Origin of the sequence: Micromonospora sp. WMMA1976 (genome assembly GCF_027497335.1) — a bacterium.
GTDB lineage: Bacteria > Actinomycetota > Actinomycetes > Mycobacteriales > Micromonosporaceae > Micromonospora > Micromonospora aurantiaca.
On sequence record NZ_CP114912.1, the window covers coordinates 5,433,413 to 5,488,103 of the forward strand.

Annotated in this window: 65 protein-coding genes and 1 riboswitch (1 of these 66 only partly in view); of the genes, 12 read left to right on the top strand and 53 right to left on the bottom strand. The window is 72.2% G+C overall.

What is annotated here, in order from left to right; genetic code table 11:
* Positions 1-19: 19 nt before the first annotated feature.
* The 5 genes from rplM to O7546_RS24950 all read right to left on the bottom strand — a co-directional run bounded on the left by rplM (position 20) and on the right by O7546_RS24950 (position 3,473).
* Positions 20-463 carry a 50S ribosomal protein L13 gene (gene rplM / locus O7546_RS24930; protein WP_013288574.1) on the bottom strand — a complete coding sequence of 148 codons (444 nt, stop codon included), beginning with the start codon at positions 461-463 and terminating at the stop codon, positions 20-22.
* A gap of 209 nt (positions 464-672) precedes the next feature.
* Positions 673-2,040 carry a nitrate/nitrite transporter gene (locus tag O7546_RS24935; protein ID WP_194801399.1) on the bottom strand — a complete coding sequence of 456 codons (1,368 nt, stop codon included), beginning with the start codon at positions 2,038-2,040 and terminating at the stop codon, positions 673-675.
* A gap of 123 nt (positions 2,041-2,163) precedes the next feature.
* Positions 2,164-2,457, bottom strand: coding sequence for a type II toxin-antitoxin system PemK/MazF family toxin (locus tag O7546_RS24940; RefSeq protein ID WP_091426307.1), 294 nt, complete (start codon positions 2,455-2,457; stop codon positions 2,164-2,166).
* Complete coding sequence (locus tag O7546_RS24945) at positions 2,447-2,704, bottom strand: DUF6364 family protein (RefSeq protein ID WP_030501570.1); 258 nt, start codon at positions 2,702-2,704, stop codon at positions 2,447-2,449. Before O7546_RS24945 ends, O7546_RS24940 begins: the two co-directional genes overlap by 11 nt.
* A 73-nt stretch (positions 2,705-2,777) precedes the next feature.
* Positions 2,778-3,473 carry a class I SAM-dependent methyltransferase gene (locus O7546_RS24950; RefSeq protein WP_269697653.1) on the bottom strand — a complete coding sequence of 232 codons (696 nt, stop codon included), beginning with the start codon at positions 3,471-3,473 and terminating at the stop codon, positions 2,778-2,780.
* A 236-nt stretch (positions 3,474-3,709) separates the two neighbouring features.
* Between O7546_RS24950 and O7546_RS24955 the strand changes: the two genes are divergently transcribed.
* The 5 genes from O7546_RS24955 to O7546_RS24975 are packed head-to-tail and all read left to right on the top strand — an operon-like array spanning position 3,710 to position 11,163.
* Positions 3,710-5,731: a molybdopterin oxidoreductase family protein gene (locus O7546_RS24955; RefSeq protein ID WP_281601184.1), complete on the top strand. Its 2,022-nt coding sequence runs from the start codon at positions 3,710-3,712 to the stop codon at positions 5,729-5,731.
* Positions 5,728-7,203, top strand: a complete 1,476-nt coding sequence (locus O7546_RS24960) for an FAD-dependent oxidoreductase (RefSeq protein WP_281600095.1) — start codon at positions 5,728-5,730, stop codon at positions 7,201-7,203. Before O7546_RS24955 ends, O7546_RS24960 begins: the two co-directional genes overlap by 4 nt.
* Positions 7,200-9,731, top strand: coding sequence for a nitrite reductase large subunit NirB (nirB, locus tag O7546_RS24965; protein ID WP_194801403.1), 2,532 nt, complete (start codon positions 7,200-7,202; stop codon positions 9,729-9,731). Before O7546_RS24960 ends, nirB begins: the two co-directional genes overlap by 4 nt.
* Positions 9,728-10,075, top strand: coding sequence for a nitrite reductase small subunit NirD (gene nirD, locus O7546_RS24970; RefSeq protein ID WP_194801404.1), 348 nt, complete (start codon positions 9,728-9,730; stop codon positions 10,073-10,075). The genes nirB and nirD overlap by 4 nt, the downstream gene beginning before the upstream one ends.
* Positions 10,075-11,163 (top strand): uroporphyrinogen-III synthase, encoded by a 1,089-nt coding sequence (locus O7546_RS24975; protein WP_194801405.1) that lies wholly within the window; start codon positions 10,075-10,077, stop codon positions 11,161-11,163. The genes nirD and O7546_RS24975 overlap by 1 nt, the downstream gene beginning before the upstream one ends.
* A gap of 11 nt (positions 11,164-11,174) precedes the next feature.
* Here O7546_RS24975 and O7546_RS24980 read toward each other — a convergent pair whose 3' ends face one another.
* The 4 genes from O7546_RS24980 to O7546_RS24995 form a co-directional block, all read right to left on the bottom strand.
* Positions 11,175-11,792: an ATP/GTP-binding protein gene (locus tag O7546_RS24980; protein ID WP_013288586.1), complete on the bottom strand. Its 618-nt coding sequence runs from the start codon at positions 11,790-11,792 to the stop codon at positions 11,175-11,177.
* On the bottom strand, positions 11,773-12,135 hold the full coding sequence (locus tag O7546_RS24985; protein WP_013288587.1) for a DUF742 domain-containing protein: 363 nt from the start codon (positions 12,133-12,135) through the stop codon (positions 11,773-11,775). Before O7546_RS24985 ends, O7546_RS24980 begins: the two co-directional genes overlap by 20 nt.
* Before the next feature lie 62 nt (positions 12,136-12,197).
* Positions 12,198-12,605, bottom strand: a complete 408-nt coding sequence (locus O7546_RS24990; protein WP_013288588.1) for a roadblock/LC7 domain-containing protein — start codon at positions 12,603-12,605, stop codon at positions 12,198-12,200.
* Complete coding sequence (locus tag O7546_RS24995; RefSeq protein ID WP_194801406.1) at positions 12,602-15,655, bottom strand: nitrate- and nitrite sensing domain-containing protein; 3,054 nt, start codon at positions 15,653-15,655, stop codon at positions 12,602-12,604. Before O7546_RS24995 ends, O7546_RS24990 begins: the two co-directional genes overlap by 4 nt.
* Positions 15,656-16,102: 447 nt before the next feature.
* Between O7546_RS24995 and O7546_RS25000 the strand changes: the two genes are divergently transcribed.
* Entirely contained in the window at positions 16,103-17,284 is a 1,182-nt protein-coding gene (locus tag O7546_RS25000; protein ID WP_194801407.1) for an ABC transporter substrate-binding protein, read from the top strand.
* Between the two features lie 172 nt (positions 17,285-17,456).
* Here O7546_RS25000 and O7546_RS25005 read toward each other — a convergent pair whose 3' ends face one another.
* Positions 17,457-18,227: an ABC transporter permease gene (locus O7546_RS25005; RefSeq protein WP_269698162.1), complete on the bottom strand. Its 771-nt coding sequence runs from the start codon at positions 18,225-18,227 to the stop codon at positions 17,457-17,459.
* A 163-nt stretch (positions 18,228-18,390) separates the two neighbouring features.
* Positions 18,391-19,419 (bottom strand): ABC transporter substrate-binding protein, encoded by a 1,029-nt coding sequence (locus O7546_RS25010; protein ID WP_194801409.1) that lies wholly within the window; start codon positions 19,417-19,419, stop codon positions 18,391-18,393.
* Positions 19,420-19,703: 284 nt separating this feature from the next.
* Here O7546_RS25010 and O7546_RS25015 point away from each other — a divergent pair, with 284 nt between their 5' ends.
* The 4 genes from O7546_RS25015 to O7546_RS25030 all read left to right on the top strand — a co-directional run bounded on the left by O7546_RS25015 (position 19,704) and on the right by O7546_RS25030 (position 24,443).
* Positions 19,704-20,486 carry an ABC transporter ATP-binding protein gene (locus O7546_RS25015; protein ID WP_194801410.1) on the top strand — a complete coding sequence of 261 codons (783 nt, stop codon included), beginning with the start codon at positions 19,704-19,706 and terminating at the stop codon, positions 20,484-20,486.
* Positions 20,487-20,488: 2 nt separating this feature from the next.
* Positions 20,489-21,439, top strand: a complete 951-nt coding sequence (locus O7546_RS25020) for an LLM class F420-dependent oxidoreductase (RefSeq protein ID WP_194801537.1) — start codon at positions 20,489-20,491, stop codon at positions 21,437-21,439.
* A complete protein-coding gene (locus O7546_RS25025) occupies positions 21,436-21,744 on the top strand; it encodes a cupin (protein WP_013288595.1) in 309 nt (102 codons plus the stop codon). Before O7546_RS25020 ends, O7546_RS25025 begins: the two co-directional genes overlap by 4 nt.
* A 74-nt stretch (positions 21,745-21,818) precedes the next feature.
* Entirely contained in the window at positions 21,819-24,443 is a 2,625-nt protein-coding gene (locus tag O7546_RS25030; RefSeq protein ID WP_281600096.1) for a hypothetical protein, read from the top strand.
* A gap of 47 nt (positions 24,444-24,490) precedes the next feature.
* On the opposite strand, the gene thiC is transcribed toward O7546_RS25030, so the two are convergent.
* From thiC to thiE, 7 genes are all read right to left on the bottom strand, one after another.
* The gene (thiC, locus tag O7546_RS25035; RefSeq protein WP_269697658.1) at positions 24,491-26,074 is read right to left on the bottom strand and encodes a phosphomethylpyrimidine synthase ThiC; all 1,584 of its coding nucleotides are present in this window, start codon (positions 26,072-26,074) and stop codon (positions 24,491-24,493) included.
* 17 nt (positions 26,075-26,091) lie between these two features.
* Entirely contained in the window at positions 26,092-26,880 is a 789-nt protein-coding gene (gene thiD, locus O7546_RS25040) for a bifunctional hydroxymethylpyrimidine kinase/phosphomethylpyrimidine kinase (protein ID WP_194801413.1), read from the bottom strand.
* A gap of 82 nt (positions 26,881-26,962) precedes the next feature.
* The gene (locus O7546_RS25045; RefSeq protein ID WP_194801538.1) at positions 26,963-27,628 is read right to left on the bottom strand and encodes a thiamine phosphate synthase; all 666 of its coding nucleotides are present in this window, start codon (positions 27,626-27,628) and stop codon (positions 26,963-26,965) included.
* A 62-nt stretch (positions 27,629-27,690) separates the two neighbouring features.
* Positions 27,691-28,473: a thiazole synthase gene (locus tag O7546_RS25050; protein WP_281600097.1), complete on the bottom strand. Its 783-nt coding sequence runs from the start codon at positions 28,471-28,473 to the stop codon at positions 27,691-27,693.
* Complete coding sequence (thiS, locus tag O7546_RS25055; RefSeq protein ID WP_013288601.1) at positions 28,470-28,670, bottom strand: sulfur carrier protein ThiS; 201 nt, start codon at positions 28,668-28,670, stop codon at positions 28,470-28,472. The genes O7546_RS25050 and thiS overlap by 4 nt, the downstream gene beginning before the upstream one ends.
* Positions 28,661-29,746 (bottom strand): glycine oxidase ThiO, encoded by a 1,086-nt coding sequence (thiO, locus tag O7546_RS25060; RefSeq protein ID WP_194801415.1) that lies wholly within the window; start codon positions 29,744-29,746, stop codon positions 28,661-28,663. The genes thiS and thiO overlap by 10 nt, the downstream gene beginning before the upstream one ends.
* Positions 29,743-30,369: a thiamine phosphate synthase gene (gene thiE / locus O7546_RS25065; RefSeq protein ID WP_269697661.1), complete on the bottom strand. Its 627-nt coding sequence runs from the start codon at positions 30,367-30,369 to the stop codon at positions 29,743-29,745. Before thiE ends, thiO begins: the two co-directional genes overlap by 4 nt.
* A riboswitch (TPP riboswitch) is annotated at positions 30,364-30,475 on the bottom strand. Its footprint overlaps the gene before it by 6 nt.
* Positions 30,476-30,593: 118 nt before the next feature.
* Between thiE and O7546_RS25070 the strand changes: the two genes are divergently transcribed.
* On the top strand, positions 30,594-31,619 hold the full coding sequence (locus O7546_RS25070) for a DUF559 domain-containing protein (RefSeq protein WP_281600098.1): 1,026 nt from the start codon (positions 30,594-30,596) through the stop codon (positions 31,617-31,619).
* A gap of 276 nt (positions 31,620-31,895) precedes the next feature.
* On the opposite strand, the gene O7546_RS25075 is transcribed toward O7546_RS25070, so the two are convergent.
* From O7546_RS25075 to O7546_RS25090, 4 genes are read right to left on the bottom strand one after another with little or no spacing between them, the layout of a single operon-like run.
* Positions 31,896-32,858 (bottom strand): aldo/keto reductase, encoded by a 963-nt coding sequence (locus O7546_RS25075; RefSeq protein WP_194801417.1) that lies wholly within the window; start codon positions 32,856-32,858, stop codon positions 31,896-31,898.
* A 20-nt stretch (positions 32,859-32,878) separates the two neighbouring features.
* Complete coding sequence (locus O7546_RS25080) at positions 32,879-33,685, bottom strand: nucleotidyltransferase domain-containing protein (protein ID WP_281600099.1); 807 nt, start codon at positions 33,683-33,685, stop codon at positions 32,879-32,881.
* On the bottom strand, positions 33,685-35,364 hold the full coding sequence (locus O7546_RS25085; RefSeq protein ID WP_194801419.1) for an ATP-binding cassette domain-containing protein: 1,680 nt from the start codon (positions 35,362-35,364) through the stop codon (positions 33,685-33,687). The genes O7546_RS25080 and O7546_RS25085 overlap by 1 nt, the downstream gene beginning before the upstream one ends.
* A 41-nt stretch (positions 35,365-35,405) precedes the next feature.
* The gene (locus tag O7546_RS25090) at positions 35,406-36,011 is read right to left on the bottom strand and encodes a methyltransferase (RefSeq protein ID WP_194801420.1); all 606 of its coding nucleotides are present in this window, start codon (positions 36,009-36,011) and stop codon (positions 35,406-35,408) included.
* Between the two features lie 125 nt (positions 36,012-36,136).
* Here O7546_RS25090 and O7546_RS25095 point away from each other — a divergent pair, with 125 nt between their 5' ends.
* Entirely contained in the window at positions 36,137-37,345 is a 1,209-nt protein-coding gene (locus O7546_RS25095) for a hypothetical protein (protein WP_228532304.1), read from the top strand.
* A 7-nt stretch (positions 37,346-37,352) separates the two neighbouring features.
* On the opposite strand, the gene truA is transcribed toward O7546_RS25095, so the two are convergent.
* The 31 genes from truA to rplD all read right to left on the bottom strand — a co-directional run.
* Entirely contained in the window at positions 37,353-38,186 is an 834-nt protein-coding gene (truA, locus tag O7546_RS25100; RefSeq protein ID WP_269697664.1) for a tRNA pseudouridine(38-40) synthase TruA, read from the bottom strand.
* 70 nt (positions 38,187-38,256) lie between these two features.
* Positions 38,257-38,817, bottom strand: a complete 561-nt coding sequence (gene rplQ / locus O7546_RS25105; protein WP_013288611.1) for a 50S ribosomal protein L17 — start codon at positions 38,815-38,817, stop codon at positions 38,257-38,259.
* A 34-nt stretch (positions 38,818-38,851) separates the two neighbouring features.
* Positions 38,852-39,874, bottom strand: coding sequence for a DNA-directed RNA polymerase subunit alpha (locus O7546_RS25110; RefSeq protein WP_007073009.1), 1,023 nt, complete (start codon positions 39,872-39,874; stop codon positions 38,852-38,854).
* A gap of 95 nt (positions 39,875-39,969) precedes the next feature.
* Positions 39,970-40,596 (bottom strand): 30S ribosomal protein S4, encoded by a 627-nt coding sequence (rpsD, locus tag O7546_RS25115; RefSeq protein WP_018784565.1) that lies wholly within the window; start codon positions 40,594-40,596, stop codon positions 39,970-39,972.
* Between the two features lie 14 nt (positions 40,597-40,610).
* Complete coding sequence (gene rpsK / locus O7546_RS25120; protein ID WP_013288613.1) at positions 40,611-41,018, bottom strand: 30S ribosomal protein S11; 408 nt, start codon at positions 41,016-41,018, stop codon at positions 40,611-40,613.
* 18 nt (positions 41,019-41,036) lie between these two features.
* The gene (rpsM, locus tag O7546_RS25125; protein ID WP_013288614.1) at positions 41,037-41,417 is read right to left on the bottom strand and encodes a 30S ribosomal protein S13; all 381 of its coding nucleotides are present in this window, start codon (positions 41,415-41,417) and stop codon (positions 41,037-41,039) included.
* Between the two features lie 211 nt (positions 41,418-41,628).
* Positions 41,629-41,742, bottom strand: coding sequence for a 50S ribosomal protein L36 (gene rpmJ, locus O7546_RS25130; protein ID WP_012184307.1), 114 nt, complete (start codon positions 41,740-41,742; stop codon positions 41,629-41,631).
* Between the two features lie 90 nt (positions 41,743-41,832).
* Entirely contained in the window at positions 41,833-42,054 is a 222-nt protein-coding gene (gene infA, locus O7546_RS25135; RefSeq protein ID WP_007073013.1) for a translation initiation factor IF-1, read from the bottom strand.
* A 232-nt stretch (positions 42,055-42,286) separates the two neighbouring features.
* Positions 42,287-42,811, bottom strand: coding sequence for a DUF1707 domain-containing protein (locus O7546_RS25140; RefSeq protein WP_194801540.1), 525 nt, complete (start codon positions 42,809-42,811; stop codon positions 42,287-42,289).
* 82 nt (positions 42,812-42,893) lie between these two features.
* On the bottom strand, positions 42,894-43,748 hold the full coding sequence (gene map, locus O7546_RS25145) for a type I methionyl aminopeptidase (protein WP_194801422.1): 855 nt from the start codon (positions 43,746-43,748) through the stop codon (positions 42,894-42,896).
* A gap of 97 nt (positions 43,749-43,845) precedes the next feature.
* Positions 43,846-44,499 (bottom strand): adenylate kinase, encoded by a 654-nt coding sequence (locus O7546_RS25150; RefSeq protein WP_013288618.1) that lies wholly within the window; start codon positions 44,497-44,499, stop codon positions 43,846-43,848.
* Positions 44,500-45,828, bottom strand: a complete 1,329-nt coding sequence (gene secY / locus O7546_RS25155; protein WP_281600100.1) for a preprotein translocase subunit SecY — start codon at positions 45,826-45,828, stop codon at positions 44,500-44,502. It lies immediately after the preceding gene.
* 239 nt (positions 45,829-46,067) lie between these two features.
* Positions 46,068-46,511, bottom strand: coding sequence for a 50S ribosomal protein L15 (rplO, locus tag O7546_RS25160; RefSeq protein ID WP_018784561.1), 444 nt, complete (start codon positions 46,509-46,511; stop codon positions 46,068-46,070).
* Positions 46,511-46,693, bottom strand: coding sequence for a 50S ribosomal protein L30 (rpmD, locus tag O7546_RS25165; protein WP_013473693.1), 183 nt, complete (start codon positions 46,691-46,693; stop codon positions 46,511-46,513). The genes rplO and rpmD overlap by 1 nt, the downstream gene beginning before the upstream one ends.
* Positions 46,693-47,307, bottom strand: coding sequence for a 30S ribosomal protein S5 (rpsE, locus tag O7546_RS25170; protein ID WP_088987583.1), 615 nt, complete (start codon positions 47,305-47,307; stop codon positions 46,693-46,695). The genes rpmD and rpsE overlap by 1 nt, the downstream gene beginning before the upstream one ends.
* Positions 47,308-47,340: 33 nt before the next feature.
* Positions 47,341-47,730, bottom strand: coding sequence for a 50S ribosomal protein L18 (gene rplR / locus O7546_RS25175; RefSeq protein WP_030501605.1), 390 nt, complete (start codon positions 47,728-47,730; stop codon positions 47,341-47,343).
* Positions 47,727-48,269, bottom strand: a complete 543-nt coding sequence (gene rplF / locus O7546_RS25180) for a 50S ribosomal protein L6 (RefSeq protein ID WP_013288623.1) — start codon at positions 48,267-48,269, stop codon at positions 47,727-47,729. Before rplF ends, rplR begins: the two co-directional genes overlap by 4 nt.
* Before the next feature lie 16 nt (positions 48,270-48,285).
* Positions 48,286-48,693 (bottom strand): 30S ribosomal protein S8, encoded by a 408-nt coding sequence (gene rpsH / locus O7546_RS25185; RefSeq protein ID WP_013288624.1) that lies wholly within the window; start codon positions 48,691-48,693, stop codon positions 48,286-48,288.
* 98 nt (positions 48,694-48,791) lie between these two features.
* Positions 48,792-48,977 (bottom strand): type Z 30S ribosomal protein S14, encoded by a 186-nt coding sequence (locus O7546_RS25190; protein WP_007073023.1) that lies wholly within the window; start codon positions 48,975-48,977, stop codon positions 48,792-48,794.
* Between the two features lies 1 nt (position 48,978).
* Positions 48,979-49,548 (bottom strand): 50S ribosomal protein L5, encoded by a 570-nt coding sequence (gene rplE, locus O7546_RS25195; RefSeq protein ID WP_013288625.1) that lies wholly within the window; start codon positions 49,546-49,548, stop codon positions 48,979-48,981.
* Entirely contained in the window at positions 49,548-49,868 is a 321-nt protein-coding gene (gene rplX, locus O7546_RS25200; RefSeq protein WP_013288626.1) for a 50S ribosomal protein L24, read from the bottom strand. Before rplX ends, rplE begins: the two co-directional genes overlap by 1 nt.
* Entirely contained in the window at positions 49,865-50,233 is a 369-nt protein-coding gene (gene rplN, locus O7546_RS25205; protein WP_007073026.1) for a 50S ribosomal protein L14, read from the bottom strand. Before rplN ends, rplX begins: the two co-directional genes overlap by 4 nt.
* A gap of 98 nt (positions 50,234-50,331) precedes the next feature.
* A complete protein-coding gene (gene rpsQ, locus O7546_RS25210; protein WP_013288627.1) occupies positions 50,332-50,607 on the bottom strand; it encodes a 30S ribosomal protein S17 in 276 nt (91 codons plus the stop codon).
* The gene (gene rpmC / locus O7546_RS25215) at positions 50,604-50,840 is read right to left on the bottom strand and encodes a 50S ribosomal protein L29 (RefSeq protein WP_013288628.1); all 237 of its coding nucleotides are present in this window, start codon (positions 50,838-50,840) and stop codon (positions 50,604-50,606) included. Before rpmC ends, rpsQ begins: the two co-directional genes overlap by 4 nt.
* The gene (gene rplP / locus O7546_RS25220) at positions 50,840-51,265 is read right to left on the bottom strand and encodes a 50S ribosomal protein L16 (protein ID WP_007465292.1); all 426 of its coding nucleotides are present in this window, start codon (positions 51,263-51,265) and stop codon (positions 50,840-50,842) included. The genes rpmC and rplP overlap by 1 nt, the downstream gene beginning before the upstream one ends.
* A 3-nt stretch (positions 51,266-51,268) precedes the next feature.
* Positions 51,269-52,141: a 30S ribosomal protein S3 gene (gene rpsC / locus O7546_RS25225; protein WP_194801424.1), complete on the bottom strand. Its 873-nt coding sequence runs from the start codon at positions 52,139-52,141 to the stop codon at positions 51,269-51,271.
* Positions 52,141-52,590: a 50S ribosomal protein L22 gene (gene rplV / locus O7546_RS25230; RefSeq protein WP_013288630.1), complete on the bottom strand. Its 450-nt coding sequence runs from the start codon at positions 52,588-52,590 to the stop codon at positions 52,141-52,143. The genes rpsC and rplV overlap by 1 nt, the downstream gene beginning before the upstream one ends.
* 40 nt (positions 52,591-52,630) lie before the next feature.
* Positions 52,631-52,912, bottom strand: a complete 282-nt coding sequence (rpsS, locus tag O7546_RS25235) for a 30S ribosomal protein S19 (RefSeq protein WP_007073032.1) — start codon at positions 52,910-52,912, stop codon at positions 52,631-52,633.
* Positions 52,913-52,924: 12 nt separating this feature from the next.
* Complete coding sequence (rplB, locus tag O7546_RS25240) at positions 52,925-53,764, bottom strand: 50S ribosomal protein L2 (RefSeq protein WP_013288631.1); 840 nt, start codon at positions 53,762-53,764, stop codon at positions 52,925-52,927.
* 12 nt (positions 53,765-53,776) lie between these two features.
* Positions 53,777-54,079, bottom strand: a complete 303-nt coding sequence (rplW, locus tag O7546_RS25245) for a 50S ribosomal protein L23 (RefSeq protein WP_013288632.1) — start codon at positions 54,077-54,079, stop codon at positions 53,777-53,779.
* Positions 54,076-54,691 carry the 3' portion of a 50S ribosomal protein L4 gene (gene rplD / locus O7546_RS25250; RefSeq protein ID WP_135242074.1) on the bottom strand. The gene runs 50 nt beyond the window's last position, so the window shows 616 of its 666 coding nt (coding positions 51-666); the start codon falls outside the window, past its right edge; the stop codon is at positions 54,076-54,078. The genes rplW and rplD overlap by 4 nt, the downstream gene beginning before the upstream one ends.

Sequence of the window (54,691 nt, forward strand, 5' to 3'; positions counted from 1 at the left end):
CTGCTTCCTTCGCCCGCGCTCACTGCGCGATCTGCTTGATCTCGAACGGCACCGGCTGCTGCGCGGTGTGCGGGTGCTCGGCACCGGCGTAGACCTTCAGCTTCTTGAGAAGCTGACGGCCCAGCTTGTTGTGCGGGAGCATGCCCTTCACGGCCAGCTCGATGGCCCGCTCGGGCCGCTTGGTCAGCAGCTCGTCGTAGCCGACCCGCTTCAGGCCACCCGGGTAACCGGAGTGGCGGTAAGCGACCTTGGTCTGACGCTTGTTGCCGGTCAGCGCGACCTTGCCCGCGTTCACGATGACGACGAAGTCGCCCGTGTCGACGTGCGGCGCGAAAGTCGGCTTGTGCTTGCCACGCAGGAGCGTGGCGGCGTGGGTCGCCAGGCGGCCCAGCACGACATCAGAGGCGTCGATGACGTGCCACTGACGCTCGATCTCACCCGGCTTCGGGCTGTACGTACGCACAGGTCTACCTTGTCTCGTCGTCGGTCTGGGGTCGCGCGCCGAGGTGACCAGGAGTACCCAGCCGGACCAGCGCGCACGAACGACCAAGCGTACCTGATGCGGCACGCCTAAGAATGTCGTACAACAGCAGGCAACGATACCCGGCCGCCCGGTGGCAGGTCAAAACGGGGTCGCGCCGCGCATGGCCTGCGGGTTCGTCATGGCACAGGTCACACGCCGGCCAGCGTACGCGGCCCCGGACGCAGGTAGACCACCCAGGTCACCAGGAAGCAGAGCGCGTACCAGGCGATGAATGCCAGGTACGCGGCGTCCGCCGTGCCGGAGGTCAGGAACGACTGCCGGAACGCCACGTTCACCAGCACCCCGCCCGAGGCCCCGACCGCCCCGGCGATCCCGATCACCGCCCCGGACAGACGCCGGGCCCGCCGCTGCGCCGCCTCCGGGTCGCCGGTCAGCTCGCTCTCCGCGACGGCCCGGGCCCGGAAGATCGCCGGGATCATCTTGTACGTCGAGCCGTTGCCGATCCCGGAGAAGACGAACAGCGCCAGGAACCCGGCCAGGTAGAGCGGAAAGGACCGCTCGCGGGCCGCGTACAGCACCAGCCCGGCCCCGGCGGCCATCGCCACGAAGTTCCAGAACGTCACCCGCGCCCCGCCCAGCCGGTCGGCGAGCTGACCGCCGACGGGCCGGATCAGCGACCCGATCAGCGGCCCGAGGAAGGTCAGCCAGGCGGCGTCCACGGGCGTCGGGAACCGGTCGTGGAACTGGAGCTGGAGCACCTGGCCGAAGGCGAACCCGAAGCCGATGAAGGAGCCGAACGTGCCGACGTAGAGCAGCGACATCACCCAGGTGTGCGGGTCGCGGGCCGCCGCGCGCAGCGCGCCCGGCTCGTTTCGTGCCCCCGGCACGTTGTCCAGCCACCGGGCCGCGGCCAGCGCGGCCAGCACGATCAGCGGCAGGTAGACCGCCGGCACGAGCCGGGGGTACGCGGCGCCCGCGGTCGCCAGCACGGCCAGCCCCACCAGTTGCACCGCCGGTACACCCAGGTTGCCGCCGCCGGCGTTGAGTCCCAGCGCCCGGCCCTTGAGCCGCTCGGGGAAGAACAGGTTGATGTTCGCCATCGACGAGGCGAAGTTGCCGCCGCCGACGCCGGACAGGCAGGCCAGCACCATCAGCGTGGCGTACGACACCCCGGGCTCGATCAGCACCGCCATCGGCACCGCCGGCACCAGCAGCAGCAGGGCGCTCACGATGGTCCAGTTCCGGCCGCCGAAGCGGGCCACCGCCAGCGTGTACGGCAGCCGCAGCACCGCCCCCAGCGCGGCCGGCACGGCGGTGAGCAGGAACTTCCCGGCCGGATCGATGCCGTACTCGGGGCCGAGGAACAGCACCGTCACCGACCAGAGACTCCACACCGAGAAGCCGACGTGCTCGGCGAAGATCGAGACGTACAGGTTGCGCCGGGCCACCCGGGCGCCGCCGGCCGCCCAGAACGCCGGATCCTCCGGCCGCCATTCGGTGAGCCGGCCGGCGGTGGTGGCCGGCGGCGTGGTGGGTGCGGAAACGAGCGTGCTCACTGACGGACTCCTCCTCGTCGATGACGAGGCGACGCTCTCAGCCGGTGGTTTCCCCGGCGTGCCCCGCGCGCGTCGGCGCGGCAACGGAGAGCGCACGTCCGCCGGAGCGCGCCGGTGAGGCGGTCACAGTTCCTGGAGGATCCGCAGCGCCCGGCCGACCCGCTGCATGGTCTCGGTGTCGGCCACGTCGACGCACTCGGTGAACCACTTCTTCATCGGTGAGGAGATCCGGTCGGGCATCACCACGTACGCGCCCATCCGCACGGCGAGCGGCGAGTCGCGCAGCAGTGACTCCTCCACTACCTCGGCCACGATCACGATGGGTACCGCAGTGGCGTTGTAGACGTCGGAGCTGATCACCAGGCCGAACCGTTCCCGGGCGCCGGAGATGCGCCAGACCTCGCCCCTACGCAGCACGCGGACGCCCGCCGAACAGGGCGTCGTCGACGAGCGCGGCCTCCTGGGCGTCGGCCAGGGCGGCGGCTTCCAGGTCCAGGCCGGCACGGCCGACCGCGTCGGCGTGCGCGGTGAAGACCTCGCGCAGCGCCTTCTCCCGGGCGGCCTGGTCCATCCAGGCGGAGAGGGAGAGCCCTTCCCGCTTGGCGAACCGGCGAGCCTCCTCGATCGTCTCGTCGGAGAACGACAGCGTCACCTTGGCGGTCATGCCAGGAAGACTACCCAGCGGTATGACCACCAGTCATCCTCGTCCCCGCCGATCAGGGAAACGGACAGCGGTCTCAGGTACGCCGGCCGCCGAAGACCGCGAAACGCCATTCCTTGAAGAAGCAGTCCACGTCCACCAGACCCGCCTCGGTCAGCCACCGGCACTGGTCTGCCACCGTGGCCGGCCGGTCGTGCCGCATCCGCTCCCGGGCGCCGGCGATCTCCTCGGCGTCGGATCCCAGCTCGGTGATCCGCGCCGTCCACACCTCGTCGTAGCGGCGGTCCAGCGCCGGGGTGGGCCCGGCGACCTGCTCGGCGTTGACGAACACCCCGCCGGGGACGAGCGCGTCGGCGGCCCGCTCGTACAGCGCCTGTTTTCCCTCGTCGTCGAGGTGGTGGATGGCCAGCGCGGACACCACCGCGTCGTACCGGCCGGCGGGCAGCGGGCCGGCCAGGTCGGCGTGCACCGTCCGGTGCGCCACGCCGCGCTTCTCCAGGTGTGCGGCGGCCACCGCGAGCATGCCGGGTGCGCCGTCCACGAGCGTCAGGCGGACGCCGGGGACGGCTGCGGTCAGCAGCAGGGACAGCAGGCCGGTGCCCGCGCCCAGGTCCAGCACCTCGGGGGTACGCCCGGCGGCGAGCGCGGCGCGCAGCGGCGGCGCGGCCACTTCGACAGCGGTGCCGTAGAAGGCGTCGAAGCAGGGCACCAGGCGGCGTCGGGCCTGGTCGTAGCTGCCGGCCACCGCGTCGAACGCGTCCGCCACGCTCATCGTGCCTCCCGTTATATGAGATTGTTGTCTCACATTCTAAGCCCTGCGGAACGTCTCGTCACGCGCGTGCGGTGTGAAGCGCTCGTGACAGGACCGAAACAGAGCAGACCCGGACCGGAAACCGCCCGACGGCACGCTTTTCCGACATGACAGACGGTGCACGCACGGCGACGCGAACGGGCTCACGCCCCGCCGAGGCCGCCACGCACTGCCCGTACTGCGCCTTGCAGTGCGGCATGGTGCTGCGGGCCACCCGTGACGGTGTCGAGGTCAGCGCCCGCGACTTCCCCACCAACCGCGGCGGGCTGTGCCAGAAGGGCTGGACCGCCGCCGACCTGCTCGACCACCCGGACCGGCTCACCACCCCGCTGCTGCGCGGCCGGCCCGGCGGCGAGCTGCGCCCGGCGACCTGGGACGAGGCGCTCGACCGCGTCGCCGCCGGGGTCCGGGACGTGCAGCACCGGTACGGGCCGGACGCCGTGGCGGTCTTCGGTGGCGGCGGCCTCACCAACGAGAAGGCGTACGCGCTCGGTCGCTTCGCCCGGGTGACGCTGCGGACCCGGCACATCGACTACAACGGGCGCTGGTGCATGTCGTCGGCCGCCGCGGCCGGGAACCGGGCGTTCGGGATCGACCGTGGGCTGCCGTTCCCGCTCGCCGACCTCGGCCGCGCGGACACGCTGCTGCTGGTCGGCGCGAACCCGGCCGAGACCATGCCACCGCTGATGCGGCACGTCACCGACCTGCGGGAACGCGGCGGCCGGCTGATCGTGGTCGACCCGCGTGCCACCGCGACCGCCCGCCAGGCCGACCTGCACCTGCAACCCCTGCCCGGCACCGACCTCGCGGTGGCGAACGCGCTGCTGCACATCGCGCTCACCGAGGGCTGGCTGGACCGGTCGTACGTGGCGGAGCGGACCACCGGCTTCGACGAGGTCCGGCGGACGGTGGCCGGCTACTGGCCGGCGGAGGTGGAACGGCTCTCCGGCGTGCCGGTGGCCGACCTGTACGCCACCGCCCGCGCCCTCGCCACTGTGGACCGCGCTGTCGTCCTCACCGCCCGGGGCGCCGAGCAGCACGCCAAGGGCGTCGACACGGTCACCGCCTTCATCAACCTGGCACTCGCCCTGGGCCTGCCCGGCCGCCCCGGCTCGGGTTACGGCTGCCTGACCGGGCAGGGCAACGGGCAGGGCGGGCGGGAACACGGGCAGAAGGCCGACCAGCTCCCCGGCTACCGGCGCATCGACGACCCGGCGGCCCGCGAGCACGTCGCCGGGGTGTGGGGCGTCGGACCGGACTCGCTACCCGGGCCGGGGGTGCCTGCCTACCAGCTCCTGGACGCGCTCGGCACGCCGTCCGGCGCGCGGGCGCTGCTGGTGTTCGGTTCCAATCCGGTCGTGTCCGCGCCCCGCGCCGCGCGGGTCGAGTCTCGGCTGCGCGCCCTGGATCTGCTCGTGGTGGCGGACTTCGTCCGTTCCGAGACGGCCGAGCTGGCCGACGTGGTGCTGCCGGTCGCCCAGTGGGCCGAGGAGGACGGCACGATGACCAATCTGGAGGGCCGGGTGCTGCGCCGCCGGGCGCTTCGTGAGCCACCGGCCGGGGTCCGTACCGAACTGGAGATCCTCGCCGCGCTCGCCGCACGGCTGAGCGGGGGCGGGACGCCGCTGCCGGCCGATCCGCGCGAGGTGTTCGCGGAGCTGGGCCGGGCCTCGGCCGGCGGGCCGGCCGACTACGCCGGGATCACCTGGGACCGGATCGACGCCGACACCGGCGTCTTCTGGCCCTGCCCGGACCGGGACGGCCCGGACACGCCCCGGCTGTTCGCCGACCACTTCCCCACCCCGGACGGCCGGGCCCGGTTCCATCCGGTGACCCACCGGCCGGCCGCCGAACCGGTGTGCGCCGACTACCCGCTGCACTTCACCACCGGCCGGGTGCTGGCTCAATACCAGTCCGGTGCGCAGACCCGGCGGGTGGCCGCGTTGCGCCGCGCCGCGCCGGGCGGCTTCGTCGAGCTGCACCCGGACCTGGCAGCACGGATCGGCGTGGCCGAGGGAACACCGGTACGGGTGGTCTCCCGCCGGGGTGAGTTGTGCGCACCGGCTCGGCTCAGCACCGCGATCCGGCCGGACACCGTCTTCGCGCCGTTCCACTGGCCGGGCGCGCAACGCGCCAACTCGGTCACCAACGACGCGCTCGACCCGGTCTCCGGGATGCCCGAGTTCAAGATCTGCGCGGTCCGGGTGGAGCCGGCATGAGCGAACGCATCGTCGTCGTCGGCTACGGCATGGCCGGCGCCCGGCTCGCCGCCGAGCTGCACGCACGCGGCGGAGACCGGCGGATCACCGTGCTCGGGGCGGAGCCGCACCGCGCGTACAACCGGATCATGCTCTCCACGCTGCTCGCCGGACGTATCGGCGAGCCGGACGTGGAACTGGTCGAAGCCGTCGGGCCGGGCGTCGAGGTCCGCACCGGCGCGGCCGTCACCGCCGTGGACCGGGCCGCCGGCGAGGTGGTCACCGACGACGGCGAGCGACACGGATACGACCACTTGGTGCTCGCCACCGGGAGCCGGGCCGTGGTGCCGCCGCTGCCGGGCCTCGCCCCGCTGCCCGAGCGGGTGGTCCCGTTCCGCACGCTCGGCGACTGCCGGCGGATCCTCGCCGCCGCCGAGGGCGCGCGGCGCGTGATCGTGCTCGGCGGCGGGCTGCTGGGTCTGGAGGCGGCCCGAGGGCTGGCCGCCCGGGGTCTCGACGTGACAGTGGTCCACCCGGTCGGGCACCTGATGGAACGTCAGCTCGACCCGCCGGCCGGCGCGGTACTCGCGGGCACGCTCGCCGGCCTGGGCGTCCGGTCCCGGCTCGGGGTGCCGGCCACCGCCGTGAGCGCCGGCGCCACCGGCGTCCGCCTGCACCTGGCCGACGCCGAGCCGCTCGACGCCGACCTGCTGGTGCTCTGCTGCGGGGTACGCCCCGACACCGCGCTCGCCGCGGCGGCCGGACTCGCCGTCGAGCGGGGCGTGGTGGTTGACGACCGGATGCGGACGAGCGACAGGCGGATCTCCGCGATCGGCGACTGCGCCCAGCACGACGGGACGCTGACCGGGCTCGTCGCGCCGGCCTGGGCGCAGGCCCGGGTGGTGGCCGACGTGCTGACCGGCGCGGACCCGCTGGCCCGGTACCGGCCCCGGCCGGCGGTGACCCGGCTCAAGGCGGCCGGCATCGACCTGGCCGCGATGGGCGACGTGGACGGGACCCGCGACCCGGACGGGCCGCCGGTCGAGGAGCTGACCTTCGCCGACCCGGCCCGGGGCACCTACGCCCGGCTGCGCATCCGGGACGAGCGGCTGACCGGCGCGATCCTGCTCGGCGACAACCCGGCGGTCGGCACGGTGGTGCAGTTGTTCGACAGGGGCGCGCCGGTGCCGGCGGACCGGCGTTCGCTGCTGCTCGGCCGGGCGTTCGGCGAGGCGCCGGCCGGACCGGCCGCGTCACCGGCGCTGATGCCGGACGCCGCAACGGTGTGCCGGTGCAACGACGTGAGCAAGGGCGCGCTGGTGGCGTGCTGGCGGGCAGGCGCCCGGACGGCGGCGGAGCTGTCCGTGGCGACCCGGGCCGCCACCGGCTGCGGCAGCTGCCGGGACGCGGTGGCCGGCATCGCCGCCTGGCTCGCCGAGGCGGATCCGTCCACAACCGACGAGGTACGCGAGACGGTGGAGGTGGCGTCATGACCGAGCGAATCAGCAGGCTGGTCGTGGTCGGCAACGGCATGGTGGGGCAGCGGTTCGTCGAGGCGCTGCGGGCCCGGGACACCGACGGACGGTGGCGGGTCACGGTGCTCGCCGAGGAACGTCGCCCGGCGTACGACCGGGTGCGGCTCTCGGCCGTCTTCGACGGGGTGGACGCCGGCGACCTGAACCTGCACACCCCCGACGCCGGTGTGGACCTGCGACTGGGCGAACCGGCCACCGGCGTCGACCGGGCACGGCGGGTGGTGACCACGGCGGCCGGCGAGTACCCGTACGACGCGCTGGTGCTGGCCACCGGCTCGTACGCGTTCGTGCCGCCGGTCGACGGCACCGATCTGCCAGGCGTCTTCGTCTACCGGACGCTGGACGACCTGGCCGCGATCCGGGAGCACGCCCGGGGCCGCCGCAGCGGCGCGGTGATCGGCGGCGGGCTGCTCGGGCTGGAGGCGGCGAACGCGTTGCGGCTGCTCGGGCTCACCACGAGCGTGGTCGAGTTCGCGCCCCGGCTCATGCCGGTGCAGGTGGACGAGGCGGGCGGGGCGATGCTCCGGCGGTACGTCGAGGAGCTGGGCGTCACGCCGTACCTCGGGGTGGCCACCACGGCGCTGCGCCCCGGGCCGGACGGCTCGGTCGCCGCGCTCGACCTGGCCGACGGCCGTGCGGTCGACGCGGAGCTGGTGGTGGTGGCCGCCGGGATCCGGCCACGTGACGAGCTGGCCCGCGCGGCCGGGCTGCCGCTGGGCCCGCGCGGCGGCGTGCTGGTGGACGCGTCCTGCCGGACCGCCGACGAGCGGATCTGGGCGGTCGGCGAGTGCGCGGCGGTCGACGGGGTCTGCCACGGACTCGTCGCGCCCGGGTACGCCACCGCCGAGGTGGTCGCGGACCGGCTGCTCGGCGGCGCTGCGACGTTCCCCGGCGCGGACACCGCCACGAAACTCAAGCTGCTCGGTGTGGACGTGGCGTCGTTCGGTGACGCGCACGGCGTCACCCCCGGCTGCCTCGACGTGACGTACACCGACCCGGCCACCCGCTCGTACGCGAAGCTGGTCCTCTCCGACGACGCGCGGACGCTGCTCGGCGGCGTGCTGGTCGGGGACGCCAGCGCGTACCCGGCGTTGCGGGCCAGTGTCGGCGGGCCGCTGCCCGCTCCCCCGCTGGCGTTGCTGGCGCCGGCCGGCGGCGCGGGCGCCGGTGCGGGCGCGTTGCCCGCGACCGCGCAGGTCTGCTCCTGCAACGCGGTGACCCGGGCCGACCTGGACGCGGCGATCGCCGGCGGGGCGACCGACGTGCCGGCGCTGAAGGCGTGCACCCGGGCCGGTACGAGCTGCGGTTCCTGCGTGCCCATGCTGAAGCAGTTGCTGGACGCCGCCGGGGTACGCCAGTCCACCGCGCTGTGCGAGCACTTCGACCACAGCCGGCAGGAGCTGTTCGACCTGATCCGGGTGCGGGGCATCAGCACGTTCTCCCGGCTCGTCGCCGAGCACGGGCGCGGCGGCGGGTGCGACATCTGCAAGCCGGTGGTGGCCTCGATCCTGGCCTCGCTCGGCACCGGGCACGTGCTCGACGGCGAGGCGGCGTCGCTCCAGGACACGAACGACCACTTCCTGGCCAACCTGCAACGCGACGGCAGCTACTCGGTGGTGCCCCGGATCCCCGGCGGGGAGATCACCCCGGAGAAGCTGATCGCGATCGGCGAGGTGGCGCGGGACTTCCGGTTGTACACGAAGATCACCGGCGGGCAGCGGATCGACCTGTTCGGCGCGCGGGTCGACCAGTTGCCGCAGATCTGGCGGCGGCTCGTCGACGCGGGCTTCGAGTCGGGTCACGCCTACGGCAAGGCGCTGCGCACCGTGAAGTCCTGCGTCGGCGACACCTGGTGCCGCTACGGCGTCCAGGACTCGGTCGGGCTCGCCGTCGCGCTGGAGCTGCGCTACCGGGGCCTGCGCGCGCCGCACAAGCTCAAGTCGGCGGTCTCCGGCTGCGCCCGCGAGTGCGCCGAGGCCCGGAGCAAGGACTTCGGGATCATCGCCACCGAGAGCGGCTGGAACCTGTACGTCGGCGGCAACGGCGGTTTCCGGCCCCGGCACGCCGACCTGTTCGCCACCGACCTGAGCACGGCGGAGCTGGTCACGCTCATCGACAGGTTCCTCATGTACTACATCCGCACCGCCGACCGGTTGCAGCGCACCGCCGCCTGGATCGAGGCCATGGACGGCGGCCTGGACCACCTCCGGTCGGTGCTCGTGGACGACTCGCTCGGGCTCTGCGCCGACCTCGACGCATCGATGGCCCGGCACGTCGCGAGCTACTCCGACGAGTGGCGCGACGTCCTGGAGGACCCGGACCGGCTGCGCCGCTTCACCTCGTTCGTCAACGCGCCGGACGTACCCGACCCGTCCATCACGTTCACCCAGGAACGGGGCCAGCCGGTGCCGGCCCGGGGCGCGCCCCCGGACGGCGGACACCGCCGCCAGCCCGTCGTGCTGGGCCTGCCGGAGGTACGCCGATGAGCCCCGTCGTCACGCTGGACTGGACCCCGGTCTGCCCGCTGGACCGGCTCGACCCCGGCCGGGGCGTGGCCGCGCTCGTCGACGGCGTCCAGGTGGCGGTCTTCCGCACCGCGGACGGGCTGTACGCGGTGGACAACCTCGACCCGGTCGGCGGCGCGTACGTCATGTCCCGGGGGCTGGTCGGCAGCCGGGGCGGGGTGCCCACGCTCGCCTCGCCGCTGCACAAGCAGGTCTACGACCTCACCACGGGACGGTGCCTGGACCTACCGGGCGTGACGCTGCGCCGGCATCCGGTGCGCTGCCGGGACGGCCTGGTCGAGGTGCGGTTACGGCAGGAGGAATGATGCGGGACGAGCTGGCCGGCTTCACCATCGGGGTCACCGCCGACCGGCGGCGCGACGAACTGGCCGCGCTGCTCCAGCGGCGTGGGGCGCGGGTGGTGCTCGCCCCGGCGCTACGGATCGTCCCGCTGGCCGACGACACGGACCTGCGTGAGGCCACCCGGGCCTGCCTGGAACAGCCGCCGGACGTGCTGATGGCGAACACCGGCATCGGCATGCGCGGCTGGCTGGAGGCGGCCGAGGGCTGGGGGCTGGCCGAGCCGCTGCGCAGCACGCTCGCCCGCGCCTACGTGGTGTCCCGCGGCCCGAAGGCGACCGGCGCGATCCGTGCCGCCGGGCTGCGCGAGCACTGGTCACCGGATTCGGAGAGCTGCGACGAGGTGGTCGAGCACCTGGTCCGGCGGGGGGTGGCCGGCCAGGTGGTGGCGATGCAACTGCACGGCGAGCGGCAGCCCGAGTGCGCCGACGCGCTGGTGGCGGCCGGCGCCACGGTGATCGAGGTGCCGGTGTACCGGTGGGCGCCGCCGGCCGACCCGGCGCCGCTGCACCGGCTCATCGACCTGGTGGCCGGGCGGCTCGTCGACGCCGTCACGTTCACCTCGGCCCCGGCGGCCGAGGCGCTGCTGCGGGCGGCCGGGGACCGTACCGAGACGGTGCTGGAGGCGCTGCGCGGTGACGTGCTGGCCGGGTGCGTCGGCACCGTCACCGCCGAGCCGCTGGTCCGCCGCGGGGTGCCGGTGAGCGCACCGAGCCGGGCCCGGCTGGGCGCGCTGGTCCGCACCATCGTCGAGGAACTGCCCCGGCGTACCGTCTCGGTGAAGGCGGCCGGGCACGTCCTGACGCTGCGCGGGCACGCCGCGGTGGTGGACGGCGAGCTGCGTCAGCTGGCGCCGGCGCCGATGGCGGTGCTGCGGGCACTCGCCGCGTCACCGGGGAAGGTGCTCTCCCGCACCGCGCTGCTGCGGACGCTGCCGCGCGGCGCCGACGAGCACGCGGTGGAGATGGCTGTCGCCCGCCTGCGAGCCGGGCTGAAGGCGCCCCGCGTGGTGCAGACGGTGGTCAAGCGGGGGTACCGCCTGCGGGTCGACTGACCCGCAGGCGGTCAGCCCACGGAGGCCGGGTAGCCGTGCTCGGCCTGGAGGCGGAGCATGGCGTGCTCCACCACGGTGACCAGCACCTGCTTGACCGAGTCCCGCTGACGGGCGTCGCACAGGACCATCGGCACGTCCGGGGAGATGGCGAGCGCCTCCCGGACCTCCTCCAGCTCGTAGTGCGGCGCGTCGCCGAAGCGGTTCAACGCCACGACGTACGGCAGCTTGCGGTTCTCGAAGTAGTCCAGCGGCGCGAACGCGTCGGTGATCCGGCGGGTGTCCACGAGCACCGCCGCACCCACCGCGCCCCTGATGATCTCGTCCCACATGAACCAGAAGCGGGTCTGGCCCGGTGTGCCGAACAGGTAGAGGATCAGGTCCTCGGCCATCGTGATACGGCCGAAGTCCATGGCGACCGTGGTGGTCTCCTTGCCCGGCACCTTCGACGCGTCGTCGATTCCCACGCCGGCCGCGGTCATCAGCGCCTCGGTGGTCAGCGGCTGGATCTCGGAGATCGCCCCGACGAGCGTTGTCTTACCCACGCCGAAGCCACCCGCGATCACGATCTTCGCGGAGATGATCTCCCGGCCGCGGTTCACCCCGTCGGGGTCATAGTTCGCGAAGTCCACTTAGCACCCTTCCAAGCAGGTTCATCCGCGCCGCGAAACCCGTCGCGGGAGCGGCAGTGTGTAGCGTCAGCAGGCCCTCGGCCACCATGTCGGCGACCAGCACCCGGGTGACGCCCAGCGGCATCCGGGTGTAAGCGGCGATTTCCGCAAGCGACTGCGCCCGGCCCTCACAGACCGAGGAGATGCGGTACTTGTCGTGCCCGGCGAAGCGCGCCTCGGCCGACTGCGTCGGCGTGCTCGACAGCACCGCTTCGAGCGCGATGTTCTGCAACGGCTCGGTGCGGCCCCGGGTGACCGCGTACGGCCTCACCAGCGCGCCACGTGGATCACGTCGCGGGTCCATCTCGCGATCACCTCCCCTCGTTCGGAGCCGCACCGGCTCCGGTCGTCAGCTCCCCGCTCCGATCAGGACCGGACCGCGTCCCTCGGCAGCGGGACCAGTGCCTGGCCGACCCGCTCCACCAGCAGTGCCATCTCGTAACCCACCTGGCCGACGTCGCAGCTGCGCGCCGCGAGCACGGCCATCGACGAACCGTCGCTGATGGACATCAGGAACAGGTAGCCGCTGTCCATCTCGATCACGGTCTGCAGCACCCCACCGGCGCTGAACATCCGCGCCGCGCCCTCGGTCAGGCTCACCACGCCGGAGGTGATCGCGGCGAGCTGGTCGGCCCGGTCGCCGGGCAGATCCCGCGAGGAGGCGAGCAGCAGCCCGTCCGCGGACACCGCCACCACGTGCGCGATGCCCGCAACGCTGTCGGCGAAGTTGGTGAGAAGCCACCCCATGTCCTGCATGGCCGCCGGCCTGTTCATCGGTTCGTCTCCTTGGTCGAGGTGCTGTTCAGGTCGGCGCCGGCCGTACGGCCCCGCTGGACGCCACGGTGGTAGGCGGAGAGCAGACCGCGTACCTCGTCCGGCGTGCGCCGGCTGCGGTCCCGGCCGCTCTTCGGCTCTATTCCGCCGGGCACGAGCTGGGCCTGCGGAACCCGCTTGGGCAGGCCGGAGCGGGTGGTCCCGCCGGTGGTGGGCTCCGCGGCACGGCTGGCCCGCGACCAGCCCTCGTCGGCCGCCGTACGCCAGGCCTCCGGGTCGATCGACGGCGCGGGCGCGGGCTCGGCGGCGGGTGGCGTCGGGGGCGGCGTCGCGGCCGCCGGCGGCGTGGACGGAACCTCCGGCGGGCTGTACGCGGGCGGCGTCGTCGACGTGGTCAGCCCCGACGCCTGGGCCCCCGGGGTACGGGTGGGCAGCTTCGGACGCGCCGACGCCGCGGGGGGCGCCACCGCCGGCTGTGCCGGCGCGGGCGGCTCGTCGAACGTGGGACGGGTGAAGATGGTGGTCTCGTCCTCTCCGTGCGAACGGAACCAGACCGCCTCCATCTCACGGAATATCGGCGCCTCGGCCCGCTGCTCGGGCCGGGCCACCACCGGCGTCGCCGGGGTGCTCTCCACCGCCGGCGCCGCGGCGAGCGGCTGGTAGGCCGGAGGTGCGGCCTGGGTCGCGGGTTGCGCCGACTCGACACCGGGCGTCCGCTTGGGCAGCGGGTCCAGCGCGGGGTACGCCACCGTCGGCCCGCCGGCCGACCAGCCCGCTCCGGAGACCGGAGCCGGCGCGGCGGGCGCCGCGGCCACCGGGGCGGGCGCCGCCACAGTCGGCAGCGCGCCGGTCGCCCCACCCAGCTGTACGGCGGGAGTGGTGTCGCGCGTCTCGGCGGGCGTCTGCCACCGGGACGGCGGGGCGGTGGTCGCCCCGCGCCACTGGTCGGCGAGCGTCGCGGTGGCAGCGCCCCGCCCGGCTCCGGCCAGCGCGTCACCGGCGCCGACCTGGCTGAGCGGGGACTGCTCGACGGCGAGCGGCTGACGCGGCCGGGTCAGCGGTGCCTGGCCCCGGTTGGCCGGCAGCACCACCGTCGAGTTCGGCAGCGTGACCTGGGCGACGGTGCCGCCCTCGACGTTGCGGCGCAGCTCGACGCGGATCCCGTAGCGGGACGCGAGCCGGCTGACCACGGCCAGACCCATCAGCCGGAACGCGGCCACGTCGACGGTCGGCGGCGCGGCCAGGCGCCGGTTGAGCGAGTCGAGCTGGTCGTCGCTGAGGCCCAGACCGCGGTCCTCGATCTGGATCAGCACATAGTCGCGGATCCGGCGGCCGTCGGCCACCACAGTGGTGTTCGGCGGCGAGAACCGGGTTGCGTTGTCGAGCAGCTCGGCGACCAGCCGGACGACGTCGTTGACGGCGTGCGCGGCCACCGAGATGTCGGTGTCGACGGTGCCGAACTCGATCCGGTTGTAGAGCTCGACTTCGGACTGCGCGGCGCGCAGCACGTCGACCAGGAGCGCGTCGTCGCGGCGCGGCACGGCCGAGTCGGCGCCGGCGAGCACCAGCAGGTTCTCGTCGTTGCGGCGCATCCGGGTGGCGAGGTGGTCCAGCTCGAACAGCTGCGCCAGCCGCTTCGGGTCCTCCTCGGACCGCTCGATCGCGTCCAGTTCGCCGATCATGCGGTCGACCAGGCTCTGCGAGCGGCGGGCCAGGTTGAGGAACATCGCCGAGACGCTCGTCCGCAGCGCGGCCTGTTCGGCCGCGACCCGGACCGCCTCGCGGTGGACCACGTTGAAGGCCACCGCCACCTGACCGACCTCGTCGCGGTTGCTCAGCTTGATCGGGTCCCGTACCTGCTGGACGATCTCGTCCACACCGCCGTCACCGATGGCGTTGACGTTCTGCAACCGGCTCACCGCGTCCGGCAGGTCGTGGTTGGCCACGGCGAGTGCGCCCTCGCGCAGCCGGCGCAGCGAGTCGTTGAGCGAGCGGGCCAGCACCACGGCGAGCGTCACCGCGACCGCGAGCGTGAGCAGCACGAGCAGGCTCTCCACGATCGCCTGCCGGATCACGTCGGCGCGTGCCTCGTCGGCGTCGGCCAGCATCTCGTCCAGGAGCTGGATCTCGGCCCACCGCATCAGGTCGTCGACCGCGCCGATGGCGGCCGACGCCTCGTCGCGGGTGACCAGCGCCGGACGCCCGATGGACCGGGAGACGTCGCCGGCGACCCGGTCGGCGAGCTGGACGGCGTCACCGGAGACGGTGCGGTCCACCAGGGCCCGCTGGCCCGGCGTCGCGGTCCGGGAGAAGGTGAGCAGCGCCTCCTGCTGACCGGTGAGCGTGGCCACGAAGGACGAGAACTGCTCCTCGCCGACCTGCCCGCCGTCGAGGGCGGTGAAGGCCACCGCCTGCTCCTCGGCCACCTGGGCCTTGGCGTGGGCGAACGCGGCCACCGCGCGGCGGGCGTCGGCCAGGCTGTCCGCGCCCGGCTGCTGGGCCAGCGCGTCGCTGTACGCGACCAGGTCGTCGAGCACGATGCCGTAGCGCAGGCTCGCCTCGGCCACCGGCATCTGCAGCCGGTCCAGCACTTCCTGGCGGGTGCCGTTCAACGTGGACAGGTGGGCGTCGATCACCTTGAGCTGGTTGCTGATCGCGCCGGACACGTCGCCGAGCTTGCCGCGCTCGTCCTGGTACGCCGCGATGCGCTCGTCGGTCTGGCGCACCCGCAGGTTGTACGCGTCCGGCTTCTGGTTCGGGTCGGCCAGGAAGACCGCCGCCGCCATCCGCTCCTTGTGCAGGTCCTGGGTGAGCGCCGCGATGTCGACGGACACCGCGCTCAGCGACCGGACCCGGTCCGCCTCGTACGCGCCCTCGCCGACCGAAACGAGTCGGATAGTTGCCAGTGCGATGACAGCGGCGACCGGAACGACCAGGATGAGGGCGAGCTTGGAGCGGATCCGCGCGTCGCGCAGCCTGGGCAGGCGCCGGCGCCGGTTCCGCTGTTCGGCGTTGGGGCTCCCGGGCAGGGTCGTAGGTCCGGTGCTCACGACATCGCCTCCGTCGTTTCTTCCACGCGCGACCCGCTGACCCGTGCCTGGTGCAGCGGCCAGCGCCACGCGCGGCACGGCCGCGATTTCATCAGACGAGATCCTGTTTGGGAAGCCGCAGTGAGGCAGGAAACGGTCGCGGCCGACGCATCCCGGGATCCGATCACCTAATACCTTCTTTTCTCCAACCCCCTGAACAGGGGATGTCACTCCAGAGTGGTCACGCGCATCTGTGCAGTAATTGTCAGTTAATGTTCCGTGTCCCCAGCATGTGGGATGGCTGTCCCGAAACAGCACTCGTCAGCCCGGCTTGACCACAGGCCCCGGCATTGGCAAGGTTTTGCAGGCTTCGCGCACACCGTACGGCAAACCAATCCCGTTCCTCCACTGAGGACGGACGAGCGGCGGTGATCGGGCGTCGGCCCGCGCCGCACCTGGAGGACTGAGTTGAGCCCCATCCGCTCCGCGAGCATCGCGGCGCTCGCATCGGCCGTGCTGGCCACCACGCTCACCGGCTGCGGGATCGGCGGGGAACCGCAGGACACCAGCCCGATCGTGATCGCCGCCGACCTGGAACTCTCCGGCGCGTCGGCGCCGGTCGGCAAGGTCTACCAACGGGCTCTGCAACTGAAGGTCGAGCAGTTGAACGCCTCCGGCGCACTGGGCGGCCGGAAGATCGATCTGCGGGTCAAGGACAACCGCTCGGATGCCGCGGAATCCTTGCGGAACATCAATGATTTCAGCGGTGACTCACGCGTGAGCGCGGTCATCATGGGCGGCTGCAACGAATGCGCCGTCGGCGCGGCCCGAACGATCGGCGAGAAGCGCATTCCGACGATCGCACTGGGGTCGTCCAGCGACATCACCGAGCCGGTGGCCGAGCGCCGATATGTCTTCAAGCTCGCCCCGAACGCCACCGACAGCGCCGCCGCGCTCGCCGCGGAACTGGAGCGGCGCGAGATCCGCAAGGTGGCGCTGCTGCACAGCGCCGAGGGTTACGGCCAGGAAGGGCTCGCCGCCCTGCGCCGTGAGCTGAGCAAGACCTCCGTGAAGCTGGTCGCCAACGAGTCGGTGCGGGTCACCGACACCGAGGTCGGCACGCAGATCAACGAGTTGGTCGCCCGCAAGCCGCAGGCACTGGTCCTGTGGACCACGCCGGAGCAGGCGATGCTCGCCGCCACCACGGCACGGCAGAGCAAGTTCCGCGGGTCGCTGTTCTTCGACGCCACGGCCGCCGGTGACCTCTTCCTGGGCCCCTCGGCCCGCTCCACGGACGAGGCCACGCTGATCTTCACCCAGACCATGGTGATCGACGACGTGATCGCCACCACCCCGGCCAAGGCCGCGCGACGGCAGTGGTTCCAGGACTACACCGCCCGGTTCGGCGGCTACAACGGCTTCTCCTCCTTCGCGGCGGACGCGGTCCAGCTGATCGCCGACGCCGAGCTGCAGGCCGGCGGCGAGCCGGGCAAGGTCGACCGGGACGGGCTGCGCGACGTGCTGGAGACGTCGCAGCTCGATGGGCTCTCCGGGCCGATCCGGATGACGCCGGACAACCACTCCGGGCTGATGCCGCAGGCGTTGACGACGCTGGTGGCCCGTGGTGGTCGTTGGCGGCTGGCCGGCTGATCGCTTGGTCGGTTGCGGTGGGGGTGTGGCCCCACCGCAACCGGCTCCGGGCGGTCAAGCTTGATCCCTGCGCCGGTTGCGGTGGGGCCAAACCTGTCGTGGGCCGCCGGCACCCGCGGGTTGAGGTTTCCTTCTGGGTGCTCGGTCGACGTCGGGTTTTCGTCTCGGGGTGTCAGCGGGCTGAGGTGGTGGCCTTCACCCAGGGCAGGGCCAGGCGCTCGACCAGGCTCAGTGCGGCGTAGAGCACGATGCTCATCAGCGCCACCAGCACGATCGCCGCCCACGCGGTAGCGGTGTCGCCGACGCCGTTGTACTGGAGGATCTGGTAACCCAGGCCCGGGCGGTCCGAGTAGAACTCCCCGATCACCGCGCCGATCGCGGCGAGCGGCATGGCCACCTTGAGACCGACGAAGATCTGCGGCAGCGCCGCCGGGAAGCGCACCTTGCGGAACGACTGCCACCACGAGGCGTTGAGTGACCGGCCCAGCTCCGCCAGGTCCGCCGGGGTGGTGGTCAGTCCGGTCGCGGTGGAGAGCACGATCGGGAAGAAGCAGAGCAGGAACACCATGGTCAGGATCGGCTTCTGCCCCCAGCCCACGGCTACCACGAGCAGCGGCCCGAACGCGATCTTCGGGACCGCGTTCACCGCCACCAGCAGCGGCGCGAACATCCGTTCCACCCGGCTGGAGGCGGCCAGTGCCATCCCGATCAGCACCCCGGCCACCGACGAGAGCAGGAAGCCGAACACCGTCATCCAGGTGGTGATGCCCAGCGCGGGCAGCAGCACCTCGGTGGTGCCGGCGAGGGACTTCCCCACCGCCTGCGGCGGGGGCAGCGCGGCCGGGTGCACCAGGTTCAGGCCCGAGGTGACCAGCCACCAGGCCGCCACCGCGATCACCAGGCCGAGCGCCGGCAGCCCGACCGCCGCCGGGCGTACGGCGATCCCGCGCCGGACCGCCGGGCGCGGCGGCGCCTCCGGCCGGGCCTCGGTCGACTGTGTCAACGTGTCCTCCTCTCTGCGCCGGTCGGTGTGACCGGCACGCGAAGGGGGTGCGCCCCACCGGGGTGTCCGGCGGGTCGCACCCCCGTTGGCCCGAGCGGGCCGGTCAGGCCTTCGGCGCGAGGTTGAAGTCGATGATCTGGTCCGGGGTGAGGTTCTGCTTCAGCGCACCGGCGCCCTGCAGCAGCGCGATGCTCTTGGCCACCCGGCCACTGTCCAGCGTGCCGATCGCGGTGCCGGAGTTGCTCGACCGCACGTACGCGGCCATCAGCTGAAGCTCGGCGGACGCCGCGGCCGGGACGGCGGCCGGCACGTTCTTCTTCAGGATCTCGGCCGCCTCGTCCGGGTGGGCCAGCGAGTACTCCAGGCCCTTGAGCAGCGCGGCGGTGAACTTCTTCACCATCTCCGGCTTCTCCTTGGCGATCTTCGACGAGGTGATCAGCGCGTTGCCGTAGAGGTCCTGCATCACGTTGCTGTACGGCAGGACGACCGGCTTCTTCTTGGTCACCGTCTCCACCGTCGGCTGGCCGACGACGAACTGGCCGATGCCGTCCACCGAGCCCGAGCCGAGCATGCCGATCAGGCCCTGCGCCTCACCGTTGACCCAGGTCACCTTGCTGCCGTCGATGCCGGCGAGCCGCGCGTACGTCGGGAAGAGGTTGCGCACGACGGACGTCGGGGTGTCGGCGAGCTTCTTGCCCTCGAGGTCCTTCGGGGTGGCGATGTTCTTGCCCTCGACCGTGACGATCGCGGCCATGGTGCGCTGCTGAATTGCGGCCACCGCCACGAAGTCCTTCGCCTGGCCGTTGCCGAGCTGGAGGATGCCACCGGTCAGGTCGATCGGGCCGAAGTCGGCCTGGCCGCCGGTGATGGTCTGGATCACGGAGCCGGTGCCCTGACCGGGCTTGATGTCGACGTCGAAACCGGCCTCCTTGAAGAAGCCCTTGTCCTTCGCCACCCAGGCGTAGGAGTCACGCCCGAAGTTGCCGAACGAGGTGAGGTACGTCACCTTCTCCAGCGCCGCGCCGTTGCCGCCGCCGCTCTCGGACTTGTCCGAGTCGCTGCTGCAGCCGCCCACCAGGGCGAGGGCGGTGGCCAGAGCCGCGGCGGCGACCGTGCGGGTCAGCCTTCTCATCAGTGCACCATGTCCTTTCCGACCAGGACTTCTTCGCCGGTCGGGTCGTGGGTCCGACGGGGTCGGCACGTGGGTTCGGCCGACTGGACCGTCGTGAGGGGACTCTTCGCGCGCAACAGCGTACGAGAAGCCAGATGACCTGCCGCCGCCGTCCCGGTTGCGGAACGGAAACGAAGTTGCGTGACGGAAAGCGGACTGACGTCCACCCCGGACGGTGCTATAAGCACGGTCGGCTACGCTAGCCCGGCTCGCATTCGGACGACGTGGAAGGGAGCCGGCGGAAGATGATCCGACTGTCCGGGGTGTCCCGCACCTTCGACGGCCGTTCGGGGCGGGTGGAGGCGTTGCGCGGCATCGACCTCGACGTCGCCGAAGGCGAGTTCGTCGCCGTCCTCGGCCGGTCCGGCTGCGGCAAGTCCACGCTGCTGCGCATGATCGCCGGCCTGCTCCCGGTCACCGGCGGTGAGATCACCGTGGGCGGTACGCCGATCACGAAGCCCCGCCGCGACGTGGCGATGCTGTTCCAGCGGCCGGCGCTGCTGCCCTGGCGCTCGGTGCTGGACAACGTGCTGCTGCCGGTGGAGATCTTCGGCTGGCGCCGCGCCGAGCACCGCGACCGGGCCCGCCAGTTGCTGGAGATGGCCGGGCTGGGCGGCTTCGAGAAGCGCCTCCCGCACGAGCTGTCCGGCGGCATGCAGCAACGCGTCTCGCTGTGCCGGTCGCTGGTCGGCTCGCCCCGGGTGATGCTCATGGACGAGCCGTTCTCCGCGCTCGACGCGCTCACCCGCGAGGAACTCTCCGGCGAGCTCCAGCGCGTGCACATGGAGACGAAGGCGACGATCGTCTTCGTCACCCACTCGATCGACGAGGCGGTGCTGCTCGCCGACCGGGTCGTCGTGCTCAGCCCGCGCCCCGGGCGCATCCGCGAGGTGGTCGAGGTGAACGTCCCCCGGCCGCGCACGCTGGGCCGCCACGAACACCTGGAAGACGTCGCGCGGATCAGTGCCGAGCTGCACGAACTGCTGATGGAGCGGGACGCCCCCGGCGTACCCGTCGGAGGCCGGTGACCATGCGGGTCTCGGTGTTCACCGAACCCCACCGCGGTGCGGACTACGACGACCAGCTCCGGTTCGCCCGGCTGGTCGAGGAGACCGGCTTCGAGGGCTTCTTCCGGGCCGACCACTACCGGGCCATGGGGGACGAGCCGGCGCTGCCCGGCCCCACCGACGCCTGGCTGACGCTCGCCGCGCTCGCCCGGGAGACCTCCCGGATCCGGCTCGGCACGCTCGTCACGTCCGCCACGTTCCGGCTCCCCGGGCCGCTCGCCGTCATGGTCGCCCAGGTCGACCGGATGAGCGGCGGCCGGGTCGAGCTGGGCATCGGCGCCGGATGGTACGAGCGCGAGCACACCGCGTACGGCATCCCGTTCCCGCCGGTGAGCGAGCGCTTCGACCGGCTCGCCGAGCAGCTGGAGATCGTCACCGGCCTGTGGCGCACCCCGGCCGACGAGACGTACAGCTTCACCGGTGAGCACTACCGGCTGGTCGACGCGCCCGCGCTGCCCAAGCCGGTGCAGCAGCCCGGCCCGCCGGTGATCGTCGGCGGCCGGGGACCGAAGCGCACCCCCGAGCTGGCCGCCCGCTACGCCGACGAGTTCAACATGCCGTTCAAGAGCGTGGCCGAAACCGCCGCCGCGTACGAGCGGGTGCGCGAGGCGTGCGATCGCGCCGGGCGGGACGCCTCCGGCCGCGCGCCGCTGACGCTCTCCGCCGGCATCGTGGTGGCGATCGGACGCACCGACGCCGAGGCGCAGCGCCGGGCCGCGCCGCTGCACGTCACCAGCGCGCTGCCGCCGGAGGACCCGGTGGTCGGCTCCCCCGCCCAGCTGGTCGACCGGATCGGCGAGTTCGCCGCGATCGGGGCCACCCGGGTGCACCTGCGCCTGATCGACTTCGACGACCTCGACCACGTGGAGCTCATCGCCGCCGAGGTGCTCCCCCGACTGGACGGACCACGATGACCGAACTCTCCGCCGACCTCGAACTCGGCCCGGTGGGCCAGGAGATCGTGTACGAGAACGACCGCGTACGCGTCTGGCACATCCGGCTGGAGCCGGGTGAGCGGCAGCCGCTGCACCGCCACGACCACCCGTACCTGGTGGTGGCGATCCAGGGCGCGAAGAACGTGGTGCAGACGATCGACGGGACCACCATCGACGCCGACGAGCCGACCGGCGGCGTGGTCTACCGCGACCCGGGCGCGGTGCACATGCTCACCAACGTCGGCGACACCACCTACCTCGCGCGCCTGGTCGAGCTGAAGTAGCCACACCGGCAGGTTCGCCGCGCCGCGCGGCGGCAAGGTGGCGATCGGGGGCACCGGGCCGTAACGTGCCCGACATGGCCTTTCGGACGTGGGGCAGGCTGCTGCTCACGGCGCTCGGGGTGAGCGTACTGGCCGGGGCCGGCCAGTTGGGGATCGCGTACGGCTTCGGAGTCGTACGCCTCGACGGCGCGTTCGTGGACGTCTCGGTCAACCGGTGGCCCGCCCAGCTCGTCTGGGTGGGCTGGTTCGCCGCTGTCGCCACGGTCGCCGGAGCCGTCCTCACCGAGCGCTTCGCCCGCCGCGACGACAGTCCCGGCGGCACCACCGAACTGCTCTCCATCGCCGGCGTCAGCGCGCTGGGCGCGATGGTGGTCGCCCCGCTGTGCATGCAACCGGCCCGCGCGGCCGAGCTGGGCGGATCCGTCGACCCGGTCTGGGCCGCCGGCATCTGCGCCGCCCTCGGCGCGGTGGTCGGGGCGGGCGCGGCGATCGCCGTCCTGCTCAAGCCGCCGTTCGGCTGGGGCGTGGCGATCACCGCCGGCATCGTCTGGCTGCTGGCGCTGCTCTCCGTCGCACCCACGATCGTCGCCAACCGCCCGCTCGCCACGGTACGGCTCGGCGTCCTCGAACCCTCCTGGCTCGATCCGGAGGCGGCCCAACGCCTGTCCATGCTGCTGCTGCCGGTGCTCGCTCTGCTGGCCGGCGGCGCGGTCGGCGTACTCGCGCGCCGGGCCGAGTGGCCGCCGCTCATCGGCGGTGCGGCCGGGGCGGCCGGTCCGGTGCTCGTCGCGTTCGCCTACCTGACCGCCGGTCCCGGCTCGGCGACCGACCGCTACCAGGTCGCGCCCTACTACGGCGCGCTGATCGCCGTGATCGCCGGCGCGCTCGGCTCGACCGCCACCACAGTGCTGCCCCGCCCGGTCACCGCCACCGGTGACCCCGACGCGGTCGAGGCCACCGACATCCTCGCCCCGCTGCCGCACTCGTCCACTCCAGGCGTCCCGGCCGCCCCGTCCGTGCCTCCGGTGACGAGCGGCGCCGCCGCGCCCGCGCACTGGAACTGGCCGGAGCCCGGCGGCTCGGCCACGGCGACGGCTCCGGCCGGTACCGATCTGCCCGCCACCGGCCGGCCGGCCCTCGCGGATCTGCCCGCCTTCGAACAGCCGGCAGTTGCGGAACGGCCGGTGGGTGAGCGCTCGGCCGTCACCGACACGGGCCACGGCCAGCCCATGCCGGGCCTGCTGCCCCCGGGCCGCCGGACCTCGGCCATCGACGTCCTCGCCGCGGGCCGCCCCGACCCGGTCCCGGTCCCGGTCGACCCGGCCGTCGCCGGTTCCGAAGCCGCCGATGGAGCGTCCGGGCAGGCGACCGGCATCCCGACGGACAGCGAGGCCGCCTCCGGCACCGGCTCGGCTCCCGGCACGGCCGATGCCACACCGGAGCCGGAAGCGGCGGCCACTACGCCACGGGTGACCCGGCCGCGTCGTACCCGCGCCGGCCGGTCCAGCGGGACGACCGACGGGCCGGTGTCACCCGCCGACGGCACGGCAGACACCTCCCCGAGCACCGGCGCGGGCACGTCACCGGCCACCGGCGGCACCGCCGACAGCCACGTTCCCGGCCCGCGTACGGACAGCGGCGCCCTCACCGGACCGGTCACGGCCGACCCGGACAGCGACACCCCCGCCGCGCCACCGGCCGAAGCCCTCGGAGACACCGGCGCGACGGGCCGCGCCACCCGCCCCCGGCGTACCCGCGCGCCGAAGGCCCCGCGCGCCACCGGCCCGGCCTCCCCCGGCTCCACCCCGGCCGACACCGCGCCGACGACACCGAGCGGCCGGCCCGACGCCGCGCCGACGACGCCGAGCGGGGGAGCCGACGCCGAGCCGACAAGCACCGGCGCCGAGGCCGCGCCGACGACGCCCGGCGGGCGGACCCGGCCCGACCCGGACACCACGAACGCCGCCCCGGTTCCCCAGGCCACGGACCCGCACCGGGAGGACACGGGCACCGGCTCGAACGAGGTCGCACCGGCCGGGCGTACCGGACGCAACTTCTTCTTCGACGACCCGGCGCCGGTCCCGTCGACCCGGCCCCGGTTCCCGATGTTCGAGGACGTGACCGGAACGCCCGGCGAGGTACGCCCGGCCTGGCCGATCACTCCGGCGGGCCGCCCGCGCCGCGCGACCACCGAACCTGAGACACCGGCCCGGGACGGCGCGGAGACGACCGCCCCGGCCGAGCCGGCGCCGCGTCCCCGCCACCGGGGTCTGCCCGAGCCGGGCGCGAGCACCGGATGGGACGCGCTCGCCACGAACGCCCGCCCGGCAGGGCCGCTCGCCCGGCCCGAGGCGGGGAAGCCTGTCGCCCGGCCCGAGGCGGCGACCGCCGCACCGGGCGAGGCGGAATCCGCACTGCCGGACACCACCGCCGCACTGCCGGAGGCCACGGAGACGGACTCCCGGCGCGGGCGGCACGCCGGACCGGACGACGCCGACGCGTCCGGCGGGAAGTCGAAGCCCCGGCGCGGCCTGTTCCGGCGCAACCGGGCCAAGGACGAGCCGGAGCCGGCCGAGCGGACGGCCGAGCCGACCACCGCTGCCGACGACGAGTACGTGGACTGGGTGGCCGGTCTCGCCTCGGACGACAACGCCGACGACGCCCGCTCGCTGCGGACCGGACGGCACCACCGCGACTGAACGACGGCCGGGGCGGACCGGGTCGAAACGGCCCGCCCCGGCCCCGCTCACGCCAGCGGCAGGTAGACCCGCGATCCGGAGGCGACGAACTCCTCGGACTTGCCGCGCATGCCCCGCGCCGCGTAGTCCTTCAGCTCCTGGGTGATCTTCATGGAGCAGAACTTCGGCCCGCACATCGAGCAGAAGTGCGCCGTCTTCGCGGGCTCGGCGGGCAGCGTCGCGTCGTGGTACGCCCGCGCGGTCTCCGGGTCGAGCGCCAGGTTGAACTGGTCTTCCCAGCGGAACTCGAACCGGGCCTTCGACAGCGCGTCGTCCCACGCCTGCGCGCCCGGGTGCCCCTTGGCCAGGTCGGCCGCATGCGCCGCGATCTTGTACGCGATCACGCCCGCCTTCACGTCGTCGCGGTCGGGCAGCCCGAGGTGCTCCTTCGGGGTGACGTAGCAGAGCATCGCGGTGCCGAACATGCCGATCATCGCCGCGCCGATCGCGGAGGTGATGTGGTCGTACGCGGGCGCGACGTCGGTGGTCAGCGGCCCGAGCGTGTAGAACGGCGCCTCGTGGCACCACTCCTGCTGGAGGTCCACGTTCTCCTTGATCTTGTGCATCGGCACGTGCCCGGGGCCCTCGATCATCACCTGCACGTCGTACTCCCAGGCGATCTTCGTCAGCTCACCGAGCGTGCGCAGCTCGGCGAACTGCGCCTCGTCGTTGGCATCCGCGATGGAACCGGGGCGCAGGCCGTCACCGAGGGAGAACGTCACGTCGTACTTCGCGAGCAGCGAACACAGCTCCCGGAAGTTCGTGTAGAGGAAGTTCTCCTCGTGGTGTGCCAGGCACCAGGCCGCCATGATCGAGCCGCCCCGGGACACGATCCCGGTGACCCGGTCCACCGCCAGCGGCACGTACGGCAGCAGCACCCCGGCGTGCACGGTCATGTAGTCGACGCCCTGCTCCGCCTGCTCGATGACCGTCTCCCGGAACACCTCCCAGCTCAGCTTCACCGGGTCGCCGCCGACCTTCTCCAGCGCCTGGTAGATCGGCACCGTGCCGATCGGCACCGGAGCGTTCCGCACGATCGCCTCGCGGGTCTCGTGGATGCGCTTGCCGGTGGACAGGTCCATCACGGTGTCCGCGCCCCACCGGGTGGCCCAGGTCAGCTTCTCCACCTCCTCGGCCACCGACGAGGTGACGGCCGAGGTGCCGATGTTGGCGTTGACCTTCACCAGGAACGCCTTGCCGATGACGGCCGGCTCGCACTCCGGGTGGTTCACGTTCAGCGGCAGCACGGCCCGGCCGGCCGCGATCTCGTCCCGCACGAACTCCGGCGACACCGACTCGCGGATCGCCACGAACTCCATCTCCGGCGTGACGATTCCGGCCCGGGCGTACGCGAGCTGGGTCGGACGGGTTCCGGCCAGCGGCGTGCCGGCACCGCGCACCGGAGCCACGTCGCCGCGCTCGGCGATCCACGGCCCGCGCAGTGCGGGCAGCCCCACCTCCGGGTCGGAGCCGGGACCGGAGGTGTCGTAGAGCCGTACCGGCGGGTTGTCCCCGGTCAGCGGCACCTCGGCGAACGGCACCCGGATGTCCGGGCGTGACCCTTCCACGTACACCTTGCGACGTGCCTGCATGACAGCCTCCCTGTCGCTCATGCGGACCAGCCGAAGTGGTCCAGCGGGCCGCGTCCCGCGCCCAGCTCCCAGGTCCGCGCGCCGGTCAGCGCGCGGGTGACGTACTCCTTGGCGGCGGCCACCGCGACCGGCACCGCGTCGCCCGCGGCGAGCCGGACCGCGACGGCGGCCGAGAACGAACAGCCGGTGCCGTGGTTGTGCCGGGTGTCCACCCGGGGCGCGCGCAGCAGGCGGGTCGTCCCGCCGCCGGCGAGCACGTCGACCGACTCGCCGTCGGCGTCCACGTCGCCGCCGGTCACCACCACGAACGCCGGTCCGCGCGCCGCCAGCGCCTCGGCCGCCGCGACCATCTCCTCGACGGTGCCCACCGGGCCTCCGGTGAGGGCCGCGGCCTCCGCGCAGTTCGGTGTCGCCACTTCCGCGTACGGCAGCAGCCGCTCGACCGCCTCCACCACGCCGAGCCGGTGCCCGCTCGTGGCGACCAGCACCGGGTCGACGACCAGGTGCGGCAGGCGCCCGGCCCCTGCCGCCTCGGCCACCGCATCGGCGACCGCCGGGGTGCCGAGCATCCCGGTCTTCACGGCGCGCACGTCGAAGTCGCCGAGCACGCTGTCCATCTGGTCGCGCACCGATTGCGGCGGCAGCGGCAGGACGGCGTCCACGCCCCTGGTGCTCTGCGCGGTGACTGCGGTGAGGACTGTCGTGCCGTACGCCCCGAGCGCGGCGAACGTCTTGAGGTCGGCCTGGATGCCCGCTCCCGCTCCGGAGTCGGAGCCGGCGATGCTGAGAACTGTTTTCGGCGTCACTGCTTTCCTTCACCGGTGGTTGCGGTTGAGGGCTGCGGCCGACCGTGCCCACTCCGGGCGGTCAGGCTTGATCCCTCCGTGGTCACGGTCGGCCGCAGCCCTTCTCGTGCGGGCCTTCGTCGGATCGCGCGGGGTGGGTGCGCGCCACACGGGTGGCCGCCTCCTGGAAGGCGCTGCCCAGCGTGGTGGCGGTTTCGGCGGGGTCGTTCGCCCGCATGATTGCGCCGAGCACTGCTACTCCTGTTGCGCCTGCCTCTACGCAGGCCGCTACCTGAGCTGCCGTTTCGATGCCGCCGAGGGCGAGCCCCGGGACCGGGCTGGCTTTCACCAGGGCGGCGAGTCCGGTCGGCCGCAGGGGCGGGCCGTAGCCGGGCTTCGTCCTGGTCTCGTAGACCGGGGACAGCGTCGCGTAGTGCTCGGTGGTGAGCCGGGCCAGCTCGGCGGTGTCGTGGCAGGAGCGGCCGACCAGCCCGACGGCGGGCGGCGGGTACGGGCCGGCGGCGGGCAGGTGCACCGCGTCCCCGTCGAGCGGATCGGGGCCGGCCACGATCAGCGTGCCGCCCGCCTCGGCGAGGATCGCGCGCAGGTCGGCGGCGAGCGCGAGGCGCTCGGCGCGCGGCAGATCCTTCTCCCGCAGCACCACCCACCGCACTCCCCCACCCACGGCCCCCGCCACCACGTCGACAAGCGCCCCCCGAGCAACCCGCCGATCGGTGAGCAGCACGACGCCGCTCGGCCCGCCCGGAATCTTGGTACGCGGCCGCCCCTCGGAGGGCGCATCCGTACCAAGATCCGCTAGGCGTGAGGCGGTCACAGGTCGGGCCGTCCCTCATCCGGGGTGGAGGCCAGGGCGTGGAAGCGGCGGGCGATACGGCCCGCGCCGTACGCCAGACGCCCGGCCTCGACCGCGTAGCGCATCGCTGTGGCCATCGCCACCGGGTCGGCGGCCCGGGTCACGGCGCTCGCCAGCAGCACCGCGTCGCAGCCCAGCTCCATCGCCAGCGCGGCGTCGGAGGCGGTGCCGATGCCCGCGTCCAGCACCACCGGCACGTCCACGGCCGCGCGGATCAGCCGGATGTGGTGGGGGTTGCCGATGCCCAGCCCGGAACCGATCGGCGACCCGGCCGGCATCACCGCCGCGCAGCCCACGTCGGCCAGCCGCCGCGCCAGCACCGGATCGTCCGAGGTGTACGGCAGCACGGTGAACCCGTCGGCCACCAGTTCCTCGACGGCGCGCAGCAGCTCCACCCCGTCGGGCAGGAGCGTGCGCTCGTCGCCGATCACCTCCAGCTTCACCCAGTCGGTGTCGAACGCCTCCCGGGCCAGGTGCGCCGTCTTCACCGCCTCCACCGCGGTACGGCAGCCGGCCGTGTTCGGCAGCAGCCGTACACCGCACCGCTCCACCAGGTCGAGCAGGCCGCCCGACCCGCCGGGTGTGGTGTCCACCCGGCGCAGCGCCAACGTCACCAGCTCGGTGCCGGAAGCGCGGATCGCCTGCTCCAGCACGTGCAGGTTGGCCGCGCCGCCGGTGCCGAGGACGAGCCGGGAGCCGAACGCGACCCCGCCGATCTCCAGCGTGGACATGCCGTTCACCCGCCCTGGGTGGCGCTGAGCACCTCGACGCGATCGCCGTCGCGCAGGACGCTCGCCGACCAGCCGCCGCGCGGCACCACCTCGCCGTTCACCGCTACGGCGAGCCCGCGCTCCCGGTCGGTGACGGTGCGGACCACCTCGGCGACGGTGACGCCCTCGGGCAGCGTCCGGCCGGTGCCGTTGACGATCAGTTCCACGTGCGCTCCTTCCCGAAGCGGTCCGGGGTGAAGGGGGCGAGCGCGGGATCCGGCTCGCCGGTGACGATCAGCTCGGTGACCAGGTCGGCGGTGACCGGGGTGAGCACGATGCCGTGCCGGTGGTGCCCGGTCGCCGCGAGCACGCCCGGCTGCCCGGGCAGCGGCCCGATGATCGGCGCGTTGTCCGGCGTACCCGGACGCAGCCCGGCGACTGCCTCCACCACTTCGTACTCGACGAGTTCCGGCACCAGTTCGGCGGCGGCGCGCAGCAGCGTCAGCACGCCACCGGCGGTGACAGCGGTGTCCGCGCGCTCCTCCACAGTCGCCCCGACCACGACCTCACCGCTGTCCCGGGGCACCAGGTAGACCGACTCGCTGTCCGCGTACCCCCGGATCACGTGCCGGAAGCCCGGCGGACCGCCACCGGGCGCGCGCAGCCGCAGCACCTGGCCCTTCACCGGCCGGACCGGCAGGCCGGTCAGCGCCGCCGCGCCGCAGCCCGCCGCGACCACAGTGACCCGCGCGTCCAGCTCGGACAGCGCGCCGACGCGGGCCGGGCGCAGCTCCACCCCGGCGCGCTCGGCGGCCGTGCGCAGCGCGGCGACCAGCCGCCGCGGGTCGACCTGGTGGTCGCCGGGCGCGACAGCGCCGCCGCGCACGCGCGGCGCCAGCGCCGGTTCGCGGTCGCGCAGCTCCGAGGGGCGCAGCGGCGTGATCGGCAGTCCCAACCCCCGTTGGTACGACCACAGCCGCCCCGCCTCGGCCAGGTCGTCGGCGGTGAGCCCGACGACGAGCGTGCCCTCGGTGCGGTGGCCGAGGTCGACGCCGCTCGCCTCGGTCAGCTCAGCGGCGAAGCCGGGCCAGCGGGCGGCCGACTCGACGAGCAGCGCGGTGAGTTCGTGCTCACCGAAGTACGCCTCGGCAACCGGCGACAGCATCCCGGCGGCCACCGACGAGGCGCCCGACCCGGGCCGGTCGTCGTGCACTACCACGCGCAGTCCGCGCTGCGCGCACCGCCACGCGATCGCGAGTCCCACCGGCCCGGCGCCCACCACCGCCACGTCGGCCGGGCTCATCGCGTCAGCGCCAGCAGCAGCTCGGCGGTGGCGTGCGCGGGATCGGCGGCCAGGCTGAGCGCGCCGACAACCGCCACCCCGTACGCCCCGGCGGCCCGCAGCGCCGGCACGGTCGCGGCGGTCACCCCGCCGATCGCGATCACCGGCACGCTCACCGCCTCGGCGACCGCACGTACCCCGCCAGGGCCGATCGGGTCCGGCAGGCCGGACTTGGTGGTGGTGGCGTGGCACGGGCCCACGCCCAGGTAGCTCGCTCCCGCGTCCACCGCCGCGCGGGCGCCTACCGGCTCCCGGGCGGTCGCGCCGAGCACCGCGTCCGGACCGAGCACCCGGCGCGCGGCTGCGACCGGCAGGTCGTCCGCGCCGACGTGGCCACCGGCGGCGTCCACCGCGAGCGCCACGTGCAGCCGGTCGTTGACCAGGCACCGCGCCCCGTACGGCCGGCACGCCTCGGTCACGCGGCACGCCAGCTCGTACGCCTGCCGGTCGGTGGCGTCGTCCTCCACGCGCACCTGCACGACGAGGTCGGCGCCCGCCACCGGCAGGGCGGCACGCAGCACGGCGAGCGGGTCACGCCCCGGCCGGGTGTCGGTGATGAGATGCAGTCGTCCCAGGGACAGCACGGCAACGCTCCTCCCTGCGCCGGCATTACCCGGATCAGGTTCGACGGTCGGGGGCTCCCAGCCCCCCTCTCAGCCCGGTCCGCACCGGGCTCCCGTGGGTCACTTGCGGCCTACCGTACGACGCCTCCCGCCCGTACGGAAGCCCGGGTGAGGTTTTTCCCAGACACCAGCCGTCCGCCGGATCGGGGCAGCGGGTGACCGTCCCGTCACGACACGCTGCCCGGATGTCCGTTCCCGCCCGCGTCCCGCGCCGCCTGGCGACAGTGCCGTTCCGGGGCGGCAGTGCCGTCTCCGAAGGGCTGCTCACCTGGACGATGCTGCGCGGGCCGGCGTGGATCCGCCTGCTGCCGGACGTGTACGTGCACCGGGACGGATACCGCGCCGGCGACCATCGGATGTGGTGCGAGGCGGTGGCGTTGCGCCTGCCCACGGGTGCCGTGCTGGCGGGACGCAGCGCCGCGTGGCTGTTCGGCGCGGACGTGCTCACCCGCGACGCGCCGGTCAGCGTGCTGCTGCCGACTGCTGCTCGACTGCGACCGCACCCACGGATGCGGGTGGTCCGGTCGCCGCTGCCGGAGCGGGACCACACCCTCGTCGGCGGGCTGCCGGTCACCACCCCGCTGCGCACCGCGTTCGACCTGGGCCGCCACGGCACCCGCGTCGACGCGCTCGTCGCCATCGACGCGTTGCTGCGTCGCCGGGTCGTGAAGCTGCCCTGCCTGCGGGCCTACGCCGCCGCCCGGTCGCGCTGGCCGGGTGCTCCGCTGCTGCGGGAGGTGCTGGCGCTGGCCGAGCCGTTGAGCGAGTCCCCGATGGAGACACGGTTGCGGCTGCTTCTGCTCGACGCCGGCCTCGGCCCGCTCGTCGCTCAGCACGAGGTACGCGCCGGCGGACGTTTCGTGGCCCGGGTGGACCTGGCCTGGCCGGCGCTCCGCCTCGCGGTCGAGTACGACGGCGACCACCACCGCGAACGGGCGCACTTCCGGCGGGACGTGGCACGCCTGAACGCGCTCCGCGCGGCCGGGTGGGTGGTGCTGCGGTTCACCGCCGACGACGTGCTACGCCGCCCCGACGCCACAGTCGCCCTGGTCCGCCAGGCCCTGGCCGAACGTCTCGCCACCGCAGCAAACCATGACCCACGCCCGCAGCTCCGCCCCACCCCGGCCCGCCACCCGCCGCCTGGCCGGGCCGGGCGCCACGGGCGTCGGAAGGCCGCCCGCAGACACCTATGGCGTTCCACTCGCGACTGAATCTGGCGACGAGTGGAACGCCATAGGTGTTTCAAGGCCCCTTTGACACCCATGCCGTTCCACCCATCGTGAGCGCTGCCTCTGAGTGGAACGTTATGGGTGTCTCCGCGCGCGGGCGGCCACGGTGGGCGCACGCCCGCAGCGCGGGGCAAGCCCCGACGCTCGCACGACGACGAGCGGACGCACCTGCGACGCGCGGGCGGACCGAACACGGGTGGACCGAGCACGCGGGCGGATCCGACGCGCGAGCGGGCTCGCCTGCACCGGCGCGGACAGTCAGAGGATGGCGTCGAGGGCGTCCAGGTCCTCGTCGGACGGCTGCCACGTCCCGGCCTCGGCGTTGGCGCTCACCTGGGCCGGAGTCGTGGCGCCGGCGATCACGGAGGTGACTGCGGGACGGGCGGCCAGGCCACCGATGGCCACCTGGAGCATGGTGATGCCGCGCTCGGCCGCGTACGCCTCGATCGCCTCGATGACGTCCCAGCGCGCGGCGGCCAGCCGCTCGGCGTACCGGCCGCCACCGGCCAGGCGGCTGCCCGCTGGGGGCGCCTCGCCGCGCTTGTACTTACCGGTGAGCAGCCCGTTGGCGAGCGGGAAGAACGGCAGCATGCCGAGGCCGAACCGCTCGCAGGCGGGGATCACCTCGTCCTCCACCCCGCGTTCGACCAGCGAGTAGTGGTTCTGCGCGGAGATGAACCGGGTACGCCCCTGCGACGACGCGGTCCAGTCGGCGTCGGCGATCTGCCAGCCGGCGAAGTTGGAGTTGCCGAGGTAGCGCACCTTGCCGGCGGTCACCAGGTCGTCCAGCGCGGCGAGCGTCTCGTCGATCGGGGTGCCCGGGTCCGGCTCGTGCATCTGGTACAGGTCGATGTGGTCGGTGCCGAGCCGGCGCAGCGACGCCTCGACCGCGCGGGCGATGTAGCGGCGGGCGCCCCGGGCACCGTGATCCGGCCCGTTCGCGCCGTTCATGTCCATGCCGAACTTGGTGGCCACCACCACGTCGTCGCGGCGGCCCTTGAGCGCCTGGCCGAGCAGTTCCTCGGAGGCGCCCTGCGGCTCGCCGTAGATGTCGGCGGTGTCGAAGAAGTTGATCCCGGCGTCGAGCGCGGCGTCCACCACCGCCCGGGTGCCGTCGCTGTCGAGTTTGCGGCCGAAGTTGTTGCAGCCGATACCGACCACTGACACCACGAGCCCGGAGTCGCCCAGCCGGCGATAGGTCATCTCACTCACGAGATCCACCCTATGCCCGCTGCCGGGTGTCATCCGGGCAGCGGCAACACCTCGGCGGCCAGCGTCCGGGCGGCGGCGATCGTCGCCGCCAGCTCGGACGGGGTACGCCCCACCGCGCCCAGCAGCGCCTGCGTCCGCTCGGCGAAGTCCGGCGGCGCACCCGGCAGGCGTCCGGCGGACGCGATCATGCCCTTCTCGTTCACGAGCCACCGCCCGGCGCGGCCGTGCAGCGCGTGGACCAGCACGCCGACCACCCGGAACAGGCAGCCCGCCACGTAGCCGGCGTCGCCCCCGGCCGCGCCCTTGGCCGCGCCGTCGAGCAGCAGCCCGGTCTCCCAGCCGCCGGCGACCAGCGCGGCGCCGAGCGCGGGCGGGTAGTCGACGGTCTCGGCCCGCAGCGCGGTCAGCTCGCCGGTCGGGTCGCCGAGCACCCGCCCGAGCGCCACCTCCCCGGCGTACGCGTGCGAGTAGAAGCCGAGCGGGTGCCCGGCCTGCGCCTCGACCGTGTAACGGCCGGCCCGGCAGTCCGCCCACACCCGGTGCACCCGGTCCAGGTCGCGGTAGATCCAGTCCACCGCGACGCCGCCGACACGCAGCCAGCCGCCCCCGTCGACCCACGGTCCCCAGCCGCCCGGTGCGGTGAGGTCCACCGGCCCGTCGGCGATCGAGGCGGCCACCGCGCGCAGCCCGGCCACGTCCGGCGTACCCCGGTAGTAGAGGCCCAGGTCCCAGTCGGAGTCGGGCCGGTGGTCGCCGCGGGCGCGGCTGCCGCCGAGGGCCACCGCGACCACACCGTCCACCGCGCACAGCCGGTCGGCCAGCTCCCGGTCGATCATCAGCCCACGTCCCAGACCGGCTCCGGCGTCTCCACCACGTCGCCGTCGCCCCGGAACAGCACGAACCGGTCGAAGGTACGGGTGAACCACCTGTCGTGTGTCACAGCGACCACAGTCCCCTCGAACGCGGTCAGCCCGGCCTCCAGCGCCTCGGCCGAGGCCAGGTCGAGGTTGTCGGTGGGCTCGTCGAGCAGCAGCAGCGTCGCCCCGGACAGCTCCAGCAGCAGCACCAGGAAGCGGGCCTGCTGCCCGCCGGAGAGCGTGCCGAACCGCTGGTCGCCCTGAGCGGCGAGCTCGTACCGGGACAGCGCCGCCATCGCCGCGTGCCGGTCCATGCCGGCCCGGTGGTCGTCGCCGCGCCACAGCACCTCGACGAGTGTCTTGGCCATCAGCTCCGGCCGGTCGTGGGTCTGCGAGAAGTGCCCGGGCCGGACCCGCGCGCCGAGCCGCACCACGCCGCCGTGCGCGACAGGTGCGAGGGCGCCGGCGCCGTCGACGGGGGTGTTTCCCGGCTCCGGGTCGGTGCCGCCCCGGGCCAGCAGGCGCAGGAAGTGCGACTTGCCGGTGCCGTTCGCGCCGAGCACCGCGACCCGGTCGCCGTACCAGAGTTCCAGGTCGAACGGGTACGTCAGGCCGTCCAGCTCCAGTTGCTCGGCGATGACCGCGCGCTTGCCGGTCCGCCCGCCGGTCAGGCGCATCCGGATGTCCTGGTCCTTCGGGGGTACGGGCGGCGGCCCGGCCTCCTCGAACTTGCGCAACCGGGTCTGCGCGGCCTGGTAGCGGGACGCCATCCCGTCGTTGTACGCGGCCTTCTGCTTGTACATCAGCATCAGCTCGCGCAGCTTCTGGTGTTCCTCGTCCCAGCGTTTGCGCAGCTCGTCGAGGCGGGCGTGCCGGGCCACCCGCGCGGAGTGCCAGCTCGCGAAGCCGCCCGGGTGCACCCAGGCGCTGCCGCCCTCCACCGCGACGACCCGGTCGGCGGTCTGCGCCAGCAGTTCCCGGTCGTGCGAGACGTACAGCACGGACTTGCCCGACTCGCGCAGGCGCGCCTCCAGCCAACGTTTGCCGGGTACGTCGAGGAAGTTGTCCGGCTCGTCGAGCAGCAGCACCTCGTCCGGGCCGCGCAGCAGCAGTTCCAGCGCGAAGCGTTTCTGCTGGCCGCCGGAGAGCGTGCGGACCGGCCGTTCCCGGGCGCTGTCCCACGGCAGGTCCAGCACGATGGTGGCGACGGTGTCGAAGAGGACCTCCGCGTCGTACCCGCCGGTCTCACCCCAGGCGGCCAGCGCCTCGGCGTACGCGAGCTGGGTCTTGGCGGCGGCGGAGCTGTACTTGCCGCGCACCTCGGCCGCCCGCATGGCCGCCTCGGTCTCGGCGAGCCGCCGCCCGGCGTCGCGCAGCGCCGGCGGTGCCAGCGACAGGGCGAGGTCGGCGAGCGTGGACTCGTCACCGATCATGCCGATGAACTGCCGCATCACGCCCAGCCCACCGGAGCGGGCGATCGCGCCGGTCTTCACCGGCAGGTCACCGGCGACCATCCGCAGCAGCGTGGTCTTGCCGGCGCCGTTCGGGCCGACCAGCGCCACCTTGGCACCCTCACCGACCCGGAACGAGACGTCACTGAACAGCTCACGCCCGTCCGGGAGGATGTGCCCCACTCCTGCCACGTCCACGTATCCCACGCGGGCATCCTGCCCGAGCCGGGTCGGTGGACGACACCGGATTACCGGGTGACCCGCAGCACCCGGTAGCCCTTCTGGCTGGCGTGCCGCTCGACGGACCAGCCCTGCTCGACCAGCCAGCGGTGCAGCGAGTCGCCGCCGAGGTGCCGGGCGACGACCAGCCAGGCCACGCCGTCCGGGGCGAGGCGGGGCAGCCAGCGCAGCAGCAGGGCGTGCAGTTCCGGCTTGCCGATGTGGATCGGCGGGTTGGACCAGATCTGGGTGAAGGTGACGTCGTCCGGCAGTTCGTCCGGCGCGACGGCGCGTACCCGGTCGGCGGCGCCGATCCTTACCGCGTTGTCGGTGGTGAGGGCGCGGGCGCGCTCGTTGACGTCCACGGCCCAGACGGTGGCTTTCGGCGCGACGGTGGCGAGGACGCAGGTGATCGGGCCGAAGCCGCAGCCGATGTCGAGCAGCGCGCCGGTGACGTCGGCGGCCGGCAGGTCGGCCTTGCGCAGCAGCACGGCGGTGCCCGGGTCGAGCCGGTCGGCGGAGAAGACGCCACCGGCCGAGCCGAGTGTGTAGTCGCGCCCGGCGACGGTGAACTCGACCTCGCGCGGGCGGGCCGGGGCCGAGGGTTCAGCGGTGAAGTAGTGGTCGCCGGTCACGCAGGCATTCTCGCACCGGGCCGGGGCGGTTCCGGCGACGGTGTCACCGGCGGAGCCGGACGCCACTCCGCCAGAATTTCCTGATATTACCCCTGAAAGGGACAATCAGTCCTACTCTATGCCACATGGTGTACCGGTACGAGTCCGATGAGGACGCCTTCCTGGAGTACCCGAATCCCGGGTCGGCCCCGAACGGGCCCGCAGCCACGACGCCGCCGCCCGCGGGTCCGTCACGCTCCCGGTTCCCCACGCCGTCGCTGCCCCCGCCGCCGCGCCCGCAACCGGCGCTGCCGCCGGCCGGCACGGCCGAGCAGGCCATCCCCGACGGGCAGGCGGTGGCAGACGACGCCCGCGCACCCGTTCCGGCACCACCGGCCCCGGCGCCGGCACCCGGACGGCCCGCGCCACCACGGGAGCCCTCCCCGGTGCCGCAGCCCGCGCCGCCCATGCCCGCGCCCGTACCGGCGGCGGTGGACCGGCCGACGGTGCCGATCCCGGCCAGCCCCACCGCCCGCGCCGCCGACGTCTCCGAGCTGCCCCGGACCCGGCGCGCCGAACGCCGCGGCGGCGGCCGGTTCTGGCAGACGCTCGTCGGCGGCGCCGCCGTCCTGCTGCTGCTCTCGCTCACCGGGCTCGCCGTCGCGGCTCTGCTCGACGAACGCACCGCCACGCCCCCGGCTGGCCAGCCGACCCCGCAGCCGACCGAGTCCAGCACCCCGTCCGGCGGCACCGACCTGGACTCCCGGGACACCGACCAGGCGTCACTCACCGCCAAGGAGGTCTTCCCGACAAAGGATCTGGTGGTCACCGACGGGAAGCCCGCATACCGGGTGCTGAAGACCCAGGCCAGCCCGAAGTGCCAGGTAGCGGCCACCGGCGAGATCGCCGACCTGCTGGTCCGGCTCGGCTGCAACCAGGTCGTGCGGGGCACGCTCCGCTCCCCCGACGGCGACCACCTGATCACCGCCGGTCTGTTCAACCTCACCGACGTGGCCACCGCCCAGCGGGTACGCGACCGCATCCGGCCGCTGCTCGACGCGCGCCAGGGACGGTTCCGTGGCATGGCGGCCGGCGACGACACCGAGGCGGTGGAACGGGCCGCGGCCCGGGTCGCCTGGCAGGTACGCGGACACTACGTCGCCTACTGCCTGGTCACCCGCGCCGACGGGGAACGTATCCCGAGCGACGACGCGACCGCCCGCGAGATCATGTTCGACATGGTCGAGCTGCACCTCAACCGGAGTGTGCTGGACCGTCGCGCGGCGGCCGGCACGGCCGGGCAGCCCGACGCCGAATCGGCCGGGGACAGCGCCGGTCAGCGGGGCACGGACTGAGCCGGGCTCAGCCCTCGGCCACCGGCACCCGCAACCGGCGGGTCGCCTCGGCCCGGCGGGCGTACTCGGCCGGGTCGGCCGGGTAGCCCACAGCGACCAGGGCGAGGCCGTGCGCCGGCGCCACTGTCACCTCGCTGGAGCGCTCACGCCGGGTCAGCAGGCCGGCCGGCCACTGGACCGGCCGCCGCCCGTCGCCGGCCACCAGCATCGCCCCGACCAGGCTGCGTACCATGTTCTGGCAGAACGCGTCGGCCTGCACGGTGGCGACAAGGATCCCGTCCGGGTCGCGCCGCCAGTCCAGCCGGGTCACCTCGCGCAGCGTGGTGGCGTTCTCCTTGCGCCGGCAGTACGCGGCGAAGTCGTGCTCGCCCACCAGCCCGGCGGCGGCGGCGTTCAGGGCCGCCAGGTCCAACGGCTTGGGCCAGGCCAGGGTGTCCCGGCGGCGTAGCGGCTCGGCACCCCACGGGGCGTCGGTGACCCGGTACTCGTAGCGCCGAAACGTGGCCGAGAACCGGGCGTCGAAGTCGGCGGGCACCTCGGTCATCGCGCGTACCCGGGCATCTGGCGGCAGGAGCCGGGCCAGCCGGCGCAGCAGCCGGCCCTCGTGCTCCCGCCACACGGGAGTCGGCAGGTCGAGGTGGCAGACCTGCCCGGTGGCGTGCACCCCGGCGTCGGTACGCCCGGCCACCGTCAGGCCGGTCGCCGTGCCCGCGCCGAGCACCAGGTCCAGCGTCTGCATGAGTACGCCGGCCACTGTGCGCCGGGTCGGCTGGGGCGCCCAGCCGGAGAAGTCGGTGCCGTCGTACGAGACGTCCAGCCGCAGCCGGGTCCGCTCGTCCACCTCGTACCTCCTGTCGACGGCGACGGGCCCGGCACCCCCGAGGGGATGCCGGGCCCGGTCGAGCCTGATGTCAGGCCTTGTCGTTCTCGGTGGCCTCGTCGCTGTCCTCACGGGCGGCGGCGGTGTCACCCGACGCGGAGACCGGCGCCTCGGCGTCCTGGTCACCGGCGCTGGAGCGCGGGGTCTCCTCGGCCGGGGCCAGGGCCTCGACCTTGTCCTGCTGCGCGGCCTTGCGGGCGGCGGTCTTCTTGTTCGCCTTCGGCTCGGCGACCTGAAGCTCCTCCACCAGCTCGATGATCGCCATCGGAGCGGCGTCACCCTTGCGCGGACCGGTCTTCACGATCCGGGTGTAGCCACCGTTGCGGTTGGCGTACCGGGGCGCGATCTGGTCGAACAGGGCGTAGACCACGTCCTTGTCCTTGACGACGCCCAGCACGCGGCGGCGCGAGGCGAGGTCGCCGCGCTTGGCCTTGGTGATGAGCTGCTCGGCCAGCGGACGCAGCCGCCGGGCCTTCGTCTCGGTGGTCTGGATCTTGCCGTGCTGGAACAGCGCAGTGGCCAGGTTGGCCAGCATCAGCCGCTCGTGCGCGGGGCTGCCGCCGAGGCGGGGGCCCTTGGTGGGCGTGGGCATGCTTGGTGCTCCTCAGGTGTGGCGGCAGCGCGGACTAGAGCTGCTCGGTCTCGCGGTAGTCGTCGGTGTCGTAGTCCGCCTCGCCGAAGGCGTCCACGACGTGCGCCGGGTCGAAGTTCGGAGCCGAGTCCTTCAGCCCCAGGCCCATCCCGGCGAGCTTCATCTTGACCTCGTCGATCGACTTCTGACCGAAGTTGCGGATGTCGAGGAGGTCGGCCTCGGTACGCCCGATGAGCTCACCAACGGAGTTGATGCCCTCGCGCTTGAGGCAGTTGTAGGAGCGGACGGTGAGGTCCAGCTCCTCGATCGGCAGGGCCAGGTCCGCCGCCAGCTGGGCGTCCTGCGGGGACGGCCCGATGTCGATGCCCTCGGCGGTCTCGTCCAGCTCCCGGGCCAGCCCGAACAGCTCCACCAGCGTCGAGCCGGCCGAGGCCAGCGCGGTACGCGGGCCCATCGACGGCTTGGTCTCGACGTCGATGATGAGCCGGTCGAAGTCGGTACGCTGCTCGACACGGGTCGCCTCGACCCGGTACGTCACCTTGAGCACCGGCGAGTAGATCGAGTCGACCGGGATCCGGCCGATCTCGGCGCCCGCCTGCTTGTTCTGCGCCGCCGTGACGTAGCCGCGACCCCGCTCGACGGTCAGCTCCATGTCGAGCCGGCCCTTGCCGTTGAGGGTGGCGAGCTTCAGGTCCGGGTTGTGCACCGAGACACCGGCCGGGGGCTGGATGTCACCGGCGGTCACGTCGCCCGGGCCCTGCTTGCGCAGGTACATGCTGACCGGCTCGTCGTGCTCGGAGCTGACGCACAGCTCCTTGATGTTCATGACGAGCTCGACCACGTCCTCCTTGACACCGGGGATCGTGGTGAACTCGTGCAGCACACCGTCGATCTTGATCGAGGTGACCGCCGCACCCGGGATCGAGGACAGCAGCGTACGCCGGAGCGAGTTGCCCAGCGTGTAGCCGAAGCCGGGCTCCAGCGGCTCGATGGTGAACCGGGAGCGGGTCTCGTTGATCGACTCTTCGGAGAGAGACGGTCGCTGGCTGATGAGCATCTTTTCTCTTCTCTTCCGGGGCGCCCGCTATTTGACGCCCACGACACAACTGTTCCGGTGGCCCGCCCCGGAGGACGGGCCACCGCAACGAGCCCTTACTTGGAGTAGAGCTCGACGATCAGCTGCTCCTGGACCTGGGTGTCGATCACCTGGCGGGCCGGGAGCGAGTGCACGAGGATCTTCAGCTGGCTCGGGATCGCCTCCAGCCACGCCGGAACGGTCCGCGAGCCGGCCTCACCCTGCGCCACGAGGAACGGGGTGAGCTCCTTGCTCTTGGCACGCACCTCGACGATGTCGTGCTCCTTGACGCGGTACGACGGGATGTCGACCTTCTTGCCGTTCACCGTGAAGTGGCCGTGCTTGACCAGCTGACGGGCCATGTCCCGGGACTTGGCGTAGCCGGCCCGGTAGACCACGTTGTCCAGCCGCGACTCGAGGATCTGCAGCAGGACCTCACCGGTCTTGGCTTCCTTGCTCACGGCCTCTTCGTAGTAGCCGCGGAACTGCTTCTCCAGCACGCCGTAGACACGACGGGCCTTCTGCTTCTCACGGAGCTGGAGCAGGTACTCCGTCTCCTTCGTGCGGCCGCGGCCGTGCTGCCCGGGCGGGAACGGCCGGGACTCGAACGGGCACTTCGGACCATCGCACTTGCTGCCCTTGAGGAACAGCTTCATCTTCTCCCGCCGGCAACGGCGGCAGTCAGCACCGGTGTAACGAGCCATCTCTCTCTAACCTCTCAGACCCGGCGACGCTTCGGCGGACGGCACCCGTTGTGCGGCTGCGGCGTGACGTCGGAGATCTGCCCGACCTCGAGGCCGACGGCCTGCAGCGAACGGATGGCGGTCTCCCGGCCGGAGCCGGGGCCCTTGACGAACACGTCGACCTTGCGCATGCCGTGCTCCATCGCGCGGCGCGCGGCGGCCTCGGCGGCGAGCTGCGCGGCGAACGGAGTCGACTTGCGGGAGCCCTTGAAGCCGACCTGGCCGGAGGAGGCCCAGGAGATGACCGCACCGGTCGGGTCCGTGATGGACACGATGGTGTTGTTGAAGGTGCTCTTGATGTGCGCCTGCCCGTGGGCGACGTTCTTGCGTTCCTTGCGCCGGACCTTCTTGACGGCGGCTCCGGCACGAGCCTTCGGTGGCATAAGTCTGTGCGCTCCTAGTTACTTCTTGCCGGGCTTCTTCTTGCCGGCCACGGTCCGCTTCGGGCCCTTCCGGGTCCGCGCGTTGGTCTTGGTGCGCTGGCCACGCACGGGCAGACCGCGGCGGTGCCGGATACCGGCGTAGCAGCCGATCTCGACCTTGCGGCGGATGTCAGCGGCGACCTCGCGGCGCAGGTCGCCTTCAACCTTGTAGTTGCCCTCGATGTGGTTCCGGAGCTCGACGAGCTCCTCGTCCGTGAGGTCCCGAACGCGCTTGTCCGGCGAGATGCCGGTCGCGGCGAGCGTCTCCAGGGCGCGGGTACGACCGACCCCGAAGATGTAGGTGAGCGCGATCTCCATCCGCTTCTCGCGGGGGAGATCCACGCCGACTAGACGTGCCATGTGCGGGCGTACTCCTCGTGATGTTGTGGCGGAGGTGTGGACCCGTCCCACCCCGCTACCGGCCGTCCCTGTCCTTCCGGCGTCAAGAACGCCGGCGACCGGGATCGGTCGCTGCCCGAGCGGGCCCCGGCCTCCGACCGGGGGTCAACCACGAGGGGGTACGCGCTGCGCACCCGACCGCGGCTGAGACGAGCTGGTGATGTGTGGGGCGTCAGCCCTGGCGCTGCTTGTGGCGCGGGTCGGTGCAGATGACCATGACCCGGCCGTGCCGGCGGATCACCCGGCACTTGTTGCAGATCCTCTTGACGCTCGGCTTGACCTTCACGGTTGCCTTACTTCCCATCTGGCCCGGAGCCGCGGCGGTGCGCGATCCGGACGTCGAAGACGGACACGGGTCTCCCGGCCGCCGTCAGGCTTACTTGTAGCGGTAGACGATGCGCCCGCGGGTCAGGTCGTACGGCGAGAGTTCGACGACGACCCGGTCCTCCGGCAGGATGCGGATGTAGTGCTGGCGCATCTTGCCGCTGATGTGAGCGAGCACCTTGTGGCCGTTCGCGAGCTCCACCCGGAACATGGCGTTCGGCAGGGGCTCGATGACCCGACCCTCGATCTCGATTGCTCCGTCTTTTTTCGGCATGTCCTCCGCTGTCCTGACGTCGGTTACTCCGGACGGCTCACAACGTCTTACACGGGTGAACTGACCAAGATCAGGAAACCCGCGCCAGCCGCGGCTCCGACTCCCACCGAAGCGCAGGGTGGGCATGGCGGAGTGGACGCTGTGCGCCGATCAGAAAGTGTACGCCGACCCGCACGTGCTCGCCAAACCGACCGGCGCGACGGTCACCCGGACGGCTCGGATATGACGCAGGTCACGTCTCCGGCAGCTCCCGCTTCGCCCGCCGACGGGCCTCCCGCTCGACCTGCTTGCGCCGCCGGCGCTCGGCGTCGTGCTCCGGCGCCCCGTGGGCCAGCCCCTGGATCGTCTGGTAGAGCACCACGGCGCCCCACGGCCCGAGCACCCAGATCGGCCAGTAGTCGTCGAACTCGAACTCACCCTCGCCGAGCTGGGAGACGAACCAGATCGCGCTGAGGATCAGGGCCACCTTCAGCCAGGGGCCCCAGACCCCCAGCAGCCAGGCGTTACGTGCGCTGACGGCCGCCCGGCCCGGCTCGGCCACCCCGCTCTTCCCGGTCGCGCGGGGAGCCGGCAGGGAGTTCTCCGCCGGCCGGGGACCGGGCAGATCGGTCAGCAGTTCGTCCAGCTCGCCGTAGGTCTTGGCGCCGTACGCCTGCCGCAGCCGGTCGTCGTACTCACCCAGGTCGAGCCGGCCTTCGGCCAGCGCCACCCGGAGTCGTTCCGCGGTGGCCTCCCGGTCCGCGTCGGCCGCCCGCATCCGGTTGCGCTCATCCATGGGAACAAGCATGGCACCCGATCGCCAAGGCGGCAGCACTCGACCGGGTACGGGGGCAGCCCGCTCAGGCCGCCGGAGAGTCGACGGACGTCTGCCGGGCGGTCACCAGGTCACCCAGACGGGCCCGTCCGCCGTCCTCGGCCGTGAGCACCCACACGCCGTCGTCCAGCAGCGCCATCGAGTGCTCGACGTGCACCGCCATCGACCCGTCCCGGGTCACCACGGTCCAGCCGTCGGACAGCTCGACCGTACGCGGCGAGCCCATCGTGATCATCGGCTCGATGGCGAGCGCCAGGCCCGGCACCAGGCGCGGCCCCTTGCCGGGACGCCCGTGGTTGAGCACGTGCGGGTCCTGGTGCATCTCGGTGCCGATGCCGTGACCGCCGTAGCCGTCGACGATGCCGTACCGGCCGCCCTTGCGGACCGCCGTCTCGACCGCGTGCGAGATGTCGGTGAGCCGGCCCTTGCCGGAGGCCGCCCCGCGCGCCGCGGCGGCGATCCCGGCCCACATGGCGTCCTCGGCCACCGCCGTCATCCTCAGCAGCGCCGGGTCGACCTCGCCGACCGGCACCGTGACCGCCGCGTCGCCGTGCCAGCCGTCCAGCACCGCGCCGCAGTCGATGGAGATCAGGTCGCCCTCGCGCAGCACCTGCTCGGCCGACGGGATGGCGTGCACCACCTGCCGGTTGACCGACGAGCAGATCGACGCCGGGAAGCCGTGGTAGCCCTTGAACGACGGCACGGCGCCCGCCTCGCGGATGGTCGACTCGGCGATCGCGTCCAGGTCGGCCGTCGACACGCCCGGCGCCACCGCCTCCCGCATCCGGCGCAGGGCACGGGCGACGACCAGACCGGCGGCCCGCATCAGCTCGATCTGCTCGGGGGTCTTCAGCTGGATGTCCAGCTGGGGACGGCGCATGGTGGTGGTTACCTTTCGTCACGCGTACGCGGAGCAGCGGGGCACGTCGCACGTACCCCGCTGTTCGCACTCTATCCGCCGGGTGGCGGGTGGGACCTCAGCCGCCGTACGAGCGCAGCGCGTCGATGGCGCGGACGGTGACGTCCTCCACCGGGCCGGTCGCGTCGATGCCGACCAGCTTGCCCTGGGCGCCGTAGTAGTCCACGAGCGGCGCGGTCTTCTCGGCGTACTCCCGCAGCCGGGCGGCGATGGTCTCCGGCTTGTCGTCGTCGCGCTGGAACAGCTCGGCGCCGCAGCGGTCGCAGACGCCCTCCCGGCTCGGCGAGTCGAACTCGACGTGCCAGATCTTGCCGCAGCCGCGGCAGGTGCGCCGGCCGGACAGCCGCCGGATCACCTCGTCGTCGTCGACGACGAGCTCCAGCACCAGGTCCAGCGCGGTGCCGAGGTCGGCGAGGAGCTTGTCCAGCGCGGCGGCCTGCGGAGTGGTCCGCGGGAAGCCGTCGAGGAGGAAGCCCTCGCTCGCGTCCGGCTCGGCGAGCCGGTCCCGCACCATGTTGATGGTGACCTCGTCCGGGACCAGCTTGCCGGCGTCCATGTACCGCTTGGCCTCGACCCCCAGCGGCGTGCCCTGGGAGACGTTCGCCCGGAAGATGTCACCGGTCGAGATCTTCGGCACCGAGAGGTGCGCGGCGACGAACTCCGCCTGTGTGCCCTTGCCCGCGCCCGGCGGACCAACCAGAACGAGTCGCATCTACCGCAGGAACCCTTCGTAGTTCCGCTGCATGAGTTGGCTCTCGATCTGCTTCACGGTCTCCAGACCGACGCCGACCATGATGAGCACAGCGGTGCCGCCGAACGGAAAGTTCTGGAACTGCTGGTTGTCGAGCCAGATGAAGAAGAAGTTCGGCAGGATCGCGACGATGCCCAGGTAGAGCGCGCCCGGCAGGGTGATCCGGCTGAGGATGAAGTCGAGGTACTCGGCGGTCGGCTTGCCGGGGCGGATGCCCGGCACGAAGCCGCCGTACTTCTTCATGTTGTCCGCGACCTCGGTCGGGTTGAACGTGATCGACACGTAGAAGTACGTGAAGAAGATGATCAGCAGGAAGTAGATCGCGATGTGCTCCGGCGCGCTCGCCTTCACGATGTGGTTCTGGATCCACGCCTGGACCTTGCCCGGGTCGTTCTGATCGAAGAACTGGAGCGCGAGCTGCGGCAGGTAGAGCAGCGACGAGGCGAAGATGACCGGGATGACACCCGCCTGGTTCACCTTCAGCGGGATGTAGGTCGACGTCCCGCCGTACATCCGCCGGCCGATCATGCGCTTGGCGTACTGCACCGGGATGCGGCGCTGCGCCTGCTCGATGAAGGTGACAGCGGTGATGACCAGCAGCACCAGGGCGATGACGAGGAGGAACATCCCCCAGCCCTTTGTGGTCTTGATCTTCCAGCCCTCGCTGGGGAGCCGGGCCGCGATCGAGGTGAAGATCAGCACGGACATGCCGTTGCCGACGCCCCGGTCGGTGATCAGCTCACCGAGCCACATCACCACGCCGGTGCCGGCGGTCATCGTCATGACCAGGATCGTCAGGGTCAGCCAGTTCGGGATGCCGGTGCCCTGGGGCACGATCGGGAACTGGTCGCACTGGTTGTTGAACAGCTGCCCGGAGCGGGCCAGCGCCACGAACGCCGAGGACTGGAGGATGCCCAGGCCCAGCGTCAGGTAGCGGGTGTACTGCGTGATCTTGGCCTGTCCGGCCTGGCCCTCCTTGCGGAGCTGCTCCAGGCGCGGGATCACCACCGTCAGCAGCTGCAGGATGATCGACGCGGTGATGTAGGGCATGATGCCCAGCGCGAAGACCGAGAGCTGGAGCAGCGCGCCACCGGAGAAGAGATCCAGCAGGTTGAGCACACCGGTGCTGCCACCCTGGATCGTGTCGAGGCACTTCTGCACGTTGCCGTACGAGACGCCCGGGCTGGGCAGCGTGGCGCCCAGCCGGTAGACCGCGATGATGCCTACTGTGAACAGCAGCTTCTTGCGCAGGTCAGGCGTACGGAACGCACTGAGAAAGGCGGACAGCAACTTCTTCCTCCTGCGCGACGCGGGCCGCCGGTGAACGAGTCCCTGGCGGGGCGGGGTGTGGTGCCGGACGGAGTGTCCGGAATCCATGGCTGGGAACGGACTCTAACAGCCCGGTCCCGGTCCGGGCAGATGTGCCCGGCTACATAAACCGAATCCGATGTTACCCGGCGCACACGTCGCCGGTAGACCATGGCGCCCGCCCAGTTGCGAACAACTGAGCGGGCGCCATGAACATCGTCTTACAGCTCGGTGACCGAGCCACCGGCGGCGGTGATCTTCTCCTTGGCCGACGCGCTGAACGCGTGCGCCGACACCTGGAGGGACACGCCACCGAGGTCGCCGGTGCCGAGCACCTTGACCGGGTGGCCCTTGCGGACCGCACCGGCCTCGACCAGCTCGACCGGGCCGACCTGGCCGCCGTTCGGGAACAGCTCGGCCAGCCGGTCCAGGTTGACCACCTGGAACACGACCTTGAACTTGTTCTTGAAGCCCTTCATCTTCGGCAGGCGCATGTGGATGGGCATCTGCCCACCCTCGAACGCCGGCGAGATGTTCTTGCGGGCCTTGGAACCCTTGGTACCGCGACCGGCCGTCTTGCCCTTCGAGCCCTCACCGCGACCCACACGGGTCTTGTCGGTCTTGGCGCCGGGAGCCGGACGCAGGTGGTGCACCTTGATCGTCATTACTCGACCTCCTCGACCTTCACGAGGTGGTTGACCGTGAAGATCATGCCGCGGATCTCCGGCCGGTCCTCCTTGACCACCACGTCGTTGATCCGCTTGAGACCGAGGGAACGCAGCGAGTCACGCTGGTTCTTCTTGGTCCCGATCTCGGACCGGACCTGGGTGACCTTCAGGCGTGCCATCAGGACGCCACCCCCGCCCGCGACGCCAGCATGGCAGCCGGCGCGACGTCCTCGACCGGCAGACCACGACGGGCCGCGACCTGCTCCGGGGACTCGAGCCCCTTCAGGGCCGCCACCGTGGCGTGCACGATGTTGATCGGGTTGGACGAGCCGAGGCTCTTGGAGAGCACGTCGTGGATGCCCGCGCACTCCAGCACGGCACGCACCGGGCCACCGGCGATGACGCCCGTACCGGCGGAGGCCGGCTTGAGCAGCACCACACCGGCCGCGTCCTCGCCCTGCACCGGGTGCGGGATCGAGGCGCCGATGCGCGGCACCTTGAAGAAGTGCTTCTTGGCCTCCTCGACACCCTTGGCGATCGCCGCGGGCACCTCCTTGGCCTTTCCGTAGCCCACACCGACGGTGCCGTCGCCGTCGCCCACGATCACCAGGGCGGTGAAGCTGAAGCGACGACCACCCTTCACGACCTTGGCGACGCGGTTGATCGCGACGACCCGCTCGAGGTGCGGGGTCTTCTCGACGGGCGCGTTTCCGCGGCCGCCCTCACGGCGGTTGTCGCGGCGACCACCCTCGTTGCCACCGGACCCGCCGCCACGGCGCTGTTGACCTGGCATCAGCAGCCTTCCTTCTCTCTCGTGACGGGGTTTCTAGAACTCGAGCCCGGCTTCGCGGGCGGCGTCGGCAAGCGCGGCGACACGCCCCGCGTACCGGTTGCCACCGCGGTCGAAGACGACCTTCGAGACGCCGGCGGCCTTGGCGCGCTCGGCGAGAAGCGCGCCGACCTTGCCGGCCAGGGCGCTCTTGTCGCCCTCGGCGCCGCGCAGCGAGGCGTCCATGGTCGAGGCCGACGCCAGGGTGTGACCCTTGGTGTCGTCGACGACCTGGGCCACCATGTGCCGCAGGGAACGGGTGACGACCAGGCGGGGACGCTCGGCGGTGCCGCTGACGTTCTTGCGGACCCGGAAGTGCCGACGCGCACGCCCGACGGCACGCTTGGCGGCGACGCCGCGGCGGCGCTTGAGCAGCGTGGCGCTCACTTCTTACCTGCCTTTCCAGCCTTGCGGCGGATGACCTCGCCCTGGTACTTCACGCCCTTGCCCTTGTAGGGCTCCGGCGGACGGATCTTCCGGATGTTGGCGGCGACCTCGCCGACCTGCTGCTTGTCGATGCCGGCCACGTGGAACAGCGTCGGCTTCTCGACCGTGAAGGTGATGCCCTCCGGCGCCGGAACCAGGACCGGGTGCGAGAACCCGAGCGCGAACTCCAGGTCCTTGCCCTTGGCGGTCACGCGGTAACCGGTACCGGCGATCTCCAGGCTCTTGCGGTAGCCCTCGGTGACACCGACGATCATGTTGGCCACCAGCGTACGGCTCAGGCCGTGCAGCTCCTTGGCCTTGCGCTCGTCGTTGGGCCGGTTGACGTGCAGCTCGCCGTCCTCGCCCCGCTCCGCCGTGATCGGCTCGGCCAGCACGTGGCTCAGTTCGCCCTTGGGGCCCTTGACCTTGACGGTCCGGCCGTCGATCGTGATGTCGACGCCGGCAGGCACCGGGATCGACTTACGTCCAATACGCGACATTTCTACCTGTCTCCCGTTACCAGACGAAGGCGAGGACTTCCCCGCCAACGCTCCGCTTGCGGGCCTGCCGGTCGGTGAGCAGCCCCTGGGACGTCGAAATGATCGCCACGCCCAGCCCGCCGAGCACCCGCGGGAGCCCGTCCGACTTGGCGTACACCCGGAGACCGGGCTTGGACACGCGCTTGATGCCGGCCAGGCTCCGCTCGCGGTTCTGGCCGTACTTCAGCTCGACGACCAGTCGCTTGCCGACGGCGCCCTCCTCGGGCTCCTCGACCGACCAGGTGGCGATGTAACCCTCGGCCTTGAGGACCTCGGCGATGTTCGCCTTGATCTTCGAGTAGGGCATCGTCACCCGGTCGTGGTACGCCTGGTTGGCGTTACGCAGACGCGTGAGCATGTCTGCGATCGGGTCGGTCATCGTCATGAAAACTCGTCAACCTTTCTCGCCGGGGTTCCCCGGGCCAGGCCCGGGGCCTACGGCGAAGAGACAGTTCAGCTGACGCGCCGGAGCGCGCCGGGCTATTACCAGGAAGCCTTGGACACGCCGGGCAGCTCACCGCGGTGGGCCATCTCCCGGATGCACACCCGGCAGAGACCGAACTTGCGGTAGACCGCCTTCGGACGCCCGCACCGCTGGCAGCGGGTGTACGCGCGAACCGAGAACTTCGGCTTCGCGGCCGCCTTGAGGATCAGCGCCTTCTTGGCCATCTCAGTTCTCCTTGAACGGGAAGCCCAGGAGCTTGAGCAGCGCCCGGCCCTCGTCGTCGGTCGTGGCGGTCGTGACCACCGTGATGTCCATGCCCCGCTGGCGATCGATCTTGTCCTGGTCGATCTCGTGGAACACCGACTGCTCGGTCAGGCCGAACGTGTAGTTGCCGTGCCCGTCGAGCTTGCGCCCGTCCAGGCCGCGGAAGTCACGGATACGCGGCAGCGCGATCGAGAGCAGCCGGTCCAGGAACTCCCACATCCGGTCGCCGCGCAGGGTGACCTTCGCGCCGATCGGCATGCCCTCGCGGAGCTTGAACTGCGCGATGGACTTGGTGGCCCGCCGGACCTGCGGCTTCTGGCCGGTGATGGTGGCCAGGTCGCGGACGGCCCCGTCGATCAGCTTGGCGTCGCGAGCGGCCTCGCCGACACCCATGTTGACGACGATCTTGACCAGCCGCGGCACCTGCATCGGGTTGGCGAACTCGAACTGCTTCTGCAGCTCGCCCACGATCTCGTTGCGGTACCGCTCCTTGAGGCGCGGCAGGGTCTTGGTTTCGGTAGCCGTGGTCATCAGAGGTCCTTACCGGTGCTACGCGCGATGCGGACCTTCTGGCCGTTGTCGTCGATCCGGTAGCCGACGCGGGTCGGCTTGCCGTCGGAGTCCAGGACCATCACGTTCGAGACGTGGATCGGGGCCTCCTGGGTGACGATGCCACCGGTCTTGGCGCCACGCTGGGTGGTGCTGATGCGGGTGTGCTTCTTGACCCGGTTCACGCCCTCGACCAGGACCTTGTCCTGCCGCGGGTAGGCCGCGATGACCTTGCCCTTGGCACCCTTGTCCTTGCCGGCGATGACGACGACCGTGTCGCCCTTCTTGACCTTCACGGTCACAACACCTCCGGCGCGAGAGAGATGATCTTCATGAACCGCTTGTCCCGCAGCTCCCGGCCCACCGGGCCGAAGATGCGGGTACCGCGCGGGTCCCCGCCGTCCTTAATGATGACGGCGGCGTTCTCGTCGAAGCGGATGTACGACCCGTCCGGCCGCCGCTTCTCCTTGGCGGTCCGAACGACGACGGCCTTGACGACGTCGCCCTTCTTCACACCGGCACCGGGGATCGCGTCCTTGACGGTCGCCACGATGACGTCGCCGATGCTCGCGTAGCGCCGACCGGAGCCGCCGAGCACCCGGATGCACAGGATCTCCCGGGCACCCGTGTTGTCGGCGACGCGCAGTCGCGACTCCTGCTGAATCACGTCTATCTCCTATGTCTGCCGGTTCTCCGGCCGCTCGGGGCGGCCGGAGCCTGGCGGAACCTGCGCCCGACCGAGACCCGGCCGAGCTCGAGCCTTCGCTACTTGGCCTTCTCGAGGATCTCCACGAGCCGCCAGCGCTTGGTGGCGGACAGCGGCCGGGTCTCCATGATCAGGACCCGGTCGCCGATGCCGGCCGAGTTCTGCTCGTCGTGGACCTTCAGCTTGCTCGTACGGCGCATGATCTTGCCGTACAGCGCGTGCTTGACGCGGTCCTCGACCTCGACCACGACGGTCTTGTCCATCTTGTCGCTGACCACGAGGCCCTCGCGAACCTTGCGGCGGGACCGCGCGGGGGCGGTGGTGTTCTCACTCATGATGCAGTCACCTCAGTCGGCGCGGCCGAGAGACCCAGCTCACGCTCACGCATGATCGTGTAGATCCGGGCGATCTCCCGACGGATGACCTGCAGCCGCCGGTTGTTGTCCAGCTGCCCGGTTGCGGCCTGCACGCGGAGGTTGAACAGCTCCGCCTTCGCCTCGCGCAACTTCGTGACCAGCTCCTCCTCGGAGAGCTCACGCAGCTCGGAGGGCTTGACGCCCGCTGCCATCAGGATTCACCCACTTCGCGCGTAACAATGCGGCACTTCATCGGGAGCTTGTGGATCGCGCGACGCATCGCCTCTCGCGCGATCTGCTCGTTGGGGAAGGACATCTCGAAGAGAACCCGCCCCGGCTTCACGTTGGCGACCCACCACTCGGGCGAACCCTTACCGGAACCCATCCGGGTCTCGGCCGGCTTCTTGGTGAGGGCCTGGTCCGGGAAGATCGTGATCCAGACCTTGCCGCCACGCTTGATGTGGCGGGTCATCGCGATACGCGCCGACTCGATCTGGCGGTTGGTCACGTACGCCGGCTCGAGAGCCTGGATCCCGAACTCGCCGAACACCACCCGGTTACCACCCTTGGACGCGCCACTGCGGTCCGGGTGGTGCGGCTTGCGGAAGCCCTTCGGGGGCTTGCGCGGCATCAGCATCTGTCAGCCCTCCTGCTGCTGTTCTGCCGGCTGGGTCGCGGCTGCGGCGACAGCGCTGCTGTCGACGGGCTCACCGGCCGGCGTCTCCGCCTGCTGCGCGATGGTCGTCGCGGCAGCGCGGCCGGCCTCGGTGCCACCGGCGGTCGTACCGGACGAGCCCGAGCGGCCACGGCGCGGCCGGTCCGGCCGGTCGCCACGGTCACGGCGCGGGCCGCGCGACGGGGCGGCCTCGGCCGGGGCCTCGCGGCCCGGGACGGCGTCGCCCTTGTAGATCCAGACCTTCACGCCGATCCGGCCGAAGGTGGTACGGGCCTCGAAGAAGCCGTACTCGATGTTGGCCCGCAGCGTGTGCAGCGGAACCCGGCCCTCGCGGTAGAACTCGGTCCGGCTCATCTCGGCGCCGCCCAGACGGCCCGAGACCTGAACCCGGATGCCCTTGCAGGCGGGGTTCTTCATGGCGGACTGCATCGCCTTGCGCATGGCCCGACGGAAGCTGACCCGGCTGGACAGCTGCTCGGCGACGCCCTGGGCGACCAGCTGCGCGTCCGACTCGGGGTTCTTCACCTCGATGATGTTCAGCTGGACCTGCTTGCCGGTGAGCTTCTCCAGCTCGCCGCGGATCCGGTCGGCCTCCGCACCCTTACGGCCGATGACGATGCCCGGCCGGGCGGTGTGGATGTCGACGCGGACCCGGTCCCGGGTGCGCTCGATGTCGACCTTGGAGATGCCGGCGCGCTCGAGGCCCTTGGACATCATCCGGCGGATCTTGACGTCCTCGCCGATGTAGTCCTTGTAGAGCTTGTCCGCGAACCAGCGGGACTTCCAGTCGGTCGAGATGCCGAGCCGGAACCCGGTCGGGTGAACCTTCTGACCCATTACTCGGCACCCTCCGTCGTGCTCTGCTCCTCAGCGGCCGGCTTGGCCGGAGCGGCCTTCTTCGCCGACTTCTTCGGCGTGGCCGCCGCGACCGCCTCGACCGCCACGGTGATGTGGCACGTGCGCTTGCGGATCCGGTACGCCCGGCCCTGCGCCCGCGGCCGGAACCGCTTCATGGTCGGGCCCTCGTCGACGAACGCCTCGCTGACGAGCAGCGCGTCGGGGTCCAGCCGCTCGTTGTTCTCCGCGTTGGCGATCGCGCTCGCGAGCACCTTGTACACCTGCTCGCTCGCAGCCTGCGGCGCGAACTGCAGCACCGTGAGCGCCTCCTTCGCGGGCAGGCCGCGGACGAGGTTGACCACCCGGCGCGCCTTCATCGGCGAGATGCGCACGTGCCGCGCAACCGCCCGCGCGCCCGGAAGCACCGGAGCGTCGCCCTTTCCTGGCATCGCTGTAACCCCTTGTTCCTCTATCCGTATGCCCGCGGCGTCAGCGCCGGCGGCTCTTCCGGTCGTCCTTCTCGTGACCCTTGAACGTGCGGGTCAGCGCGAACTCGCCGAGCTTGTGCCCGACCATGGCCTCGGTCACGAAGACCGGGACGTGCTTACGTCCGTCGTGCACGGCGATCGTGTGACCCAGCATCTCCGGGATGATCGTCGAGCGGCGCGACCAGGTCTTGATGACGTTCTTCGAGCCCTTGTCGTTCTGCGTCTCCACCTTCTTGAGCAGGTGGTCGTCGACGAACGGGCCCTTCTTCAGGCTGCGAGGCATGTCTTATCTCCCTCAGCCGCGCTTACGCGTGGCGTAGCGGCGGCGGACGATCAGCCGGTCGCTCGGCTGGCCCTTACGACGGGTGCGGCCCTCGGGCTTACCCTGCGGGTTGACCGGGTGGCGACCACCGGAGGTCTTACCCTCACCACCACCGTGCGGGTGGTCGACCGGGTTCATCGCGACACCACGGACGGTCGGGCGCTTGCCCTTCCACCGCATACGGCCGGCCTTACCCCAGTTGATGTTCGACTGGTCGGCGTTGCCGATCTCGCCGATGCTGGCGCGGCAGCGCACGTCCACGCGCCGGATCTCACCGGACGGCATGCGGAGGGTCGCGTACGCGCCCTCACGGCCGAGCAGCTGGATGCCGACGCCGGCCGAGCGGGCCAGCTTGGCGCCGCCACCCGGACGCAGCTCCACGTTGTGGATGGTGGTACCGACCGGGATGTTGCGCAGCGGCAGGTTGTTGCCCGGCTTGATGTCGGCGCCCGGACCGGACTCGACGCGGTCGCCCTGCTTCAGGTCCTTCGGCGCGATGATGTAGCGCTTCTCGCCGTCGGCGTAGTGCAGCAGCGCGATGCGCGCGGTGCGGTTCGGGTCGTACTCGATGTGGGCGACCTTCGCCGGCACGCCGTCCTTGTCGACCCGCTTGAAGTCGATCAGACGGTACTGGCGCTTGTGGCCGCCACCGTGGTGCCGCGTGGTGATCCGGCCGTGGGCGTTGCGTCCGCCCTTCTTCGGCAGCGGAGCCAGCAGCGACTTCTCGGGCGTCGACCGGGTGATCTCGGCGAAGTCGGCAACGCTCGAGCCACGCCGGCCCGGCGTCGTCGGCTTGTACTTACGGATAGCCATTGTCTACACCCCTCAGCTGACCGGGCCGCCGAAGGCCTCGATACGGTCACCGTCAGCCAGCTTCACCATCGCGCGCTTGGTGTCCTTGCGCTTGCCGAACCCGGTACGGGTCCGCTTGCGCTTGCCCTCGCGGTTGAGCGTGTTGACCGTCAGGACGCGGACGTTGAAGATCTGCTGGATAGCGATCTTGATCTCGGTCTTGTTGGCGTCCGGGTGCACCAGGAAGGTGTACCAGTTGCGGTTCAGCTCGCTGTAGCTCTTCTCCGAGACGACCGGCGCGACGATGACGTCACGCGGATCGGCGATCGTGCTCACTTGCCATCCTCCTCGGTGGTCTCGGCGGGAACGCCCAGGAACTCGTCCAGGGCCTCCTTGGTGAAGACCACGTCGTCGGCCACCAGCACGTCGTAGGTGTTGAGCTGGCCGGCCTCGATCAGGTGCACCCGGCTGTCCCGCGCGTTACGCAGGTTCCGCAGCGACACCCAGTTCAGCTCGTCGGTGCTGCTCAGCACGACCAGGACCCGACGGGCCTCGGTGAGCTTGGTCAGCGTGGCCAGGGCCGCCTTGGTGGACGGCTTCTCGCCGGAGACGAACGCCTCGACGACGTGCACCTGGCCGGCGCGGGCCCGGTCGGAGAGGGCGCCACGCAGGGCGGCGGCCTTCATCTTCTTCGGGGTGCGCTGGCTGTAGTCGCGCGGCACCGGGCCGTGGACCACGCCACCGCCGGCGAACTGCGGCGCGCGGGTCGAGCCCTGGCGGGCACGACCGGTGCCCTTCTGCTTGTACGGCTTCTTGCCTCCACCGGAGACCTCGCCGCGGGTCTTCGTCTTGTGCGTACCCTGACGGGCCGCCGCGAGCTGGGCCACCACGACCTGGTGCATCAGGGCGATGTTGGCCTGCGCGTCGAAGATGTCGGCCGGCAGCTCG

Bases quoted from the DNA above. Each gene is read 5' to 3' on its own strand.
- O7546_RS24945 (WP_030501570.1), bottom strand. From the start codon at position 2,704: ATGACCGCCAAGGTGACGCTGTCGTTCTCCGACGAGACGATCGAGGAG.
- O7546_RS24950 (WP_269697653.1), bottom strand. From the start codon at position 3,473: ATGAGCGTGGCGGACGCGTTCGACGCGGTGGCCGGCAGCTACGACCAG.
- O7546_RS24955 (WP_281601184.1), top strand. From the start codon at position 3,710: ATGGTGCTGCGGGCCACCCGTGACGGTGTCGAGGTCAGCGCCCGCGAC.
- O7546_RS24960 (WP_281600095.1), top strand. From the start codon at position 5,728: ATGAGCGAACGCATCGTCGTCGTCGGCTACGGCATGGCCGGCGCCCGG.
- nirB (WP_194801403.1), top strand. From the start codon at position 7,200: ATGACCGAGCGAATCAGCAGGCTGGTCGTGGTCGGCAACGGCATGGTG.
- nirD (WP_194801404.1), top strand. From the start codon at position 9,728: ATGAGCCCCGTCGTCACGCTGGACTGGACCCCGGTCTGCCCGCTGGAC.
- O7546_RS24975 (WP_194801405.1), top strand. From the start codon at position 10,075: ATGCGGGACGAGCTGGCCGGCTTCACCATCGGGGTCACCGCCGACCGG.
- O7546_RS24985 (WP_013288587.1), bottom strand. From the start codon at position 12,135: ATGGACCCGCGACGTGATCCACGTGGCGCGCTGGTGAGGCCGTACGCG.
- O7546_RS24990 (WP_013288588.1), bottom strand. From the start codon at position 12,605: ATGAACAGGCCGGCGGCCATGCAGGACATGGGGTGGCTTCTCACCAAC.
- O7546_RS25010 (WP_194801409.1), bottom strand. From the start codon at position 19,419: ATGAGAAGGCTGACCCGCACGGTCGCCGCCGCGGCTCTGGCCACCGCC.
- O7546_RS25015 (WP_194801410.1), top strand. From the start codon at position 19,704: ATGATCCGACTGTCCGGGGTGTCCCGCACCTTCGACGGCCGTTCGGGG.
- O7546_RS25020 (WP_194801537.1), top strand. From the start codon at position 20,489: ATGCGGGTCTCGGTGTTCACCGAACCCCACCGCGGTGCGGACTACGAC.
- O7546_RS25025 (WP_013288595.1), top strand. From the start codon at position 21,436: ATGACCGAACTCTCCGCCGACCTCGAACTCGGCCCGGTGGGCCAGGAG.
- O7546_RS25030 (WP_281600096.1), top strand. From the start codon at position 21,819: ATGGCCTTTCGGACGTGGGGCAGGCTGCTGCTCACGGCGCTCGGGGTG.
- thiC (WP_269697658.1), bottom strand. From the start codon at position 26,074: ATGCAGGCACGTCGCAAGGTGTACGTGGAAGGGTCACGCCCGGACATC.
- thiO (WP_194801415.1), bottom strand. From the start codon at position 29,746: ATGAGCCCGGCCGACGTGGCGGTGGTGGGCGCCGGGCCGGTGGGACTC.
- O7546_RS25070 (WP_281600098.1), top strand. From the start codon at position 30,594: ATGTCCGTTCCCGCCCGCGTCCCGCGCCGCCTGGCGACAGTGCCGTTC.
- O7546_RS25080 (WP_281600099.1), bottom strand. From the start codon at position 33,685: ATGATCGACCGGGAGCTGGCCGACCGGCTGTGCGCGGTGGACGGTGTG.
- O7546_RS25095 (WP_228532304.1), top strand. From the start codon at position 36,137: ATGGTGTACCGGTACGAGTCCGATGAGGACGCCTTCCTGGAGTACCCG.
- rplQ (WP_013288611.1), bottom strand. From the start codon at position 38,817: ATGCCCACGCCCACCAAGGGCCCCCGCCTCGGCGGCAGCCCCGCGCAC.
- O7546_RS25110 (WP_007073009.1), bottom strand. From the start codon at position 39,874: ATGCTCATCAGCCAGCGACCGTCTCTCTCCGAAGAGTCGATCAACGAG.
- rpsD (WP_018784565.1), bottom strand. From the start codon at position 40,596: ATGGCTCGTTACACCGGTGCTGACTGCCGCCGTTGCCGGCGGGAGAAG.
- rpsK (WP_013288613.1), bottom strand. From the start codon at position 41,018: ATGCCACCGAAGGCTCGTGCCGGAGCCGCCGTCAAGAAGGTCCGGCGC.
- rpsM (WP_013288614.1), bottom strand. From the start codon at position 41,417: ATGGCACGTCTAGTCGGCGTGGATCTCCCCCGCGAGAAGCGGATGGAG.
- infA (WP_007073013.1), bottom strand. From the start codon at position 42,054: ATGCCGAAAAAAGACGGAGCAATCGAGATCGAGGGTCGGGTCATCGAG.
- O7546_RS25140 (WP_194801540.1), bottom strand. From the start codon at position 42,811: ATGCGGGCGGCCGACGCGGACCGGGAGGCCACCGCGGAACGACTCCGG.
- map (WP_194801422.1), bottom strand. From the start codon at position 43,748: ATGCGCCGTCCCCAGCTGGACATCCAGCTGAAGACCCCCGAGCAGATC.
- O7546_RS25150 (WP_013288618.1), bottom strand. From the start codon at position 44,499: ATGCGACTCGTTCTGGTTGGTCCGCCGGGCGCGGGCAAGGGCACACAG.
- rplO (WP_018784561.1), bottom strand. From the start codon at position 46,511: ATGACGATCAAGGTGCACCACCTGCGTCCGGCTCCCGGCGCCAAGACC.
- rpmD (WP_013473693.1), bottom strand. From the start codon at position 46,693: ATGGCACGCCTGAAGGTCACCCAGGTCCGGTCCGAGATCGGGACCAAG.
- rpsE (WP_088987583.1), bottom strand. From the start codon at position 47,307: ATGCCAGGTCAACAGCGCCGTGGCGGCGGGTCCGGTGGCAACGAGGGT.
- rplF (WP_013288623.1), bottom strand. From the start codon at position 48,269: ATGTCGCGTATTGGACGTAAGTCGATCCCGGTGCCTGCCGGCGTCGAC.
- rpsH (WP_013288624.1), bottom strand. From the start codon at position 48,693: ATGACGATGACCGACCCGATCGCAGACATGCTCACGCGTCTGCGTAAC.
- O7546_RS25190 (WP_007073023.1), bottom strand. From the start codon at position 48,977: ATGGCCAAGAAGGCGCTGATCCTCAAGGCGGCCGCGAAGCCGAAGTTC.
- rplE (WP_013288625.1), bottom strand. From the start codon at position 49,548: ATGACCACGGCTACCGAAACCAAGACCCTGCCGCGCCTCAAGGAGCGG.
- rpsQ (WP_013288627.1), bottom strand. From the start codon at position 50,607: ATGAGTGAGAACACCACCGCCCCCGCGCGGTCCCGCCGCAAGGTTCGC.
- rpmC (WP_013288628.1), bottom strand. From the start codon at position 50,840: ATGGCAGCGGGCGTCAAGCCCTCCGAGCTGCGTGAGCTCTCCGAGGAG.
- rplP (WP_007465292.1), bottom strand. From the start codon at position 51,265: ATGCTGATGCCGCGCAAGCCCCCGAAGGGCTTCCGCAAGCCGCACCAC.
- rpsC (WP_194801424.1), bottom strand. From the start codon at position 52,141: ATGGGTCAGAAGGTTCACCCGACCGGGTTCCGGCTCGGCATCTCGACC.
- rplV (WP_013288630.1), bottom strand. From the start codon at position 52,590: ATGCCAGGAAAGGGCGACGCTCCGGTGCTTCCGGGCGCGCGGGCGGTT.
- rpsS (WP_007073032.1), bottom strand. From the start codon at position 52,912: ATGCCTCGCAGCCTGAAGAAGGGCCCGTTCGTCGACGACCACCTGCTC.
- rplB (WP_013288631.1), bottom strand. From the start codon at position 53,764: ATGGCTATCCGTAAGTACAAGCCGACGACGCCGGGCCGGCGTGGCTCG.